This window comes from Paenibacillus sp. FSL K6-2859 (assembly GCF_038008265.1).
In the GTDB taxonomy this organism is placed as follows: domain Bacteria; phylum Bacillota; class Bacilli; order Paenibacillales; family Paenibacillaceae; genus Paenibacillus_AQ; species Paenibacillus_AQ nitricinens.
In genome coordinates this window covers 288,358-346,028 of the sequence record NZ_JBBOYU010000001.1, presented here as the reverse complement: position 1 = coordinate 346,028, position 57,671 = coordinate 288,358, and the positions used below count along the sequence as shown (strand labels likewise).

At 44.7% G+C, this 57,671-nt stretch carries 45 protein-coding genes and 1 riboswitch (2 of these 46 only partly in view); of the genes, 22 read left to right on the top strand and 23 right to left on the bottom strand.

Features of this window, described 5'->3' with window-relative positions; genetic code table 11:
- The 6 genes in view from MHB64_RS01585 to MHB64_RS01560 are tightly spaced (at most 51 nt apart) and all read left to right on the top strand, a layout consistent with a single transcriptional unit that may run on beyond the window.
- Positions 1 to 419, top strand: partial view of a carbohydrate ABC transporter permease gene (locus tag MHB64_RS01585; RefSeq protein ID WP_094874224.1) — the 3' portion only. Its footprint begins 463 nt before the window's first position; only the last 419 of its 882 coding nucleotides appear in the window; its start codon lies off the left edge, out of view; its stop codon occupies positions 417 to 419.
- 24 nt (positions 420 to 443) lie between these two features.
- Positions 444 to 1,289: a carbohydrate ABC transporter permease gene (locus MHB64_RS01580; protein WP_094877251.1), complete on the top strand. Its 846-nt coding sequence runs from the start codon at positions 444 to 446 to the stop codon at positions 1,287 to 1,289.
- 34 nt (positions 1,290 to 1,323) lie between these two features.
- A complete protein-coding gene (locus tag MHB64_RS01575) occupies positions 1,324 to 2,670 on the top strand; it encodes an ABC transporter substrate-binding protein (protein ID WP_094874223.1) in 1,347 nt (448 codons plus the stop codon).
- 15 nt (positions 2,671 to 2,685) lie between these two features.
- A complete protein-coding gene (locus MHB64_RS01570) occupies positions 2,686 to 3,471 on the top strand; it encodes an HAD family hydrolase (RefSeq protein WP_341133568.1) in 786 nt (261 codons plus the stop codon).
- Positions 3,471 to 3,812: a DMT family transporter gene (locus MHB64_RS01565; RefSeq protein WP_373455835.1), complete on the top strand. Its 342-nt coding sequence runs from the start codon at positions 3,471 to 3,473 to the stop codon at positions 3,810 to 3,812. The genes MHB64_RS01570 and MHB64_RS01565 overlap by 1 nt, the downstream gene beginning before the upstream one ends.
- Before the next feature lie 51 nt (positions 3,813 to 3,863).
- A complete protein-coding gene (locus tag MHB64_RS01560) occupies positions 3,864 to 4,733 on the top strand; it encodes a metallophosphoesterase family protein (RefSeq protein WP_094877248.1) in 870 nt (289 codons plus the stop codon).
- Positions 4,734 to 4,808: 75 nt separating this feature from the next.
- Here the strand turns inward: MHB64_RS01560 and MHB64_RS01555 are convergent, their stop codons facing one another.
- The 6 genes from MHB64_RS01555 to MHB64_RS01530 form a co-directional block, all read right to left on the bottom strand.
- Positions 4,809 to 5,258, bottom strand: coding sequence for a hypothetical protein (locus MHB64_RS01555; protein WP_094877247.1), 450 nt, complete (start codon positions 5,256 to 5,258; stop codon positions 4,809 to 4,811).
- A 34-nt stretch (positions 5,259 to 5,292) separates the two neighbouring features.
- The gene (locus tag MHB64_RS01550; RefSeq protein ID WP_306440471.1) at positions 5,293 to 6,210 is read right to left on the bottom strand and encodes an ABC transporter ATP-binding protein; all 918 of its coding nucleotides are present in this window, start codon (positions 6,208 to 6,210) and stop codon (positions 5,293 to 5,295) included.
- Positions 6,203 to 7,222, bottom strand: a complete 1,020-nt coding sequence (locus tag MHB64_RS01545; RefSeq protein WP_341133567.1) for an ABC transporter ATP-binding protein — start codon at positions 7,220 to 7,222, stop codon at positions 6,203 to 6,205. Before MHB64_RS01545 ends, MHB64_RS01550 begins: the two co-directional genes overlap by 8 nt.
- 15 nt (positions 7,223 to 7,237) lie before the next feature.
- A complete protein-coding gene (locus tag MHB64_RS01540; protein ID WP_094874209.1) occupies positions 7,238 to 8,083 on the bottom strand; it encodes an ABC transporter permease in 846 nt (281 codons plus the stop codon).
- A gap of 4 nt (positions 8,084 to 8,087) precedes the next feature.
- Complete coding sequence (locus tag MHB64_RS01535; RefSeq protein WP_094874208.1) at positions 8,088 to 9,038, bottom strand: ABC transporter permease; 951 nt, start codon at positions 9,036 to 9,038, stop codon at positions 8,088 to 8,090.
- 69 nt (positions 9,039 to 9,107) lie between these two features.
- Positions 9,108 to 10,724, bottom strand: a complete 1,617-nt coding sequence (locus MHB64_RS01530; RefSeq protein WP_094874207.1) for an ABC transporter substrate-binding protein — start codon at positions 10,722 to 10,724, stop codon at positions 9,108 to 9,110.
- 334 nt (positions 10,725 to 11,058) lie between these two features.
- Between MHB64_RS01530 and MHB64_RS01525 the strand changes: the two genes are divergently transcribed.
- On the top strand, positions 11,059 to 12,699 hold the full coding sequence (locus MHB64_RS01525) for a glycosyltransferase family 2 protein (RefSeq protein WP_341133566.1): 1,641 nt from the start codon (positions 11,059 to 11,061) through the stop codon (positions 12,697 to 12,699).
- Between the two features lie 92 nt (positions 12,700 to 12,791).
- On the opposite strand, the gene clpB is transcribed toward MHB64_RS01525, so the two are convergent.
- The 3 genes from clpB to MHB64_RS01510 form a co-directional block, all read right to left on the bottom strand.
- Positions 12,792 to 15,434: an ATP-dependent chaperone ClpB gene (gene clpB, locus MHB64_RS01520; protein ID WP_341133565.1), complete on the bottom strand. Its 2,643-nt coding sequence runs from the start codon at positions 15,432 to 15,434 to the stop codon at positions 12,792 to 12,794.
- A 507-nt stretch (positions 15,435 to 15,941) separates the two neighbouring features.
- Positions 15,942 to 16,949: a DnaJ C-terminal domain-containing protein gene (locus tag MHB64_RS01515; RefSeq protein WP_341133564.1), complete on the bottom strand. Its 1,008-nt coding sequence runs from the start codon at positions 16,947 to 16,949 to the stop codon at positions 15,942 to 15,944.
- Positions 16,950 to 17,124: 175 nt separating this feature from the next.
- Positions 17,125 to 17,592, bottom strand: a complete 468-nt coding sequence (locus tag MHB64_RS01510; RefSeq protein WP_341133563.1) for an Hsp20/alpha crystallin family protein — start codon at positions 17,590 to 17,592, stop codon at positions 17,125 to 17,127.
- A 342-nt stretch (positions 17,593 to 17,934) separates the two neighbouring features.
- On the opposite strand from MHB64_RS01510, the gene MHB64_RS01505 reads away from it, so the two are divergent.
- Positions 17,935 to 19,578, top strand: coding sequence for an SWIM zinc finger family protein (locus MHB64_RS01505; protein ID WP_094877241.1), 1,644 nt, complete (start codon positions 17,935 to 17,937; stop codon positions 19,576 to 19,578).
- Positions 19,575 to 22,595, top strand: coding sequence for a DEAD/DEAH box helicase (locus tag MHB64_RS01500; protein ID WP_341133562.1), 3,021 nt, complete (start codon positions 19,575 to 19,577; stop codon positions 22,593 to 22,595). The genes MHB64_RS01505 and MHB64_RS01500 overlap by 4 nt, the downstream gene beginning before the upstream one ends.
- Positions 22,596 to 22,776: 181 nt before the next feature.
- On the opposite strand, the gene MHB64_RS01495 is transcribed toward MHB64_RS01500, so the two are convergent.
- The 4 genes from MHB64_RS01495 to MHB64_RS01480 all read right to left on the bottom strand — a co-directional run bounded on the left by MHB64_RS01495 (position 22,777) and on the right by MHB64_RS01480 (position 26,755).
- Complete coding sequence (locus MHB64_RS01495) at positions 22,777 to 23,568, bottom strand: energy-coupling factor transporter transmembrane component T family protein (protein ID WP_094877239.1); 792 nt, start codon at positions 23,566 to 23,568, stop codon at positions 22,777 to 22,779.
- On the bottom strand, positions 23,510 to 25,006 hold the full coding sequence (locus tag MHB64_RS01490; protein WP_341133561.1) for an ABC transporter ATP-binding protein: 1,497 nt from the start codon (positions 25,004 to 25,006) through the stop codon (positions 23,510 to 23,512). Before MHB64_RS01490 ends, MHB64_RS01495 begins: the two co-directional genes overlap by 59 nt.
- Positions 25,003 to 25,638, bottom strand: coding sequence for an ECF transporter S component (locus tag MHB64_RS01485; protein WP_094877237.1), 636 nt, complete (start codon positions 25,636 to 25,638; stop codon positions 25,003 to 25,005). Before MHB64_RS01485 ends, MHB64_RS01490 begins: the two co-directional genes overlap by 4 nt.
- A 108-nt stretch (positions 25,639 to 25,746) precedes the next feature.
- Positions 25,747 to 25,858: riboswitch (TPP riboswitch) on the bottom strand.
- Between the two features lie 93 nt (positions 25,859 to 25,951).
- On the bottom strand, positions 25,952 to 26,755 hold the full coding sequence (locus MHB64_RS01480; RefSeq protein ID WP_143812228.1) for a hypothetical protein: 804 nt from the start codon (positions 26,753 to 26,755) through the stop codon (positions 25,952 to 25,954).
- A 585-nt stretch (positions 26,756 to 27,340) separates the two neighbouring features.
- On the opposite strand from MHB64_RS01480, the gene hflX reads away from it, so the two are divergent.
- Entirely contained in the window at positions 27,341 to 28,606 is a 1,266-nt protein-coding gene (gene hflX, locus MHB64_RS01475) for a GTPase HflX (RefSeq protein WP_341133560.1), read from the top strand.
- Between the two features lie 112 nt (positions 28,607 to 28,718).
- Here hflX and MHB64_RS01470 read toward each other — a convergent pair whose 3' ends face one another.
- The 5 genes from MHB64_RS01470 to MHB64_RS01450 all read right to left on the bottom strand — a co-directional run bounded on the left by MHB64_RS01470 (position 28,719) and on the right by MHB64_RS01450 (position 38,369).
- Positions 28,719 to 32,489: an S-layer homology domain-containing protein gene (locus MHB64_RS01470; protein ID WP_341133559.1), complete on the bottom strand. Its 3,771-nt coding sequence runs from the start codon at positions 32,487 to 32,489 to the stop codon at positions 28,719 to 28,721.
- A 356-nt stretch (positions 32,490 to 32,845) separates the two neighbouring features.
- A complete protein-coding gene (locus MHB64_RS01465; RefSeq protein WP_094869183.1) occupies positions 32,846 to 33,574 on the bottom strand; it encodes a protein-glutamine gamma-glutamyltransferase in 729 nt (242 codons plus the stop codon).
- Positions 33,575 to 33,652: 78 nt separating this feature from the next.
- The gene (locus MHB64_RS01460; protein ID WP_341133558.1) at positions 33,653 to 34,912 is read right to left on the bottom strand and encodes a PucR family transcriptional regulator; all 1,260 of its coding nucleotides are present in this window, start codon (positions 34,910 to 34,912) and stop codon (positions 33,653 to 33,655) included.
- A gap of 814 nt (positions 34,913 to 35,726) precedes the next feature.
- On the bottom strand, positions 35,727 to 36,860 hold the full coding sequence (gene ald, locus MHB64_RS01455; RefSeq protein ID WP_094869185.1) for an alanine dehydrogenase: 1,134 nt from the start codon (positions 36,858 to 36,860) through the stop codon (positions 35,727 to 35,729).
- 282 nt (positions 36,861 to 37,142) lie between these two features.
- The gene (locus MHB64_RS01450; protein ID WP_094869186.1) at positions 37,143 to 38,369 is read right to left on the bottom strand and encodes a Zn-dependent hydrolase; all 1,227 of its coding nucleotides are present in this window, start codon (positions 38,367 to 38,369) and stop codon (positions 37,143 to 37,145) included.
- Between the two features lie 228 nt (positions 38,370 to 38,597).
- Between MHB64_RS01450 and MHB64_RS01445 the strand changes: the two genes are divergently transcribed.
- The 4 genes from MHB64_RS01445 to MHB64_RS01430 are packed head-to-tail and all read left to right on the top strand — an operon-like array spanning position 38,598 to position 43,611.
- A complete protein-coding gene (locus MHB64_RS01445) occupies positions 38,598 to 39,629 on the top strand; it encodes a glycosyltransferase family 2 protein (RefSeq protein ID WP_094869187.1) in 1,032 nt (343 codons plus the stop codon).
- On the top strand, positions 39,626 to 40,753 hold the full coding sequence (locus MHB64_RS01440; RefSeq protein ID WP_341133557.1) for a polysaccharide pyruvyl transferase family protein: 1,128 nt from the start codon (positions 39,626 to 39,628) through the stop codon (positions 40,751 to 40,753). Before MHB64_RS01445 ends, MHB64_RS01440 begins: the two co-directional genes overlap by 4 nt.
- Positions 40,728 to 42,275 carry a lipopolysaccharide biosynthesis protein gene (locus MHB64_RS01435; RefSeq protein WP_094869189.1) on the top strand — a complete coding sequence of 516 codons (1,548 nt, stop codon included), beginning with the start codon at positions 40,728 to 40,730 and terminating at the stop codon, positions 42,273 to 42,275. The genes MHB64_RS01440 and MHB64_RS01435 overlap by 26 nt, the downstream gene beginning before the upstream one ends.
- 19 nt (positions 42,276 to 42,294) lie before the next feature.
- A complete protein-coding gene (locus MHB64_RS01430; protein ID WP_094869190.1) occupies positions 42,295 to 43,611 on the top strand; it encodes a glycosyltransferase family 2 protein in 1,317 nt (438 codons plus the stop codon).
- Here MHB64_RS01430 and MHB64_RS01425 read toward each other — a convergent pair.
- Positions 43,585 to 44,697, bottom strand: a complete 1,113-nt coding sequence (locus tag MHB64_RS01425) for a threonine aldolase family protein (RefSeq protein ID WP_094869191.1) — start codon at positions 44,695 to 44,697, stop codon at positions 43,585 to 43,587. The two genes, MHB64_RS01430 and MHB64_RS01425, sit on opposite strands and share 27 nt — an antisense overlap.
- A 157-nt stretch (positions 44,698 to 44,854) precedes the next feature.
- Between MHB64_RS01425 and udk the strand changes: the two genes are divergently transcribed.
- From udk to MHB64_RS01400, 5 genes are all read left to right on the top strand, one after another.
- On the top strand, positions 44,855 to 45,490 hold the full coding sequence (gene udk, locus MHB64_RS01420) for a uridine kinase (protein WP_076116417.1): 636 nt from the start codon (positions 44,855 to 44,857) through the stop codon (positions 45,488 to 45,490).
- A 152-nt stretch (positions 45,491 to 45,642) separates the two neighbouring features.
- Positions 45,643 to 47,235, top strand: coding sequence for a spore germination protein (locus tag MHB64_RS01415; RefSeq protein ID WP_094869192.1), 1,593 nt, complete (start codon positions 45,643 to 45,645; stop codon positions 47,233 to 47,235).
- Positions 47,236 to 47,238: 3 nt separating this feature from the next.
- Positions 47,239 to 48,438, top strand: a complete 1,200-nt coding sequence (locus MHB64_RS01410; protein ID WP_094869193.1) for a Ger(x)C family spore germination protein — start codon at positions 47,239 to 47,241, stop codon at positions 48,436 to 48,438.
- Between the two features lie 21 nt (positions 48,439 to 48,459).
- Positions 48,460 to 49,572, top strand: a complete 1,113-nt coding sequence (locus MHB64_RS01405; RefSeq protein ID WP_094869194.1) for a GerAB/ArcD/ProY family transporter — start codon at positions 48,460 to 48,462, stop codon at positions 49,570 to 49,572.
- Positions 49,573 to 49,596: 24 nt separating this feature from the next.
- A complete protein-coding gene (locus MHB64_RS01400) occupies positions 49,597 to 49,827 on the top strand; it encodes a hypothetical protein (RefSeq protein WP_094869195.1) in 231 nt (76 codons plus the stop codon).
- A gap of 164 nt (positions 49,828 to 49,991) precedes the next feature.
- On the opposite strand, the gene MHB64_RS01395 is transcribed toward MHB64_RS01400, so the two are convergent.
- From MHB64_RS01395 to MHB64_RS01380, 4 genes are all read right to left on the bottom strand, one after another.
- Positions 49,992 to 51,023, bottom strand: coding sequence for a LacI family DNA-binding transcriptional regulator (locus MHB64_RS01395; RefSeq protein WP_341133556.1), 1,032 nt, complete (start codon positions 51,021 to 51,023; stop codon positions 49,992 to 49,994).
- Positions 51,024 to 51,123: 100 nt separating this feature from the next.
- Positions 51,124 to 51,957: a carbohydrate ABC transporter permease gene (locus MHB64_RS01390; protein ID WP_094869197.1), complete on the bottom strand. Its 834-nt coding sequence runs from the start codon at positions 51,955 to 51,957 to the stop codon at positions 51,124 to 51,126.
- A complete protein-coding gene (locus MHB64_RS01385) occupies positions 51,957 to 52,799 on the bottom strand; it encodes a carbohydrate ABC transporter permease (RefSeq protein ID WP_094869198.1) in 843 nt (280 codons plus the stop codon). The genes MHB64_RS01390 and MHB64_RS01385 overlap by 1 nt, the downstream gene beginning before the upstream one ends.
- Positions 52,800 to 52,955: 156 nt before the next feature.
- Positions 52,956 to 54,338: an ABC transporter substrate-binding protein gene (locus MHB64_RS01380; protein WP_341133555.1), complete on the bottom strand. Its 1,383-nt coding sequence runs from the start codon at positions 54,336 to 54,338 to the stop codon at positions 52,956 to 52,958.
- Between the two features lie 476 nt (positions 54,339 to 54,814).
- Here MHB64_RS01380 and MHB64_RS01375 point away from each other — a divergent pair, with 476 nt between their 5' ends.
- The 3 genes in view from MHB64_RS01375 to MHB64_RS01365 are tightly spaced (at most 14 nt apart) and all read left to right on the top strand, a layout consistent with a single transcriptional unit that may run on beyond the window.
- Positions 54,815 to 55,348, top strand: coding sequence for an N-formylglutamate amidohydrolase (locus tag MHB64_RS01375; RefSeq protein ID WP_143812425.1), 534 nt, complete (start codon positions 54,815 to 54,817; stop codon positions 55,346 to 55,348).
- Positions 55,284 to 56,462: a hypothetical protein gene (locus MHB64_RS01370; protein ID WP_341133554.1), complete on the top strand. Its 1,179-nt coding sequence runs from the start codon at positions 55,284 to 55,286 to the stop codon at positions 56,460 to 56,462. Before MHB64_RS01375 ends, MHB64_RS01370 begins: the two co-directional genes overlap by 65 nt.
- A gap of 14 nt (positions 56,463 to 56,476) precedes the next feature.
- Positions 56,477 to 57,671, top strand: partial view of a bifunctional folylpolyglutamate synthase/dihydrofolate synthase gene (locus MHB64_RS01365; RefSeq protein ID WP_341133553.1) — the 5' portion only. It continues 155 nt past the right edge of the window; 1,195 of the gene's 1,350 nt are visible here — the first part of the coding sequence; its start codon is at positions 56,477 to 56,479; its stop codon lies off the right edge, out of view.

Here is a 57,671-nt window from a genome sequence, read left to right as displayed (position 1 = left end):
GGGCGCTGCTCGGCGTTCTGCTCGTGACCATATGGAAATCGGTCGGTTGGGCAATGATTTTTTACTTGGTGGCACTCCGTAATGTTCCTTCTGATCTGCTGGAAGCTGCTGAACTGGATGGAGCAAATGTTGTTCAGAAATTCATTCGCATTATTTTACCGCTAATCTCGCCAACGACACTGTTTCTGTTCATCGTACAGATCATCGGGGCATTACAGGCTTACGACCAGATTAACGTACTCACACAAGGCGGACCGTCGGGTTCAACGCGCACTTTGCTCTATATGTATTATCAGTCTGCCTTTGAAGCTTTTCAGATTGGAGAAGCCTCAAGTGTCGCAATGGTTCTGGTATTTATATGCATGCTGCTCTCCGTAGTCTCACTAGAGGTTAGTAAACGGACAACCCATTATCAATAACAACTGCTGAAAGGAGAACGACTGATGAATGCAACGATCGTACGCGTGGGCACACTGGCCCGCCATCTATTTTTTGCAGCTATTGCACTGATCATGGCCTTCCCCTTCTATTGGATGGTCACCAGCGCCTTAAAAACCAATGATGAAATCTGGCAGTCTCCACCCACGATCTGGCCGAAAGAGCCGCTGTGGAGTAACTTTTCAGCCGCCTGGCACGAAGCCCCTTTCTTCAGATATATGGGCAATAGCGTATTTGTCGCCGTGTCGATTGTTATTTTGCAGGTGATAAATTCCGGAATGATGGCTTATGCGCTTACGCATATGAAATTCCGCTTCAGAGGGCTGTTCGCGGGGGTTATCCTTTTCGGCTATATGGTTCCTGCCACCGCCGTTTATCTTCCCGGATATTTGGTATTATCCCAGCTTCACTTACTGGATTCATATGCCGGGTTGATTCTATCTAACTGTGTAAGTGTCTTCTCCATCTTTCTAATTCGGCAAGCCTTCCTTCAGGTTCCCCATGAGCTGGTGGAGGCTGGAGAAGTAGATGGTTCCTCGCATATGCGGATTCTCTGGACCATTCTTGTCCCCATTACACGTTCTTCCTTTGCAGTGCTAGCCCTGATCACCTTCATTGATCAGTACAATAACTATTTCTGGCCAATGCTTATCACCAAAGATCCTAATCTACAGCTGGTCTCGGCCGGTCTGCGTAGTTTCTTCACTCAAGGAGGTGCTTACGGATTGAAATGGCCGCTGATCATGGCCGCTAGTGCATTCACCATCGCCCCGTTGCTGCTTGTATTTCTATTAGCTCAGAAAACGATCATGCAAAGCGTCAACATGACCGCTGGTTCCAGCAAAGGATAAGTTAACAATTCTATTTTATAAGAGGAGAATGATGATGAACGTATTGAAGAGACTGTCCGCCCTATCTTTGGTTGCCGGATTTACAATGTTAACAGCTTGCGGAGGGAATACGAATACGGGCAATGTTACAGCGGCGAATGGAGCTTCTTCCGCCCCCTCCACAGAGGCTGCACCCACACAAAAGGCACCGGTAACAATCGAATTTTGGTATGGTCTCGGCGGCAAGCTTGGTGAGAATATGGAGGCACTGATTCAGAAATTCAACGCCTCTCAGCAAGAGGTCATTGTCAAAGGTATCGCGCAGGCAGACTACACTGAAACCGAGCAGAAGCTGCAAGCGGCGATTGCTACAGGAAAAGTGCCCGCTGCTGCTCTCTCCTCCAATGTAGATTGGGCCCGCAAAGGATATTTCGCTCCGATAGATGAGCTTATGGCATTGCAGCCAGATTTTAATAAAGAGGATTTTGTCCAAACCTTTCTAAATCAGGGCCAAATCGATGGCAAGCAATATTTCCTGCCGATGTATGGAACGACGCAGGTTATGTACTATCGTAAAGATACTTTTGAGAAGAATGGCATTGATGCGAGCACTCTAAAGACTTGGGAAGACCTAGCTGCTGCAGCTGAGAAAATGACCGTGAAGGACGGTGGTAAAACCACTTTCTACGGTTGGGAGCCGATGTGGGGTCCAGAGAACATGATTGATGCTGTGCTCAGCAAAGGAGGCACTATCCTTAGTGAAGATGGGAAACAGGTCATGATCGACTCCAAAGAGTGGATCGAAACCTGGGATTTGTTCCGCAAGTGGATTCACGAGGATAAGATCATGCGGATTCATTCTGGGGGCCAAGGCTGGGAGTATTGGTACAAGACAATTGACGATGTTATGAAGGGTCAATCCGCAGGTTACACCGGCTCCAGTGGCGATCAGGGCGACTTGGACTTCAGCATTGTATCAGCTATGGAGCAGCCAGGCTGGGCAGGGGTTGGCGAGGGAAAACCGGTAGCCCAAGCATTGATGGCCGGAATTTTATCCAAAGCTAGCGACAGCGAGAAGGAAGCTGCTATGAAATGGCTAACCTATTTCACGGGTGCTGAGAATACTGCCTTCTGGTCGATTAATACGGGTTATATTTCGGTACGCCAATCCGCTTTGCAAGACCCGGCGTTTGTGTCGTTCAGCGAAAGCAATCCACAGATTAAGGTTCCGTTGATGCAAGCGTCTCATGGTTCTGCACCCTTCCAAGACCCAACTGGCGGCAAAATCAACGATGCACTGAAAATCGCCGCAGATAAGGTACAAATTGAGAATATCCCTGCCGCACAAGCACTAAAGGAAGCGCAAGAAACGGCGCAAGCAGCACTTGATAAATTAAAATAAAGGGCGGTGGACTTTATGTCTGAGCTCATCACTCCACAAGGCAGATACGCTGTAGCCGCTATTCTATTCGATAAGGATGGTACGCTGCTCCAGTTCGTATCCCTCTGGGGCAGCTGGGGCGAATATTTTTTAGAGAGATTCACAGAGTATATGAAGCAAAAAGGACTAAAGATTACAGAAGAACAGCTCCCTGCACTAATGGGAACGGTACACAATACCCAGGGGAGCATTACCGATTATGATCGCAACGGACCGCTGGCTATGGGAACTATGAGTGATCTCTATGCCATCCTGTCTTGGCAAGGTTATCTGCAAGGTTTATCTTGGGCGGAGTCCATGGAGCTTGTTCATCAGTGCCGTCTGGAAGCGGATGTTATGCTGGAAGAGAAACGCCCTGTTCACTCGCTTCCCGGACTTCATCGTTTTCTTGATGAGTGTGTGAGTGCAGGCCTCCCTCTCGCTGTGGTGACCGCTGATGAAACAGATGCCGCAGAGAAACATCTTCAATGGCTCGGTATAAGGCACTATTTCTCTGAGGTCATTGGAACAGACCTCGTGGATCAGGGTAAACCTTTCCCTGACATGGTGCGACTGGCCTGCGAAAGGTTGGCCGTAGAACCTGCGCACACAGCAGTTATCGGTGATACTAATGGGGATATGCGAATGGCTAAAGTAGCGGGCGTACAGTTAGCCATAGGAATCTCTGAAAATGAAGACATTATTGCTTCGTCGCATATTCTCCCGGATGCAGATCTCATTGTGAGATCTTATGCCGAGCTTAGAATCGAGGTTACTCCCTAGTGAAAATAGAAGGAATATGGGCATGGATGTTTCTGACGCTAGCTATTGTGTTCGAGCTCTCAGGGACCATCTCGATGAAAATATCTCAAGGGTTCACGCAGCTCTGGCCTTCCGTGCTCATGTTCCTGTTCTATGGAGCCAGCTTCACCTCTCTGAATTATGCCCTTACCTCTATTAAGGTAGGCGTTGCTTATGCGATATGGTCAGGGGCGGGAATTATCCTGATATCCTTCATAGGGGCCCTCTTTTTCGATGAAAAGCTAACCCTATCCTCCCTGCTATGGATAGCCGTTATCATTACCGGGATCATAGGGCTGAACATTAGCGGCAAGACACATTAGCGAACAGCAACAATATTTCATAGGTTCATAGATCAAGGAGGATGCCTAAACATGAGTACGAACATCACACCTGAGGAAAAACCTGTTGTCACCTTTCAAATCATCACGGATACCCATGTCACCGCTGACCGAAATCATGAGTACAATCTTAACTTTGAGCTGGCACTCCGTGATATAGCAGCGCATGGAGAAGGCAGTAGCGGGATTATGCATATCGGTGATGTCACAGACCACGGATTCCCTGCGGAATACGAAGAAATGCTTCGTATTCTCCATCCGTACAAAGCTGACTTGCCCAATATTACCTTTACCTTAGGGAACCATGATGTAGCCCTTGGAAATTGGGAGTCACGCTTAGGGATGTATACTTCGCAGACTGGCATGTCTGGGCCTTATCATGATCACTGGATCAATGGTTATCACTTTATTTTTCTAGGGACAGAACAAGGCTTGCTCAAATTCTGTGATCTTTCCTCTGCACAGCTGGATTGGCTGGATCATAAGCTCGAAGAGCAATCTTCGCCTGATCAACCGATCTTTCTGTTCCTGCACCAACCACTTAAAGACACCGTAGCTGGATCGCTGGAATCACAAGATTGGTACGGCGTTACACAAGATAAGGAATTAAAAGCGATTCTTTCAAGATACCCTCAGGCCCTGTTATTCACTGGACATACCCATTGGGAGCTGGAGGTGGACAACACTATGTTCCCTGGCCAAGGAGAAATCGCCACGATGTTTAATGCTGCTTCTGTCGCCTACCTTTGGACGAATGAAGATAAGCATAAGACAGGCAGCCAAGGCTTTTATGTGGAAGTGTATAGAGATAAAGTGCTTGTCCGGGGCAGAGATTTCAAAACAGGAACCTGGATTGAAGCTGCACAATATGAGGTAGCTTATCCAGCGGTAAACGTAATATAATTTTCAATAAAAAAACGATTGTGCACAAGGAGTCCTCCCACGCATCAATCGTTTTTTTTGCTGTAGTTATTTAGCTTAGCGTCCAATCGGGGCAACCCGGTAAACCGCTATATCTTCATCTGCAGCATTCGTCTCGCCTTCAATCTGCCAACCAAAGGATAACACCGATGCCAAACGTCCCTTTTCAGCCACGGTCAAAGTCGCCTCAACCGCTTCCTTGCCCTCTTCAAGCTCCAGAACTGCCTCTTTGCCCAGAGCTACCCAAATCCAGCTGCGAATGCCACGAATCGTGTTGTATTTGATCTGGTAGCCTGTCTTCACCGCTTGCTCGAACAGCTCCGGCTGCTCCGACTGCAATGTGCTCAGCTGTTTATAATCAAACTCGTATTCACTCTCGTCAACGGGCAAGTCGCCCTCCGCTACTTTACGAATAATATCCTCATTGGACCAGCCCAAGGCGCGAAGTGATTCTATTAATAAAGCATCCCACTGGGATAACTTTACTGTGTTCAAATTGTCTGACATCCTGATTCCTCCCCTACCTGTATATAGAGTCTACTTATTCCATGAAATCATAAGCAACATAATGGCCCGGACTTATTTCCTGAAGTGTAGAAGTCTCAGCCCTGCCGTACTCTTGCGAATATCCATCTAGAATAATTCTTTGATTAGCGCGTCTAGGGTCCGTCTCCAAAATCGAAGACAGCAGTGCCTTCGTATAAGGATGAATAGGATTCTCGTACAGTTCATCACTTTCAGCTACCTCTACTAGACGACCGCCATACATCACACCGATCCGGTCTGAAATATGCCGTACCATCGATAGATCATGTGCGACAAAAAGATAGGTCAACCCGAATTCGGACTGCAAATCCTCCAGCATATTCACTACCTGAGCCTGAACAGATACGTCCAGTGCTGAAATCGGTTCATCACATACGACAAATTCCGGTTTTACAGACAAGGCTCTGGCAATCGAAATCCGCTGGCGTTGCCCGCCGCTGAATTCATGCGGGAAACGGTACAGATGTTCTCTTTTCAAACCCACCTTCTCCAGCAGTGCCGCAACAGCCTCTTTTCGTTCGTCACCTTCGTGGATGCCGTGGATCTTCATAGGCTCACTGATCAGATCAAGTACATTCAGACTTGGATTGAGTGATGAATAGGGATCTTGAAAGATCGACTGAATGCGTCTGCGAAAAGGCTTTAGCTGCTTCTCTCCAAGCTTGCTGAGCGGCTGCCCGTCAAAAGACACTTCACCATCTGTATAATCATATAATCGCAGCAAGCAGCGCCCAACTGTGGACTTTCCGCTTCCTGACTCTCCAACCAGCCCAAAGGTTTCACCTTGGCGTATCTGAAAGCTTACGCCATCTACCGCCTTAAGCACAGAGGTATCGCGTCCCCACATATCCTTGCCTTTGGAGAAATGTTTTTTCAGATTATTTACGTCCACTAGAATCTTATTCTCACTCAACCGAACCGCTCCCTTCAACACCAGCTACGGCTGGAGTCTCCTGCATACCGTCTGCTAGCCAGCACATTGAACGGTGACCGGGCGATAATTCGATAACCGGAGGACGTTCACTGCAACGGGCAAAAGCATTAGGGCAACGTTCCATAAATGGGCAGCCCGAAGGAGGATTCAACAAATCCGGAGGTGTACCTTCGATAGGAATCAGACGTTCCCGCGATTTGCCTTCGCGTTTTGGAATCGAACGTAGCAGACCTTTCGTGTAAGGATGCTGTGGGCGATAAAAGATATCCTCTACCGTACCTTCCTCCATCACGAGTCCACCATACATTACGATAACCCGTGTACATACCTGAGCGACCACACCCAAGTCATGGGTAATCAGCGCTACGGCTGTACTAGTATTATTTTTCAACTCTTTAAAAAGATCGAGAATTTGCGCCTGTATCGTTACATCGAGCGCAGTCGTCGGCTCATCCGCAATCAATAGCTCTGGCTTACAAGAAAGAGCCATGGCGATCATGACCCGCTGGCGCATCCCGCCGCTGAATTCATGCGGATATTGCTGTAGACGCTGTTCAGGATTATTAATCCCTACCTGACGCAGGATGCTTGCCGCCTCTTTAAGCGCTTCTTGCTTATTTAAACCCCGATGCCGACGGATGACTTCCGTAAGCTGCTGGCCGATTTTTTTTACAGGATTAAGAGAGGTCATAGGGTCCTGAAACACCATTGCTATGCGGTTACCGCGCAGCTTTCTCCACTCTTTTTCCGAAAGATTAGATAAATTCTCACCACGAAATTGAATATTTCCACCGATAATTTTACCTGGAGGTGTAATTAACGACATAATCGCCTTCGCAGTTACACTCTTCCCGCTTCCGGATTCACCAACAATCCCTACGGTTTCTCCAGCATTTATATGAAAGCTAACGCCACGAACTGCTTGATTCTCTCCGTCTCGGGTTTGGAAGGAAACCTTCAAATCCTCAACAGACAATAGCCGTTCTGTCATGATGTCTTCACACTCCTATCTTCGGATCAGCTTTGGTTCAAAGCCAACCCGCAAAATATCGCCCAGAACATTAAAGCTCAATACCGTTAATAGAATCAATAACCCAGGGAATAAAGCCAGATAAGGCGCTTGAGCAATATAGCCCTGCGCGTTATTTAGCATACTGCCCCATGTAGCATTCGGTGGCTGCACCCCAAACCCAAGGAAACTTAAGGAGGACTCCATCATAATCGCCGAAGCGATGCTATTCGTCGCCCCTACAATCACAACCGGCACTAGCCCCGGAAGAATATGACGCCAGATAATTCCAAAATTGCTCTGGCCGGAGGCTTTTGCATAAAGTACATATTCCCGTTCTTTAATCGTCATCGTCTCCGCTCGAATCACACGGGAAATGTTCATCCACATTAATAGTGCAATGATGATAATGATGTTTCCTACACTTGGCTTCAGAAATACGCTGAGCAGCAGCAGAACCAGGAAAGACGGAATGGACATTACTACATCAAGCATCCGCATCAATAGATTATCAATCCACCCGCCAAAATATCCACTGATTACCCCCACCGTCACACCAATGCCAGTGGCAATGATCATTGAAGCAAAACCAACTAATAGAGATACCCGGCCACCATACAATGCGCGGGCAAAATAATCCCGGCCATAGTCATCCGTCCCGAACCAGTGATCGGCTCCCGGTGCTTTCAGACGTGCCAGAACATCCATCGCATTCGGATCATGTCCAGATAAAAAAGCGAATATAGAGCCTAGTGTGAAGATGATTAAAGTAATGAGGGCAAGGGCGCCTAATTTGTTCGTAAATAGCTCATCTCCAACACTTTTCCATTTACTGCGATTCATGAGGTCACCTCGTTAATTTAATTCGTGGGTCCACGAAGCTATATAGAATATCTGCGACCAAGTTGCCGATGATCAGCATTAAAGAAGAGAACAGCGTAATCCCCATAATTACCGGGTAATCCATCCCTTTAACCGCAGTCATCCCCAAGGACCCAATTCCCGGCCAAGAAAATACGGTCTCCGTCACGATTGCACCCGCTACTAGATCGCCCATAGACATCCCGAGCAATGTAATCACCGGAAGCAGCACATGCTTCATTACATGACGGAACAAGATGGTGGTTTTGTTCGATCCAAAGGCATACTGAATTTGTACATATTCCTCTTTAAGCTGTCCAATCGTACTGGAACGGATATATCGTACATAGCTAGCCAAGAATCCAAAGGCAAGGACCGTACAAGGCAAAATCCCATGCTTTAACACATCAACCGCCGATTCTACACCAATCGTACGCATCCCCATAATGGGCAGCAAGTGCAGCTTAATTGCGAATAAATACATCAATAAAATCGCGAGCCAGAACAAAGGCACAGAAATTCCGATATAGGAAATAAAATTAATCAGCTTATCCACCCAACGATTCCGATTTGCTCCAGCAAGCAGTCCCATCGGGATCGCCAGCAAGACAGCAAGCGCAATTGCCGAACCCATCAAACCTGCTGTTGCAGGCAGACGTTCTAGAATTTGATCTAATACGGGCTGATGATTCACAAGGGAATAACCGAAATTCCCCTGCAGTACTTCTTTGATCCATATAAAATATTGAATGTAGGCTGGCTTATCCAGCCCAAGGTTATGCCGGATGCGTTCAATATCATCCGCGTGCATATTCGGCGTAACGAAGGATAATACCGGATCCCCCGGAGCCAGCTTAATCATCGCAAAGCACACAACCGAAACAAAAAACAACATCGGCAGGGTTTGCAGTAATCTTCGGACGATAAGTTGTCTCATACGTTTATTCTCCCAGTTCTATATCGGTAAAAAAGTAAGCTGGATAACCCAGCTTACTTTTTCCCGTTTTTATTTAAGGTAGATTTTCGATAAATCTTCAAAAATAACGACAGGCTTCAAGACTGCTTCTTCAAGACCGCCGTAGTTCTTGGAGACAGCTACAATAGTCTTAGTATTAGCGATTGGATAAATCGGTGCATCGTCTGCAATGATTTCTTGGATCTTCTTATAGATCTCACCACGTTTAGTCACATCTGCTTCTCCTGCACCTTCATTGAACAACTTATCAACCTCAGCATTATTATAATGCGAGTAGTTGGAATCAGCAGTAGAAGTATACAAAATTCTGTAAGCGTCAGGATCGTAACCCATAATATAACCTGCAATTGCAAGTTCAAAATCTGTTGAATTCATATCACTGAACTTCTGACCATATGCCGAGGCATCCATATTTTGCAGTTCAACTTCAGCGCCAATGGCCTTTAGCTTTTGCTGCACGTATAGTGAAATGGCTTCCTGAGCTTTATTTCCGCTCGATACAATCAATCTCAATTTCAGATCGCTAACTCCAGCTGACTTCAGAAGCTCCTTCGCTTTTTCCACATCATTATCGAAAGAAGGTACGTCATTAGTATAGAACAATGCATCCGGAGTCAAGAATGACTTCGCCGGGTCAGCATATTCGCTAGAGGTATAAGCAGCCTGAATGATTTCATCACGGTTTAGTGCTAGAGACAAGGCTTGACGAACTTCTTTTTTCGCAAGAGCGCCTCTATCGCTGTTCGCATTAAACAACAGGTAGGACAATCGGCCTTCACTATAAGGAAGGATCTCGAAATTGTTCGAAGCTTCAATCGTTCCAACATCCTGCGGATCTAGATATTTAATGTTGATCTCACCACTCTGAAGTGCGAGATTCGCAGCATTCGTATCTTTAGCAATCCGGTACGTTACAGAATCAAGATGTGGCTTGCCGCCGAAGTAGTTATCAAATCTCTCGAGTGTAACATATTCGCCCGCTTTATATTCTTTAAATTTAAATGGTCCAGATCCAACAGGATTAGCATTCTTGGTGCTTTTCTCTAGATCCGTCTCATTCTCAAAGATATGCTTTGGAATCGGAAATACTTGCACTAGTGTAGCTTCAAAAGCTGGGCTGACCTGCGGAAGCTTGAACTCTACAGTCAGATCATCCACCTTAACTGCCTTAACGGGTTTATCACCGATGAATAAGTTTGCTCTCAACATGCTGTTTTGCTTCTCATCGAGGATGCTATCAATCGTGAACACGACATCGTCAGCAGTAAGCTTTTCTCCGTCATGCCATGTAAGACCATCTTTAAGCTTCAAAGTATAAGTCAGGTTATCTTCTGACAGTGTCAGGCTGTCTGCCAAGTAGAAGGTCTTCTTACCATCATTTACTTGGAACAGTGGAGCATAGAGTGCTTGGTCAATTGTAAGACTGACACGGTCACCCGCATAGTTCGGATTTAGAATAACAGGATCAGCAGCGACTCCAATAATCAAGTTACCGCCATCTTTTGGTTCAGTGCTTGCCGTCGTTCCTTCAGTAGCCGTAGGCGTCTGATTTGTATTTGTGGAAGCAGCGTTATTCCCTCCGGAGCACGCGCTAATCAAAAATGTTAACAAAACCAAAGTAATAACTCCAGATAATCCTTTACGCATAAGTTTCTCCCCCGTATTCTATGTTCTGTGTGGCTTGTGTTTTTTATATTGTATATCGGAATACTAGGAATTACAATGGATAGCATTTCACATTAATGTAATATTGAGGGAATCGATCAGTGATTTATCCATAGCGCTCATCCTTTGCTGTTCATTTGGTCATCTGTATCTAATTATTCGGTTATTGTACAGCAGATCGTTACGAATTAATATATCTAACACTCATTTACTTTACAGAACTTTGAAAAATAAGGATTATTGCCGCTCTCCTGTAAATATATTGAGAACATAAGGATCATCCAAGGAAAGAGGGGCGTTCCCCAAGGAGGCGGCAATGACGGAAAACAAGATTCGCGTATTGATCGGCAGTCCAATTCACCAGAAGCCTACGGTTTTAAAAGAATTCCTGAATTCCCTGCTTCGTCTGAACGTAGCCAATATCGAGCTGGATTTCCATCTAATTGATGATAATGATGGTCAGGAATCTAGTCGGCTGCTCCAGGAATTCAAAAGTATGGGTGATCATATTTATCTTCAGAGCTCCGGCTTTCACGATGCGTATATTCGCAATGATACTACCCACTTCTGGAATACCGATTTAGTCTGGAAAGTAGCCAATTTTAAGAATCTCATGATCAACCGCGCTCAAACCTTGAACTATGATTATTTATTCCTTATTGACTCTGATCTCATTCTCCATCCTGATACCCTCAGACATCTAATAGGTACGAACAAGGATATTATTTCAGAGGTGTTCTGGACGCAGTGGCAGCCAGAGACTATGTTTCAGCCGCAGGTATGGATGCACGACGAATACAATCAATGGGAGCTACTGCCCGGTGAAAAACTGCAACCAGAGGAGATTAATCGCAGATTTCATGAATTCATAGCAAAGATGCGGATTCCAGGAATCTATGAGGTAGGCGGACTCGGGGCTTGTACATTGATTAGTCAGCATGCGATAAAAGCCGGCGTTAGCTATAATCAAATTCGCAACATTTCATACTGGGGGGAAGACCGTCATTTCTGCATTCGTGCCGCAGCCCTTGGCATCCCCTTGTTCGTCGATACCCATTATCCGGCGCTACACTTGTATAGAGACAGTGATTTGAGTAAAGCTGAGGCTTTCATCAAAGAAACTACGGAGCTCAAAGCTGAAGCCACTGATACTGGGAACAATTCATCTACGGACGAAGTACCTGAATCAGTAATGCAGACACCCACCACAAACAATCCAAACAACGAAAGTTCCAAAGAGACAATCCCCCCAGCCAGAAAGCGGCCCAAGCTAACCCTGACCATGGTTGTGAAAAATGAAAGTGGACGTTTTCTGCGACAGGTTCTGGAGGAGCATCGCAAATACATCGACGAGGCCGTCATTATCGATGATGGCAGCACCGATAATTCAGCAGCGATCTGCCTGGAGGTACTTGAAGGCATCCCCGTTCATCTGGTGCACAATACCATATCCAAATTCAGCAATGAAATCGAGCTGCGAAAGCAGCAATGGGAAGAGGTTCTGAAGACGAAGCCCGAGTGGATTCTAAGTCTGGATGCAGACGAAATCTTTGAAGCAAGTTTCGCGGCAAATATCGAACCCTTGCTGTACGCTGACGAGGTCGATCTATTCTGTTTCCGTCTCTACGATTTATGGAACGCCACTCATTACAGAGAAGATATTTACTGGCGCTCTCATATGAACTATCGTCCTTTTCTGCTTCGTTATAAAGAAGACTTCAACTATGTATGGAACGAATCTCCACAGCACTGTGGGCGATTCCCGGAGAATGTCTTCGAGCTACCCCACCAGCTAAGCAACTTGCGACTCAAGCATCTCGGTTGGTCGAAGGCAGAGTTCCGCTTAGAAAAATATCTGCGTTACATGCTCCTTGATCCCGATGGCCAATACGGCTGGAAGGAGCAATACCTGTCCATTCTGGATGAACACCCTCATTTAATACCTTGGGTGGAGTGAGTGTAATCATAAAAATGACGTCCACAAAACCTTAATGGCTTTGTGGACGTCTTTTATTTTCACATAGTACAATCCGTTTTGCTAACTTCCTCTTATTCAGTACGCTGTGGTTCATCGACATCTGGTTTGATTATGCTCACCGTCAGCTCGCCGCCGGATTCGTCTACTTGAATCACTGTACCTTCTGCGGCTTCACCAGCAATGATCGCACGTGCCACACGGGTCTCCAGACTACGCTGGATGAAGCGTTTCAGCGGTCTCGCCCCATACACTGGATCAAAACCTTCCTTAGCGATAAAACGTACCGCCGGCTCAGTTAACTCAAGACCAATCCCCCGTTCAGCAAGGCGCAAACGTAATCCATCTACCAGTTTGTCCACGATTTTCTCGATCTCGCCCAGGGTCAACGGCTTGAACATCACAATATCGTCAACCCGGTTCAGAAACTCCGGACGGAATTGACCACTCAGTTCCTTCATCACTCTGTCCTTAGCAGCCTCCGTAAGCTGACCCTTCTCATCGGTGCCTTGAATCAGATGTGGTGAACCGATATTTGAGGTCATGATAATGATCGTGTTCTTGAAGTCGACCATCCGGCCCTGTGAATCGGTCAGCCGTCCATCATCAAGCAGCTGCAGTAGAATATTAAATACATCGGGGTGCGCCTTCTCCACTTCATCGAGCAGAACAACCGTATAAGGCTGACGCCGCACGGCTTCTGTGAGCTGTCCACCTTCCTCATACCCGACATATCCCGGAGGTGCACCGACCAAGCGAGAAACACTGTGCTTCTCCATATACTCCGACATATCAATACGAATCATGCCATCTTCGCGATCAAACAGAGAGACTGCAAGCGATTTAGCCAGCTCCGTCTTCCCTACGCCAGTCGGGCCGAGGAACAGGAAGGAACCGATTGGTCGATTCGGATCTTTGATCCCTGCTCTAGCCCGGAGCACAGCATCGGCCACTAAGCTGACCGCTTCATCTTGGCCCACAACTCGTTCATGCAGCGTATCTTCCAGACGCAATAGCTTATCCCGTTCGCCTTCAACCAGTCGGCTGACCGGCACACCCGTCCAGCGCGATACAATATCTGCAATCTCCTCCTCGGTTACAGCTTCACGCAATAATCTTGTATCCTGATCCTGCTGTGCCGCTTCTTCTGCTGCTTTCAATTGCCGCTCCAGATCAGGAATGATGCCATAGCTAAGTTCCGCCGATTTATTCAGATCGTATTCCTCCTGTGCATCGACCAAATCCTTGCGGGCTTGCTCCAACCGTTTTTTGAGGTCCCGGATGCCTTGAATCGCTGATTTTTCCTTCTCCCAACGTGCAGTCATCCCAAGCTGCTTCTCCTTGAGATCAGCGAGTTCACGTTGTAAGATTTCCAGACGGCGTTTGCTGGCGTCATCCGTTTCTTTTTTGAGCGCTGCTTCTTCAATCTCCATCTGCATCAGACGGCGGGTCACTTCATCCATCTCACCTGGCATGGAGTCAATCTCCGTCCGGATCATGGCGCAGGCTTCATCCACTAAGTCGATCGCTTTGTCCGGCAAAAAACGATCCGTAATGTAGCGGTTAGACAGAACGCCAGCAGCGACAAGGGCGCTGTCATGGATTTTGACTCCATGATGGACTTCGAAACGTTCCTTTAACCCACGCAGAATCGAGATCGTATCCTCAACATCCGGTTCGCTGACCAGCACCTGTTGGAAACGGCGTTCCAGCGCAGGGTCCTTCTCTATATACTTGCGGTATTCATCGAGCGTTGTGGCACCGATACAGTGCAGTTCACCCCGGGCCAGCATCGGCTTCAGCATATTGCCCGCGTCCATCGAGCCTTCGGTTTTACCTGCGCCTACTATCGTGTGCAGCTCATCAATAAACAGAATAATACGGCCGTTACTTTCACGAACTTCCCTCAGTACCGCCTGCAGACGTTCTTCAAATTCACCACGGAACTTCGCGCCTGCTACAAGGGAACTCATATCCAGTGAGAAAATCGTCTTATCCTTCAGTCCCTCTGGCACGTCCTTGCGTACAATCCGGTGAGCCAAGCCTTCTACAATCGCAGTTTTCCCTACACCTGGCTCACCGATGAGGACAGGGTTATTCTTCGTTTTACGGGACAGAATACGGATCACACGGCGTATCTCTGCGTCTCGTCCGATAACGGGATCGATCTTGCCCGCGCGAACCTCTGCTACAAGATCACGCCCGTATTTCTCAAGTACCTCATAAGTAGCCTCCGGCTCCCGACTCGTCACACGCTGATGCCCACGAATCTCAGCAAGGATAGACATCAGCTTCTCGCGTGTTAATCCACGACTGACAAAAAGATCACGCAGCTCTCGATTCTCCCTGCTCGAATCCGACACCATGGCCAGCACTGCATGCTCTACCGAAACAAACTCATCTTGCATTTTCGCTGCTTCTTTCTCCGCCTGTTCCAGCAGATGAATCAGCGATTGCGAGGCATAACGCCGTACCGTGCTTGCCCCTGATCCGCTTATGCTTGGCTTACGCTGAAGCAGTTCATCCGTGCTTCGCAGCATCTCAGCTACGGGTACATTCATCTTTTGCAGCAGTCTTGGCAGTAAGCCTTCTTGCTGCTGGAGTAACGCTTTTAACAGATGGAGATTATCGATCTCCTGATGACCGCTGTCTGAAGCAAGCGACTGCGCCGCAGCCACTGCTTCCTGCAGCTTTTGAGTAAGTTTATTGAAATCCATAGCTCTCTCACCTTTCTATTTAAGAATGATATATGGGATCGGCCGTTTGGACCGGGATCGGTTAGATTAGCGGGATTAATCCCGTACATTTGGGCGAATCGGCCGCATTTGGCGCAATCCGTGGCTTTTTTGCTCTTCTTTTTGCACATTGAGCCACATTCGGTGCAATCCGTGGCTTTTTTGCTCTTCTTTTCGCTCATTGAGCCACATTTGGCGCAATCCGAGGCATTTTTGCCTTTCTTTTCGCTCATTAAGTCACATTCGTTGCAATCCGTGGCTTTTTTGCTCTTCTTTTCGCTCACCGAGCCGAAATCCACGCGATCCAAGGTATTTTTACCTTTGTTTTACCCGACGTGCCTTCACTACTCGTTTCAGCATAAGTCTCTTCTATAGTTAGTTTCTAATCAAGTTACTTTTCTACAACTAGCATTCCATTTCCCCTATTCACCAGCCTGAGTTGACCTCCAACACGCGAAATCACCTTTACTTCTACCTCTACCTACCTAATTAATTACCCACTTTTGCCTTCGGGCGCTGCGCACTAGCGCTTTGACGTTTAGCTCTAGCCTCGAAATGGCTGGATTCAGCCAGTTTACGGTACAAATCCTTCTCCGCTTCGCTGATTGGCTCAGGGACAACAATGTCAATTCCAAATAAAATATCACCGTTCGTACCATTTTCTCGCTTCAAACCTTTACCCGGGATGCGCAGCGTTTTACCACTTTGAATTCCTGCAGGAATCTTCAATTTCACGGCACCGCCACCCGGTAATGGAACCTTCACCTCTCCACCTAATACCGCTTGCCATGGAGCAACTTCAACCGTGCCGTATAAGTCGCCAGCTCGAAGCTCGTATATATCATGAGAAAGAATATGAAGTGCCAGCAGTATATCGCCACCGGGAGCTATGCCATTCTGAGTGTTACCTGCGATTTTTAAAATTGTGCCTTCACTAGATCCCGCCGGAACTTGAACGTCCACAGTTTTATCACCGATCTGCACTCTTACAGTTGCTCCCTTATAGGCCTGCTCCAATGTAATATCCAGCTGCGCCTGCGCCCTACTGCGCGCCTCACCCCATGGATTGCCGTTCGAACGCCCACTACCACTACTAGAAAAGAAATCAAAGCCAGCGCGATCCGCCGATCCCCGATTCCCAAAAAACATTCCGAACAAATCTTCCTCCGAAATACCAGAACCTCCTGCAGAATAAGTTCCGCCGCCCCAGCTTCCACCAAAGTTTGAATCCCACGAAGAGGCTCCGTTCGACGCACCTCCACCACCTCTGCCACGCTGAGCCCCATAAAGCAGCTCCTCATCGTAAAGCTTGCGTTTCTCCTCATTACTCAGCACTTCATAGGCTTCAGCTGCTTCTTTGAATTTCGCCTCTGCCTCAGGGGCTTTGTTCACATCGGGATGCCACTTCTTGGCCAGCTTTTGATAAGCCTTTTTAATTTCCTGTTTAGTTGCTGTTTTGCTCACGCCCAAAGCATCATAATAGCTGTTGTTAGCCACTCGGATTCCTCCTTTCAACGCTTTATTAAATACAACTCATCGTATGATTCCGAGAAAAGACGCACCATAGCCGGAATCCTCCACTACAATGCGCCTTCTATACATAACCTTATATTAAAAGCTCGCTGCCTATCTCTAAGATGCTGAACGGAAACTAATTCCGTCTAAATTATGCTTATTCAGACTGCGAAGCGCTAGAATCTCCATCTTGAATCTCAATGCGTTTCCCTGGCGGTTTTTGCTGTTTTGGAACCTCCAGCTTCAGTAATCCGTCTTTTAAAGACGCGCGAATCTCTTCCACTGCAATATCCTGAACATAGAATCTGCGAACATATTCACCATATCGACGTTCTCTACGTACAATTTGATGCTCCTTGTTCTCCTCCGCATTCTCTTCCTTCCGCACCGCTTTAATCGTCAAGTAAGGACTGGCATAATCAATGTCGATTTCTTCTTTTTTAAAGCCAGGAAGTTCAGCTTCAATCAGGTAAGCCTGCTCACTCTCGCGAATATCCGTTCTGAAGGACATCGTGGAGCTCTTGATCGGCGCAAAAAAATCATCATTAAAAACATCATTTAAAGACTTAGCCAGCATACCAAAAGCATCCTCTCTACGTTTACCAAAAGGAACCAAATCAAACATTATCCATTCTCCTCTCATTGACTTTGACTTTATTTGACCTATGACCTTATTATAGTCCCCTATCAGAGGAATAACAAAACCGATTTAAGGCGATTATTGCTCAAATTCAGGTAAATTAGCTGATTTAAGACGACTAAATCAGTTCTTTTTATTTATTTGACCAATTTTGACCTTTGTTTGATCTATACTTCACAATACAGCACGATTAGTATATGTTTAGGCCCCACATTCCATACAAGCCCGCAATTTCGCATTCATTACAACCCCAAAACATCCTACTCAAAAAGAAATGATATAATGAAAGTCAAATAACGACCATTTTTCTTACAGGAGACCAATTGTATGCAACCAACTTATACTATGGATGATACGCAGTGGACTAAACTCATCCAGAATGTCGCCTATTATTTCGATGACCTCACCCTCAAACGAGGGTTCCAATATTATAAGCAAAGCCGTATTCGTTCGTTCACTATGATGGAGCCATCTAAGATCAGCGCCCTTGTTGAGGGTAGAGAGGATTACCGCGTTACGATTGATCTGGACAGCTTCACTCGATGTCATTGTAACTGCCCTGTTTCAGGTCATTGTAAGCATATGGCAGCTGTGCTGCTCCATTATGCTGAACAACAGAATAGGTCTGTACAAGTTCTAGCTAACGCCAAGGCCGCAGCTTTTCTTCCAAAAACATCAAGTAGTTCACCTGCCGGAGCCGATGGAAAGCACCAGCAGCAGCTAAAAGAACATGCCAGCCGGATCGCTGACGGAGGCATCACGGAGTGGCGCGAGTATTTTGCATCCTGCATCACGCCTCTGGCACATACCACTCGGAATCCTGAATATGTGGATCGAGCATTATCCTCCATTACTAAATTTAAGCCGAAGTTATCACCGGAAAAGGACAAGCTATTTACTCTGCATGCCCATCTTTTTCTTCTAGAAAAGCTGGCTAAGCCTTCCGCTAATCTACCCGGTCAGGTCGCCTTCACCTCATCACTCGGGTATTACACGCAAGTAGCGGTATCAGAGCTACAGGAAGCAATTACACGTCTGTTAAAAAGCACACTCCCGCTGTCTTCCGAGCAGGAGCAGGAATATGATCTGTGGCCGCATATTGTCGAGACCCTCACCTACTTGCGGCGCGAGATGTTGACGGAGTCGCGCGATCGCTTGCGGGATCAGCCCTCTTTTTCACTATGCTATGACCTGCTGTGGAGAAACTGGATTTATCCGAATACAGGTGGAACTAAGCTTTACCTTGATGAAATCAAACAGCTTCAGCAGGCAGAGAGTGAGTTAGGAGCTTCCCTGTCACGCCATGCTTGGCTGTTAGCCCAGAGCCGCATGTATTTTTATCTGAAGGATGACCCGAAGGCTTGGGAATTATTGAATACAGCTGCCGAGCGCCCAGGTCTCCATCCTGATGAGCTGATGAGCTTCACCTCCCCGCTTCTGGATGCAGGGGAATGGTCACGATTGGTGGGCTGGCTTGTTCAGACCGGTCCACTGCTGAGCAGCAGACTCTATAATCTGAATACCTATTCGAACAGATGGGAAGAGGCCGTTCGCCATCTTCCTGAAGCTGAGCCTCAGATGTGGAATACATTAGCCGCCATGTTACCTATCTCTGGAGAAGTATACGAAGAAAAGTTAATTACCTATGAAAAATGGCAGACATGGATGGATTATCAACTGTCCATTGGTAAGCTGCCTTCCGAATTTCGTGTTACAGACCTCCAGCCTATGGAGAAAAACGCACCCGGAGTTCTGCTTCCCTTCTACCACCAGGCCGTCGAAAGATTTGTGCTGGATAAGAATAGACATAGCTACAAAGCGGCTGTGAAACTATTGAAGCGATTATCCAAGCTGTATAAAAAAATGAAACAAGAAGAACGGTGGGAAGAGTTCCTCATTGCCTTCACCACAAAGCATAGCAGACTCCGTGCGTTGCAAGAGGAGCTTCGGAAAGGAAAGCTAATACCATGAACATGCATTTGCGCACGCTGACCATCCGGCTTGCATTAAGCCAGTATGGCGATGCTTTAATATATGGAATGAATGAAAGAGAAGATCTCGTGCCCGGCTTGCAGCTTAAGCAGCGGTTATTCGCCTGGCATGAGGCATCTTTTTATGGTACGGAGTTAACGGTTCAACCAACTGGCGAAGGTATGGAGCTAGTGATTCTACCTGCGGAGCAGGTCCTCCCTTTCTTTGCAGAGCAGAAGCTGCTGGCGCATATCGAATGGAACTGGGAGGGCGATGCCGCCCATCTCACTGAACTGGCCCCACTTCTGGCTATATGTCTGGAGAATAAACAGTATATTCCCGATATCTCCGCTTATCGCGCCGGGAGGTTGCAATGGACCTGGGATGAGGACGCTTTTGCGCAGGTGGCAGTGGAGAATGACACTGCCAAAGGGGCCCTTGAGGCGCTAAATGACGGCAGCGAGTTTAGCCGCGGATTACGCGCGGCGTTCTCCGCCGCCGTATCGCAGAGGTTTTACAGCACGGAGGCCGAGGCAGGTGACCTCCGGAGCGAATTCCCGCTTCTATTCGATAGAAGCGGGGCCCTTGCAGCGGGCATGGATACCGCTGCATGGCTTATCGCCATTGGCTGGAAGGCGGATACCGCGCCTTTCCGGCCTGCACTTCAGCTGCTGGAGCCGGAAGGGGATGAATCCCCTTGGCGGCTGCAGCTGATCCTTCAGGACAAGCGCGATGAATCCGCGCTTGTTCCCATCAGGCTCGCCGATGATGGCGAGCCGCACGGCTTGTGGCCGACAGCATGGTCGGCCCACGTGCATGAACGCGCCGCGGGATGGCTGGAGCGCCTCCGCGGCAGTCTGCCGCCCGAGCGCTTCGCGGCGGGCGGCGACGTGCTCGCTGAACCGCTCAGTGATGCCATTGCTTGGCGGTTCTTAACCGCCGAGAGCCAGCGGCTGCTGGAAGCAGGCTGGCAAGTGCTGCTGCCGGCGTGGTGGGAAGCCGCCAGCCGGAAAAAACCGCGCCTGCGCGCCAAGATCAGCTCCGGCGAGGACAAACGCAGCGGCGGCGAGTCGCTCTTCGGTCTGGATTCGATCATCGATTTCGATTGGCGAATCTCCATCGGCGACGTCGACCTCACCGAAGCTGAATTTGCCGAGCTGGTCGCAAGAGGAGAACGGCTCGTCCGCTTCAAGGGCAAATGGGTCTCGCTCGATCCCGCACTGCTGACGCAAATTCAAAGAGCCATGGCAGGTATGGACAAGTCGCAAGGCTTGTCTTTCCAAGATGTGCTTCAGCTTCATTTGCTACAAGCGAGTGAGGATGCAGATGCTGAGGCTACAGAAGAGCAGCTTCAAGAGGATGCGGCGCGCCTGCGGCTCGAGGTAGAACTAAACGAGCATTTAATCAGCCTCATTGGTCAGCTCGGCCAGCGCTCACAGTGGCCGAAGCCCCCAGTACCCGCAGGACTCCAGGCAGAGCTACGCACCTATCAGTATGAGGGATATGCTTGGCTGACTTTCCTGCGTCAATTTGGTTTGGGGGCTTGTCTAGCCGATGATATGGGGCTTGGTAAAACCGTCCAACTCATCGCATATTTACTTCATATCAAAGAAAATACCGATCCTAGCTCATCCCGCCGCCAGACCGACCCACCGGGTTGGCCTGCTCTGATCATCTGCCCTACCTCCGTGTTGGGCAACTGGCAGAAGGAATTGCAGCGCTTCGCGCCTTCTTTGAATGTGATGCTGCACTACGGAAGCCGCCGTTTGGATGCAGGCTTCTTCTATGGCGCTGCTTCGCAAGCTGACGTGGTACTCACCTCTTATGCGACTGCAGCGCTTGATCAGGAGTTGCTGAAGGAATTCACTTGGGCGGCAATTTGCCTGGACGAAGCACAGAATATCAAGAATGCTCAAACGAAGCAGTCGGTAGCTGTACGTAGCTTCCCGGCTTTACACCGGATTGCGCTGACAGGAACACCTATAGAGAACAGATTATCTGAGCTGTGGTCCATTTATGATTTTATAACCCCAGGTTATCTGGGTAGTGCCAAAGCCTTTAACGATCGATTCAGTAATGCCATTGAGAAGGAACGTGACGAGAAACGTACAGCGGACCTACAAAATCTCGTGAAGCCGTTCATGCTACGCCGTAAGAAGAAGGATCCTAACATCCAGCTCGATCTTCCAGATAAAAATGAGATGAAGACCTACGTTCATCTCACAGCTGAACAAGCTGCGCTCTATGACCAGACCGTAAACGGACTGCTCGAACGTATGCAGAAGTTGGAAGGTATTGAGCGTAAGGGCGCCATTCTTGGGGCTTTGACCGGACTTAAGCAGCTATGTGATCACCCGATGCTTCTGACCAAGGAGGCCCTCCCTGAAACCGATTCGGACAATAAACTGGATACCAGTCCACTCATTAACCGTTCCTCTAAACTTGAAAGACTGCTGGATATGGTGAAGGAACTTCGTGCAGAGGATGAGCGCTGTCTCATTTTTACGCAATATGTCGGGATGGGAAAAATGCTTCAGGCTGTTCTACAGCAGGAGCTGGGAGAGCCCGTCCTTTATTTGAACGGCAGTACCTCCAAACAGGCGCGTGACCGAATGATTGAGCGATTCCAGACGCCTATACCTTCTGTGGACGAAGGATCCAGTCGTCCAGATGCACCACCGACTGATCAGCCGAATGTGTTCATCCTTTCTCTTAAAGCTGGAGGTGTCGGTCTGAATCTAACCGCAGCCAACCACGTATTCCACTTCGATCGCTGGTGGAATCCGGCCGTTGAGAACCAGGCGACGGACCGCGCCTATCGGATGGGCCAGACGCGCGATGTACAGGTGCATAAATTCATCGCCCTCGGGACGCTCGAAGAAAAAATTGATGAGATGCTGGAGAGTAAGCAGCAGCTAAGCGATAATGTCATCTCCAGCTCCGAAGGCTGGATTACCGAGCTGTCTACTGAGGCTTTGACAGACCTATTTACATTGCGGCGAGGCTTAACAGACTAATCCTGCCGCTTTCAGATACTCAAGAAGATGCTGGATAGTGTAGCGAAAGATTTGTTTAATCCAATAAAAAGGCAGAAACTCTTTATATCAGAGTTTCTGCTTTTTTTGTTACTGAACGATGGCATAAGATCAGAATCATTCTCTAACCACCAACGAATCTGTGCATGTCATCCTTTACGGCTTAACGAACATCGGTAATGTCCGCGTAAGGCCATTCGATTCCGGCCAGGAATGCCAACCAGAATACGCCGACCGCATATGCGGTGAATAGGACGTCGCGGTACGTAAAGCCAATAACATAATAATAAGTTCTCTTGGCCTGCCCGGAAAACCGCTTCGCCTCCATAGCCACCGCGATTCTATGGGCGCGTCGTATGCTTTGGGCAAGCAAAGGGATCGCGTATCGTTGCAACAGCTGGTAGAAGTTAAATATCCTCCCTCGTTTGCGTATTCCCCTGACTTTCAATGCGTGGTGCAAGGTCTGGAATTCTTCTGCGAGAATAGGCACCAGCCGCATCGCGGCCAAGAAGCTGTAAGCATACTTAGCCGGTAATCTCCCCTGCTGCATTAAGGAGTAGAAGAGGTTTACCGGCCTCGTCGTCAGACCGAACAGAAGCCCGACCGACGCCATGCTCAGTGCCCTGAACCCCAGATGCAGCCCTCTGTAGAAGCTTTCTTCCGTAATGTTCACTAATCCCCATCGGACCCACTCCGTCTCTCCCTTGCCGAAGAACATCATCCCCGTAGATGTAGACACGAACATCAGCAAGAAAGGGGAGGTGTATAACAGCAATCTGCGCAATGGGTGCCCGGACCACGGAAGCAGCAGCATCGAGCCGATGGCTACGTTCACCATGACGTTAAAGTCGTGGATGAGAATAATTGCCGCGAACCAGAGAGAGAACAGAACGATCTTAAGCGTAGGATTGACGCGGTGTAGCCAGGTTTCCCGGTGGGGAAAGGTCAATAACATCAGTAAGTCTCCCGTCTTCGATTCTCCATGACGCTGTGCAGAAATTTTCTACGATCCGCGCATCATGCGTGACCATAATAATCGAGGCTCCCGCCGAAAGCAGCCGCTCAAGCTTCTCGAGCAAAGAGAACGTATTCCGTGCGTCCAGCCCAAAGGTCGGCTCGTCTAGCAGCAATATGTGTTGCCCTTTTACGATCGCCGTCGCGACGCTTAATCGTCTCTTCTGCCCCATCGACAGCTGATACGGATGCCGCGAGGCAACGTCCTCTAAATAAAGTTCTTCCATTAGCTTATACGCCTTCGCACGCCGAATTTCGCAATGAACGCCATCCAGCAACAACGAATACTCGATCTCTTCCCGTACCGAATGTGTTACAAATTGAAATTCGGGGTTTTGAAAAACGAATGCGATATGCTCGGCCGCTTGCGCAACATGCTCCGCTTCCCGGCCTGCTATCTTGCATATCCCTTCGGTCTTAATCAGTCGCATGATCGAGAGCAGCAAGGAGCTCTTACCCGCTCCGTTATGGCCGATGATCCCGATCCATTGACCCGGGGTGACGATTGCCCTCCCTACTTCGATGACCGCCCTGTTCCCTCGTTTCCCACGAAACCTGTCCATTTCCAGATAGACATCTTCCCGATCGTTTGCGTTTGAATAACGAGTAATGCAGTCTGACCTCCGGGATTTATTCTCGATATAGTCCTCCCAAACGCCCGGATACCAAATTCCGTATTCTTGTAGCTCTCTCCTTTTAGCTGAAAAGATTTCCGTCGGCGATCCGTCAGCGATAACTACTCCTTCACGGGATAACACGACGATCCGATCGAAAAAGTCGATTACGCCTTCGATCTTATGTTCAATGACGATCAAGGTAATGCCTTCGGACAGGCTTCTGATCGCAGACCATACCAGCTCCGTACCCTCGCTATCCAACAGCGCTGTCGGTTCGTCCAGGAAAATCACTTCTGGCTCCATAGCCAGAACGGAAGCTATGGCTAATCGCTGTTTCATCCCTTGCGATAACGATTGGATTGCGATATGGATATCAGGAATATTCAAGCCGACTTGAGCGAGATAAAGGCGGATCAGACCTACCATTTCTTCGCGGGGGACGCCCATGTTCTCGAGAACGAAAGCCATCTCCTCGTCCACATATGGCATACAGAACTGCGTATCCGGATCTTGGAATACGTATCCCCATCGCTCGGGAACAAATGTCTCTTCAGCGATCATCGGAACTTCGATCGAACCGGGAATCAAACCGCTCAACACCTGCAGCAGCGTCGACTTCCCGCATCCGCTCGGGCCGAGCAGCAGCGTCTTCTCCCCCTGGTGGAAAGAAAGGGAAATGCCCTTGAACAACAAGGAGTCCTCTCCGGCAAACTTAAGCTTTAGGTTCTTAACTCTCGCAGCTATGGAGACTCCAGGCGTCATAGTCGTGTCAATGCGTCATAGTCCGCCTTGGACGCCGGTCTCAACACTTTGGTTACGCCTGTGAGCTCAAGCGCTTTGGACAGTCCGAAGGCGAAGATACCGGCGATGACGATACTTCCGAGTCCCCTCAGTCCGATCAGCAGCGTATAGTTCCAAGCGGACAACGATTCAATGTAACCGTAGCCGAAATCCAGCACCAACGAACCCGCCGCCGCCGCGAGCGCGGCCAGCGACGTGACCCAGACGTTCGCGTTGCGATAGAGGAAAATTGCGAAGACTAACTCCGCGCCCAATCCCTGCAACGCGCCGTAATACAAGGTCGAAAGCCCCCATTCACTGCCCAATAGCGCACTAACGGAAGCCGCCGCAATCTCAGCCAGAAGCGCCACTCCCGGCTTGCGGATGATGAGAAACGCGAACGTCCCGGCAATGAACCACATGCCGTATATCGTTTGCTCCGCATGGGTACCCAGCGGTTTGACCACGTCGTACATCGGTCCCCAGATTTTATAGATAATACCGAATACGACCGCGATCACGATGGTTACCAGAATATCAGTCAGCTTCAATCCCCGTGACCTCGTCCCTTTGTCTTGTTGTCCTTGCCTTTGTCCTTGCTTAGCTTGTTCCATGCTTCAACAACTTCCCTTCTAGGTTCTTGGATTCGTTGCTCGCATGATGTGAGTAATTTTAAAAAGCCTACCCATTAATGGGTAGGCTTGCGCATGGCATCAAAAAAAAGGATGCTCGACAATAACGTCTCTACGCTGGCATTACCCAGATCAGATTGACGGTCAGCGGCATAAGGCCGCTATCTCAGCCTGACTTCATCAAGCACCCGTTTATTGCGATTCAACTTCCTATAACTTATATCATAAGTAAACTTTTTACAATATGATTTTCGTTCCTTGGGTATCCCTATCGCGGTATCTAAGTGTAGAACGCTCACCATTGCTCGGACATCTTAAAAGTGACGGCGAGATCATCATCACCTGAGAGTGAGTTAACTACCAAAGTAACCGGCTCATCCTGAAGCTCGTAAGAGAGCCGCTCGTTAAGCAAGTTAACGGCCAAATTCGCATACGCACCAGAGATCCCTGATCCTGTACCTTGCATAATCACCTTTCCACCCGTGACCGTAGTGCAGGTGTAATTGACAAGCAGTGCTGTGTCCGTGACAGGAATATCCGTAGTTGGTGTAGGGAAATTTTCAAATGTCCCATCCAGAGTTCCACCTGCAACGACCATATAACGCACAGGTCTCTTGGATAGAATATCTAAAGCAGCCGGTCTAATTTCAGCCGCAAGACCTTGTGGAATAGTAAAGGCAGGACTCCTCATAAAGCTGATCGCTGCGAAGTCAGTCGATGTAACCGATACGTTATCACGTATTTCCGAGGTTATACGGCTTACTTGAAACACATCCAGATTAACAGCCGTCCAGACACCGTTCACATCCACAAGAAAAACCTGAATCTTTAATTGCTCCTGTGAATACACAAAATTAAATTGAAATAAATCCTCTACAATAGGGTAGGTCTTACTTAACGTTTCCCGATATTGCAGCTCAAATAATTCTTCAATAAAGACTGTCTGAGGACTTGCACTATTGGCTAAACCCGTTAAATAACAAGCCGCTCCAGCTGATCCATTGTTAACTACTTCGATCACAACTTGATCTATTGGACGGGTACCGTCGACAGGTAAATTAATGATTGTGCTTGTAGAGAGGACAGGCAATGTCTTCACACCTCCTATTCATATCAAATTATATCTATATGCTATGCAATCAATTTTTAGAATTCTTGGATGATATTAAAATAGAGAAGTGCTAAACAGATATAATATACAGATTTGCCACCAAATAAAGGATGTGGTAAACTCGACTTAACTTTTTATGAACGGAGGGTTACGTGTGATAGATTTTATCCGAGTTAGAACTTTGCGCGGCTAATTGAATAGCGCTAAAGCTCTGCCCATGTGCAGAGGACTCAGGATAGGTCTACCCATTTACCTCCATAGAAGCCAACAAACTAAAACGCCTTCGGCGTCCTTATAAGGACGGTAGCGTTTATGTGAGAATTATAAGGATAAAGTATATCGTGAAACTTATACTTTCTTATAATTTAAACCAACTGCTGCTCGTAAGGGATTAAGTTATCATTTCCCTACGCCCCAGTTGTTTAATTTGATATATCTATGGAAGACCCTAATGTTGTAACGGAGATTTCCCCTTACACATTTGTTCTGACGTCCTCTAACGAACCATAAGCACAGGCAGATGACCTGTGTTTTTTTGCGTTTACTATTTACTACTGGAGGATGAATAAATATATGGAACAACTACGAGAAAAAGCTATTATAGTCGGTGTCCAGCTACAAAACGAAACAAACTTCGCTTATTCGATGGAAGAACTCACTAATCTGGCAGCTGCCTGTGACCTAGAAGTTGTAGGAGAGCTTAGTCAGAAGGCAAGTCGGATCAACCCTTCCCACTATATCGGCACAGGCAAAATCCAAGAATTATCTGCTCTCTTAGAAGCGCATGATGCTCCTATTGTTATTTTTAATGATGAGCTGTCTCCTTCACAGATTCGCAATTTGGAGTCCTCTCTAGGCCGTCAGGTCATTGACCGGACGATTCTGATCCTGAATATTTTCGCAGAACGAGCGAAGACCAAAGAAGCTCAGCTGCAAGTGGAAGTAGCTAAGCTGCAATATATGCTCCCCCGATTAACAGGTCTCCGAGAATCTCTCGGCAGACAAGGTGGTGGTGCTGGGCTGAAGAACAGAGGCGCTGGTGAAACAAAGCTGGAGCTGGATCGCAGAAGAATTGAAGAACGGATTTCAGCATTACAGGTTGAGCTTCAACAGCAAGTAGCAAGGCGCCAAATTCAGCGGAAGCAGCGGCATAAGAATGAGGTTCCTGTCGTCTGTCTCGTCGGCTATACGAATACCGGCAAGTCCAGCTTAATGAATGTAATCGTGGAGACGTATCATCCAGGCTCTAATAAGCAAGTGTTCGCCAAGGATATGTTATTCGCTACGCTGGAGACATCCGTTCGGAGCATTGAGCTACCGGATCACAAAACCTTTTTATTAACAGATACCGTTGGATTCGTCAGCCAGCTTCCCCATCATCTGGTCAAAGCCTTCCGCTCCACGCTCGAAGAGGTGACCGAAGCCGACTTATTGATTCATGTAGTCGATATTTCCGATCCCCAGCATCAGCAGCATATGGCTGTCACCGATGAGACTTTGAAAGCGCTCGGTGCGGACCAAATTCCAACAGTTTATGCCTACAACAAAGCTGACCTAACGGACCTACCTTACCCTCACCTTGAGGGTGACAATGTCTATCTTTCCGCCAAACAAATTAGCGGGATAGCTGAACTTACAGATCTGATTCGCAGCCATGTTTTTACGGATTATGTACAGTGTGAAATTCTGATTCCATTTGATCGCGGCAATGTGGTCTCCTATTTTAACGAGCATGCCCATGTCCAATCGACTAGCTATGAAGAAACAGGCACAAGGCTTGAACTGGAATGCAGAAAATCTGATTTCGAGAAATTCCGCAGTGACTTTATTGAGCTTTAGGCTATAAGACGCAGCAAAGGGGTTGTCCCATAAGTCATAAATGACTCAGGGACAGCCCCTTCTTCTACTTATTGGTGGAAGCGAACCCGGTTAACTATCCGAAATATTTCACTTATTGTGCAAGCAATTTATCCAACAAGCGAATGATCATCGCAACCGACTCCGCACGGGATGCAGTATCATTCGGTTTGAACAATTCGTTGCCTTTACCAGTTACTATGCCAGCAGTTGCAAAAGCATTAATTTGTTCAGAAGCCCAGTTCGTAGCTACATCCAAAAATAGATTGGATGCGTTAGGAACATAGTTTGTCAGACGAGCAAGCATTGCAACGATCTCAGCGCGGGAAATTTCTTGATTAGGATGGAAAGAACCATCACTATATCCCGTGATTACCCCTTTAGCTTGTAATGCTGCAATCGATTTTGAAGCCCAATGTCCTTGTGTATCAGAGAAGAATGAACCGCTTGAATTCGGTAGACCAAAAGCTTTTGCTACCATTGTGGCGAACTCGGCGCGAGTTACCTTTTGATCCGGATGGTAAGAACCATCACTATAACCCGTTACAATCCCCATCTTAGCTGCACGCTCCACTACGGAGGCACTCCACGAAGATGCCTGAACATCCGTAAAGTGTATAGCGGGAGCAGACTTCTCTTTTTCCACGATAGCCTTAACTGCCTCTACATTTACCTTGTCGTTGAACACCAGCTTTGACGCTGTTGGCGCTGTTGGCGTTACTGTTGGCTTCGGTGTTGATGTTGGTGGCGTTGGCGATACTGGTAGCGTTGCTGTTGAATTTGGTGTCGATACTGGTGGTGTCGGTGTCGGTGTCGGTGTCGGTGTCGGTGTTGGTGTCGGTGTTGGTGTTGGTGTTGGTGTTGGTGTTGGTGTTGGTGTTGGTGTTGGTGTTGGTGTTGGTGTCTCAGTTTCCGTTGTTTTCTTAACAGAAAACTCATCGATCAATGTACCCGCAATTGTACGTGCCTTCACATGAATCGCATCTTCTGTAATTTCAATAGCGGAGTACACAGGAACGTCTTCATCAAAAATATAATTCAAATAATTATATTGCGTGCCATCATAGAATTTCCAGCCTGAAGCACCACCATCAAGGTATACAGTCCCCTCATTGGTAGCTTTATTTGGCTTTCCATCCTTCATTGGATAGGTCCGTGCATATACATGATCATGACCAACCAGAACCAAATCGACTTTTTTCTTTTCTAATATGGGTGCAAAGTAGGTTTGGGTATACTCAACAAGGGATTCCCGACCATTCTCTGTATGATAAGCTGGACGATGGAACATAACAACAGTCCACTTTTTATCATTCTGATCCAAATCTTCTTTTAACCATGCTGCTTGAGCAATCATCTGTTCCTCTACGCCTTCTGAGTTCAATACGACAAAATGAGTATCATCGACTTCATAAGAGTAAGCATATTGCAGTTGGGATTCTGGTCCGTTCTCTGGGAAATTCGCACCTTTGGTGAACACATCTTTTCCTTCACTCTTCACATCATGGTTGCCCAGTGCTAGTGCAGTCGGAAGTTTTGTTGCATAAATAGAAGATGCTAGCCAGAACTTTTGCCATTCTTCGAATGCGCCGCCTACATCAACCATATCTCCACCGTGCATAATAAACTGTGTTGATGGATATTGTGTCAATGCGTTAGTCATTAGCGCTTGATAGGTTTCTAATCCTTGTAATTGATTCGTATGGGAATCCGTAATGAATAAGAATGAGGTCGGTGTTTTTTTATCCTGATCAACAGTAGAATATTCATTCCATTCTGACCAATGGTCCTCATAGCCTACACGATATTTGTAAGTAGTATCTGCTTTCAAGCCCTTAACCAGGACATTATGAAACCGGATTTCGCCTTTCGTTCCATTTTCCTTCATGCTAAGCACCTGCAGCTCACTCTCGGCTTGCTGTTGCCTTACCATATTAACGTCTGGGCTTACTCCTGCTTCCCATTCACCAGCTTCAATGTATTGAATATAAGTAGAGGTTTGATCTGGTTTTGTTTGCCAGGCAGCACTTAGTTGTGAAGACATATCCTCTGTCACATAGGTTTGAATATATTGCGCTTCATTCGTACCATACTGCTCCACAACTTCATAATTGACAACTTTACTGTTCTGATCACCGATGACAGCTTGAACTTGATAGGTACCAAGTGCCAATGTAGTGAGATCTGTTGTTAACTGTCCTTTAGCATCTGTTTTGCCTAGGCTGCTGTTCAATAACTGACTACTAACATCAGCTTCCGAGATATAACCTGTTGTTTGTCCGTCTGCGAGAATAACCTCGTAAAATCCATTCTTAGCTGCTGTTGAAGCATAGTAACGTTCACCAGCATTTGCAACCATGATTACATTAGAAGATGTATCATCATCCTCATATACACTAGACGTAACAGTGTTAACTGTCACGACTGAGCTTTGTTTTAATAATCCAGTAAAAATAATACCCGCACCTTCATACGGCTTGCCTCCATGGTCTAACACTGTAAATGTAGAAGGTGTACCCAAACCAACTCCCGTCATTTTCAGCTGATAGGGGAAACCGATTGTATAATGAATAGGCGCGGCTAAGGGTGTACTCGTCTGAACGCCGCCAGCAGTAAGACTCGCATTGCTCATTGTTATGGTTTTATACGCTTCGCCACGCTCTAAGACGGCATGAGAGCTCACTCTGAAGTTAACAGTAACGGCATCATGAGCTGCCGCTATTACATTATTAAGTGCTACTTGAACCATACCGTGCTCATTATCAATATCTGAGGTTAGGGAAACTCCAGACGCCTGAGTAATGCTTTCAACTTGAAGGGTGCTTGCATCATAATTTAAGGTGAATTTTGCCTGTTCTGCTTTCAAGTAGTCTTTGATATTAATATGAACAGGATAGATTTCATTACTTACTGCTTCTTCGTCCGCAGCCATGAACAAACGCTCTCCTGCATTTATTGTGAAGGTGAATGTTTTTGCTGCCGGGTTACCTTTCTTGTCCTTCACTTCAATAGCAAGCTCATGATAACCACCATCTACATATTCTCCCGGGTAAGTTAATACATTTGTATCTGGAGAATATTGCACTTCATCCGTAATATCCGTATCATCTAACTGAACAGATAAGGTACTCAAATCCAGGCCTGATCCGTTATCAGTCAGCTCAACCTTCACTTCATCAAGTGGAGTATTTAATACTTCATTTTCAACAGGGGCTATAGGTTTAATGGCAGGAACATCCTTATCCTCTTCAACCTCATCATAGATAAAGGTAATATCATCTACCCAAATAGAGCCCTTGTTTTTCTTGCTCATATCCGATTGTTTCAATTGGAAAAACAATTCAAGAACAATCGGGCCCGGTTTACCCTGCGGAACATCTGCCTCGATATATTTCCAGCCGGACCAATTGATACCCACTTGATTTACATCATAAAATTCTGCTTGGAAAGAAGATCCGCCTATATCTCTAAATTTTGTCGTCAGCAAATGTCCTTCATTGTTTGCATAAACCCACATGCCTACTTTAGTAGGGTAACCTGTTACTGGGATATTCCCCGTTTTATACCCGACTTCAATTTGAGAGGGATTATCTACTATGCCGATCATATCGTAATCAATTCTAGCAGAATATTGTCCATTTCTTACAAGCTTCTTGTTATCTTCTAAGTGCAGCGTAGCATTATACATACGTTTAGGTTTAAATTTCACATCATTGATTCCATCTTCAAAATCTTCGACCACGACGGATGGCTTAGCATCATCTGCTGCGTAGGCATAATTATTTTGACTAAAACCTGTATTCAACCCTCCTACTAGCAACGTTATTGCTGATGCAATCACTATTGTCTTACGTAATGTCTTCATAGCGCTTATCCTTCCCCCTATTAGTAAAGTATTGATCAATGAGAACTATAACAGTTCAATGTAAATTTAAACCTTTGCTACTATTAAAGATTTAGATTGTATGCACTGAAATTTCTTTCTTGACGCATAAATAGCTACTCAAGCTTCAATGATTACGAACTAAAACTATTGAATCCACGAAAAAAAAGACACCCTAGATGGTGTCTTTACTGAATCTACGTATGACGGACAAACGGATGGGAACTGATTCCAGAATGCCTATTGAATAAGTATGGGCTGTTTCTTTTGTAGAACATCTACTTATGAGACAGCCTCTTTTTTCAGGAAGATTACTCTTCTTGGTACCCTCTTAGCTTTTAGATCTTATAAATGTAACTTCTAGTCCCTATTCTTGAGAACACAGTGCACTCAGAGCCTCTATTTTCCGCTCCGGGTAAGACCGAACCTGAAGATAATCTCTGTAAATAGTTAAAATCAGGATGAATGGATTCATTCGTAAGAAACGCTGAGGTATTACTTCCGGGCACTCTTTCTTCATTAAGAGAGTCTATAATGATTTCCGCAGTAGTTATCCCAATACCGTGGCCATAGAACAGGTCTTCTTCAAGCTTAACCGCATTCTCACCCTGCCATTCTGGCTTGCTAGGTGCATGATCTGGATTCCTGAAATACACAATATCTCCCCGCAGCATCTGATCCTTATTATAGTTCGTAATTAAGCGTAGATTCTCGTCGTAATTCCAATCCCATAAGAACAAATCCTTAAAATACCTATTAAAGGCTTCTTCTCCTATAGCTTCAATTGTCGCCCTGTACATAACAATGACCATGGCTGTCGCGCATTCGAAGGCATATAAATGTCCATTCTGAAAAATGTCTTTAATCCCTACCGAAGGCGCCACACCAGCGTTCAGCTGTAGTCCTCCAATATCTGTACGCGTCCAAAACTGCGGGTTGCAGCGCGACTCATCAAATGTTGCAAAATCCGCTCCACTGTTATTTAAAGCTTCGGCCGATTCCACGATGCTGTCTCTCATTTTCCGTTCAAAGTCAAGGGCATCGGGTGAACGAACTTCCTTCACCATGCTTAGTCCCTCCAATATTATAGGTTCTAAATATAGGTTATTGTACGTGTTCGCTGCCCAGTTGGTGCTTAATTCATTTTATTCCCGTGACTCAACAAACCACTGATTAAGCTGCCTTGTCTCTTCCGTCAAAATATCCAAATATATAGAAGTGCGGTATCCCGTATCCTTTAAGCTTTTTCCCGTAATCTCTGCTATGCGATTTAATCTGTACAGCAATGTGTTGGTATGAATATGTAAAAAAACGGCGGATTCCTTCAAGTTTCCACTGAGTGATAAATAAACGGCGATCGTTTTTAGAAAATCACTTTTATGCTCGCGATCATGCTCTTTTAGCGGATACAGCAAAGGACTTTTACGGGTTCGACTACGTTTTTGCTCTATAATAGCCGGAACATACGCCCAAAATCCAATATCCTCATACAATAATAACTCTCGGCCATGAAAAGGCAGCAGCTTCTTGATCTCCAGAATGGACCCCGCTTCCCAATACGCAATGGCTGCCGACATATATTCGGTGTAATCCAGGCTACAGCCTGCGCTTAGCATACAGCCCTCACTCTTACGCATATCTTCAATAATTTTTCGCATAAAAGAAGACAGTCCCCCCGTCCCTTCCATACGAAAGCTGAATGAAAACAATATAATCAACCGATTATGCTCTGCAGTCAGAAACAATAATTGCATGCCTGAATAGGAAGCCATAGTTTGCCGAAACCGAAGTACAAAATGATCATTGATGACTTTGTCACTCTCTAACACGCTAATATAATATTTCTCCGGCAAAAGAATTGACCAAACTTCCGCATCCTGCTTGATGTTCGCTTCATTGTCATAATGGGAGGTGAGCAGCTTCCAGAAAAAATCCTCCTGAGTCTTCTCCTGCTTCGTCTTCCACCCCCGCTGCTTCAATAAGTAGCGCCCTACGATGCCCGCCGCTTTCTCAACGATATTCTCCGCGTGTCCCTCAACTAGATTGCCTGCATCCACTACCCATATGTACCCGAGAATTTCCTTCTGATGTTTGATGCAAATAGCGAGTCGGGGTCCAAGACCTACCTCCATCACCGCAGGAATCCGAATCGGACGTGTAGCGTTCTCAAGCTGCTGCATAATCCCCTTCTTACGCAAACCAATAATGACAGCGTTAGGTACGCGTTTCCCAATAATGGTTGAAATTCTTGCAGAATCACTCTCAAATTGATGGGAGCTGTATCCGATCACATGGTGATTGCTGTCCTCAATGGTAACTTGAGATTGAAGAGATTCACTAATCGCATCCGCCAACGATTCCATACTATCGAAGAAACGATCAAACAATGGATCCTTTTCCGTCACTAGCCCCACCCCTGCCTGAAAAATAGCCGAACCTTGTACTTTAGAGTGATTTTATTATAGTATGCGTGCTCCCCGCTGACTATAAGATAATGGGATGGGGGCGCGATGGATGGGACCTTGAGATCGCCGGGTGAAGGAGCTACGGGGTTATAGATTTCCGTGGGGGCGGAGTTGCTGAGTACAGGTTACGTTGGTTGCGGAATGGCGGGATTATGGAGTGGCGTGGGACGGAGTTGCAGGTTACGTTGATGCGGGTGACGAGAAGCGAGGTGACGGAGTGGCGCGACAATACTTAAACCGCTACTTGAGAGAGCCCCCTTATAGTTTTTAGGGAATTCCTCCCTGTAATTGTGTCTCTTTAGGTTTGCCTGCTACTAATCAGGGAAAACCTCCCTATAACTCCTCCAATTCAGGCACAATCGGGGATATTCTTCGTATTTATAGGGATAAATTCCCTAAAAATAGCATTTTAAGCTTTTTTTTCGTAATTTATAGGGAGAATTTCCCTAAAAATCATCACCAACAAACATCCACCCGATCCAACGATCTTCATAACGCAGTCCTACAACCTTTAACACCGAACTAGTAGATCTCTGCTGGATCTAGCACACTGAAGCCACTCCTAGATACCTCCTAGATCAAACTAGCAGACTTCTGCCAGATCCTCCCCACACCGAACTGAGCCGAAAATATTACTCCCAGAACAACAAACAGCAAACTCCCATAACGGAAATTTGCTGTCTATCGGTTTACAAATATTTCCAATAACTATGAACGCATCTATTTAGCTCTATTTAGCTCTGTTTAGCTCTATTTAGCTCATCGTGAACGTCTGCTCCATGGCTTGTTCTACCGAAAAATGTTTCTCACCAAGTGCTTCAGCTACGGCTTGGCAAGTGATTTTACCATTAGCCACATTTACACCGCTTCTTAAACCGGCATTATCTTGAATCGCTTTGATCACGCCTTTATTGGCAATTTGCAAGGCGTATGGAACAGTCACATTGGTTAAAGCAATCGTCGAAGTTTTGGCCACAGCACCCGGCATATTAGCAACAGAATAATGCAGTACGCCATGCTTAATAAATACAGGATTATCATGTGTGGTCACTCTGTCGATCGTCTCCACGATACCACCTTGGTCAATCGCCACATCAACAATCACCGAACCCGGCTTCATGGTCTTGACCATTTCTTCTGTCACCAGCTTCGGTGCTTTCGCACCCGGAATCAGCACCGCACCTACCAACAAATCTGCCTCAGCTACCACTTTGGCAATATTGTAAGGATTCGAGATTAGCGTGTTGATCTGTGCACCAAAAATATCATCTAATTGACGTAATCTTTCTGCACTGAGGTCAACAATTGTAACATCAGCACCCAATCCGATAGCCATTTTCGCGGCATTAGTACCTACTACACCGCCGCCGATAATGCTAACTTTGCCACGACTAACCCCGGGAACACCGGAGAGAAGAATCCCTTGTCCGCCATAGTTCTTTTGCAAGAACTGAGCGCCAAGCTGAACGGACATCCGGCCCGCCACTTCACTCATCGGTGTTAATAGCGGCAAGGTACGTTCATGAACAACCGTCTCATACCCGATGGCAAACACACCCTTATCTTTGAGCGCAGCGGCCAGAGAAGGTTCAGGCGCAAGATGCAGATACGTGAACAAGATAAGGCCTGGACGGAAATAGGGGTACTCGCTTTCCAATGGTTCTTTCACTTTCATCACCATTTCGGCAGAGCTCCAGACGGTGGCTGCGTCCTGAATCAGCTCTGCCCCGGCAGAAGCATACTCTTCGTTTGGAAATCCGCTTCCCACACCAGCCCCAGCTTCCACCAGCACTTGATGTCCTTCTTTAATAAGGCTAACTACACCCGCAGGTGTTATGGCTACACGATTCTCATTATTTTTAATTTCTTTAGGCACTCCGATAATCATCATTCATCTCTCCCGTCTAATGTAGATCCCTTATGTAAAGAATAATAACATACGTTTAGTATTTCCAATTTGGTAAAAAATTAAAATATTATCTATCATCATTGTGTTTTTACACAAAGGATTCGTCTTAAACTGCCTATCAACTTCAGGTTCATTTGGTACCCAACACAACCCTAATCATTATCTCATAAAAAAAGACACTGCTTAGAGTGCCTTTTTGACGATTTTGTATGAAATTAAAGCACTACTACCATCATGTAATGTTATGTTTAGTAACGCGTATTAATTTGACAGTAATAACAACACTGTTTCTAGGATTACATTTACCCCTTTTTCACAATCATCATAGGAGGTAAACTCCTCTTCACAATGACTTTTTCCCTTCACACTAGGTACAAACACCATCGCGGATGGCAGAAAGCTTGCTACGAACTGAGCATCATGCCCTGCGCCACTTGCGATCTTCCGGTTAGAATAGTCCAAGGCTTGTGCCGCTTGCTCCACTAAATTACATATTCCCCGGTCAAACCAAACCGTCTCTCTGCCCCAAAGCTTGGTCTTACTTACTACACAGTCCAGTAGCATCTCCGGCAAGCTATGAATAATGGCTTCCACCTTACGGACAATCTCCATATCTTTATGTCTTGCCTCAATCGTAAAGATCACTTTATTAGGAATAACGGTATGAATATTAGGAAGCACATTCATTCTGCCCATGGTATACACCAGTTCAGAGTCGAGCGCACTAAGCTTGCTTCTAAGCTCCGTGATCAAATCCGTGGCAGCGAACAAGGCATCCTTGCGCATTGCCATAGGCGTGGTGCCCGCATGATCCGATTCCCCCGTCACCTCAATTTCATAACAGGCCATACCAACTACACAGTCTACCAGACCAATCGACAGTTCTTCTTGTTCTAGCACAGGACCTTGCTCGATATGAAGCTCCAAATAAGCAGTGGCTTCGGTAATTCGATTACTCGCTTCCCCCTTATATCCACTTTCCTCCAGCGCTTCGCCAAAGGTAATGCCCTCCGGATCTTTTTTATTCAACATTTCTGCCTTATCGAACTTACCGGCCAGCACACCAGAGGCCATCATCGAAGGCTCAAAGCGAGCCCCTTCTTCATTTGTGAAATTCATAATGGTCACCGGCAGCTTCGGCTTTATCCCGTGATCCTCGAGTGTGCGAACTACCTCTAGTCCAGCGATTACCCCAAGAACGCCATCGAATCTTCCACCTTTTTTCACAGTATCCATATGCGAGCCAATCACAATAGGCGGCCCAGACTCTACACCCGCAAGCGTGGCGTACATCGTGCCCATATCGTCCACCTTCACAGACATGCCCAATTCTTCACAACAGGTACGAAAATAATTTCGAACCTTCACGTCCTCTTCCGTCAGCGATAACCGGGTCACGCCGTTGTTATCTGTACGCCCATAATCCGCAAATGCCTCTATCGTATTCTTTAATCTTTCTCCGTTCGCGAATATTTTTTGCAGCTGCATCGCAGGTCCCTCCGCTTCGAGCGTTCATGATTTTATAGACTTTCTATATATGTTATACCAATCGATATGATTGTCATTTTACATACTGTAATAATTATTATTCACGTGATGTTACAACGAATTAGAGGTAGCCATAAGTAAACTAAAGTAGTATATACAATCTTTTGATACGAAGGGTAAGCTTAAGATAGCTGTTTATCCAGTTCTACCAAGGAAAGGAGCCAGCACATGAATCTAAGCATTGTGGTCCCTGTATACAATATTGAACATTATATGACCCCTATGTTTGATACACTCCTTGCCCAAAGTGAACCGCATTTTGAGGTCATTATCGTGGATGACGGATCTACGGATCACACCTACAATGTGATAGAAAAGATCCTCTCACTTCATCCCGAGCTTTCTTGCAAAGTCATTCGAACAGAGAATCAAGGGGTTAGTGCGGCTAGAAATAGAGGCTTAGCAGAAGCCACAGGCAACTATGTGCTGTTTCTGGATGGAGATGATTATATCTCTACAGATTTAGTAAGGACCGTTCATACCTATACTCAACCATCTGACCCCGAAATTATCTGCTGGGGATATAGCCATGTCACAGAGGATGGAGTTGCTACTTTGAGCTACGCCTCTGCATATAGCGACATCACAGGCAGTGAAGCGCTGACTCATATTTTCGTGAACAAAAGCTTGCGAATATGGACAGGGAGCATTGCGTACAAACGGGAATTATTACTCCTTCACGAACTCCAATATACAGAACGCTGTGTGAATGGAGAAGATCAGGAATTTATCTACAAAGCTTTATCCAGAGCTACTAGAGTCATCACATTACCGGATATATTATCGTTTTATTTACAAAGAAATACGTCGATTTCCAATAGCTATAATGTGAATAAATTTGATGTCGTTGATGTATTCAAACGGGTCGATGCTTATTTCGAGGCCCATCCCTTTGAGAACCTGGATATGATATCTCCTTATATAAGAAATCGCGAATTGATCGAGAATTACTTTTTCAACCTAAAAACCTGTCTAAATGAGACAGAAGGCGAAAGCATTCAGAAGTTACTTCGCGACATCGATCATACCTATCCGGAACTAAACCAAGAAATGTATGAACTCATAAGACGTTATAGAGGTAATGATCGAAGATTAGCCCTTTATATCCGAACATTCTTAATCTCCCCGCTTCTATATCACAGATTCATTTCTGTGGAGAAAAGCTTATCCAGGTTCAAGCGAAAGGAATTTAGAATATGAAAAAGCTGCTGATCTATGCCTATACCGAATTTAATCTGGGCGATGATTTATTCATAAAGGTGTTATGTGAGAGGTATCCGGATACCGAATTCAGAATCTGCGCTCCACGCTTATACAAGCTGGTCTTCAAAGAGATCAAGAACCTCAGAGTGTATCCTTCCGATTCATTCTTCTTTAGAGGCATTGCCTTTATTTGCAGAAGGTTAAAGATACATAATCTGGCGCAAAAATATATGGCCGATCACTCCGATGGTGTCGTTCATATCGGCGGCTCGATCTTTATGCAGGCAGAGCATTGGTCAGAGCATTTCAAGAACGCAGAAACCATTCGGAATAAGAATAAGCCTTACTATTTATTAGGTTCGAATTTCGGCCCTTATACAGATAAAGAATATTACGAGGAACATAAGCGCATTTTTAAGGACTATACCGACATCTGCTTTAGAGAAAAATATTCTTATGATTTATTTGAGGATCTGGATAATGTCCGTTTAGCGCCAGATATTATTTTTCAGCTTGATCCACCAGATCCTCAAGCCGAACCCGAGGATTACATTGTCTTATCCGTCATTAAGCCTTCTATTAAAGGTCTGAACGGCTTTGACAACCTCTATTATGAAAAAATGAAAGAACTCGCAATTTATTTCATTGAAAAAGGCTACGCTGTTCATTTCATGTCCTTTTGTGAACATGAAGGGGACCAGCTGGCGATTGAAGAGATCCAGAATCTTATGGGGCCCTCCTATGAGGATGCCATCCAAGTGCATTTATATAAAACAAATATGGAAGAGGTTTTGTCCGTTCTAGCCAATTCCAGCTTTATAGTTGCTTCAAGATTCCATGCGATGATCCTGGGCTGGGTATTGGGCAAACCTGTGTTTCCTGTGGCTTACAGCCAAAAAATGATCAACGTAATGGAAGATGTCCAGTTCAAAGGATTATATGCTGATTTCACTACACTGGAGCAGCTCCAGCCTGTACAGGTGTTTGATAGTATGATTACCCACTGCATGGATGTCACGCCGCAAGTCAAACATGCCGAAGAACATTTCGAGCAGCTGGATAAGTATTTATCGCTTTACGAAAGGAGGATACGTTATGAGAGCCAAGCGGAGCATTCTTAACTTATCCTTTGGACTCGGGAGTCAGCTCATCACGATCATCCTTGGTTTTTTTATTCCCCGACTGATTATGGTCAACTATGGCTCTGAAGCCAATGGTTTAATCGCTTCTATTGTACAGATCATTAGTTATTTGGCCCTGCTGGAAGCCGGAGTAGGAGCCGCTTCGATACAAGCCCTATATAAGCCAGTGGCTTCGGATGATAAGAACCATATCAACTCTATTCTGGCCGCCACCTCCAGCTATTATAAAAAAACAGGCATTTATTATTTTTTCGCCGTCCTTCTAATCGCCACCCTGTATCCATTAGTGATTACTTCTGAAATCGATAAATTATCGATTATGCTCATTATTTTACTCACAGGAATGGGCGGGGCGATCAATTATTATTTTCAAGGAAAATTCAAAGTTCTGCTTGCTGCAGAGGGAAAAAGCTATGTAGAGACATCTATAGTCACTGTAGCTAACATTCTGAACAATGTGATTCGGATTCTGTTATTGCTTCAAGGGGTTAACATCATCGCTGTGCAAGCTTCCTATTTCATATTAACCGTACTTCAAATCGTCGTCTTCTATATCTATATCAATAAACATTACAAATGGATCAACCTAACTCTCAAACCAGACTATGAAGCCATTGGTCAAAAAAATTCCGTGTTAGTCCATGAGATCTCCTACTTGGTGTTTAGAAATACCGACGTGCTGATCCTGACTATATTTACGAACCTAAAGATCGTCAGCATTTATGTCATGTACAACATGATTTTTACGATTGTTGATAACATCGTCCAAACCATAAACGGAAGCGTGAAAGCTGCTCTCGGTCAGAGCTTTCATGAGAGTAAAGAGGCCTTTATTAAATTTTATGATGCTTACGAAGTGTATTTTATGGGGCTCATCTTCTCGATACTAACAGTGGCCTATATTCTGATTCTACCTTTTATGAAATTGTATACCGCAGGGGTAAACGACGTGAATTATATCGATATGTGGCTGCCGGTCTTGTTCGTAGTCATCAAATTATTAACCAATGCCAGAGCTTCTTCCAATAATGTGATTACAATTGCCGGACATTTCAAGAAAACACAGAACCGTTCCATTCTAGAATCCGTAATCAATCTAGTCGCTTCTATTGTCTTTGTAATCTTTATGGGAATTTACGGTGTACTGATGGGAACCATAGCCGCCCTCTTATACCGCTCCGTAGATATTGTGGTCTATGCTAGCAAACATCTGCTGAATCGGAGCCCTTGGGTCACCTTTAGAAGATGGCTAACGAATGCAGTGGTTTTTGCGGGCATTATTCTGATCTCTAGCGCCATCCCTATCCGAATCCATTCCTATGTGGGGCTTATGTTGTGGGGTGTACTGCTAGGGCTTGTAATCCTGCCTATATATTTCGTGATCGCCTCCTTAGTGGAACGGGAAGTTTTCCTGTATACATGGGAGCATCTCAGAGGATATCGGGCGAAGCTCAAGCATAAGGTTCTGGCTAGACCTAAGGTAAGTGGTGTATCTAAATAACACATCAGGAGGACTCGAAATGGATCATAGCGAGGTTTTGCAGCAAGCCTGTTACGTCTTTCTAAATGACCTGAATGATGAAATAAACCATTCATCTGCCCTTCAAATGGATGATCAGGAAATCTTTCAACGATGCCGCCTGATCCTAGATAAAGAACAAAATCCGCAAATCAAAACCTTTCTAGAAACCCTATCCGAAGTGATCCGTGCTTATCTCACAGGGAGAGCTTCAGAAGATGCAATAAGATTCTATCTGTCAGAGCAATTCAGTATCGTAAACGAAGAGATAGATGGGTTAATCCATGGGATCGTCGCAATCAAACATCAGTCCTCAGATATGGCTATTTCAGACTCAGCTCTCCTTTCCTTTGCCGATTATCCTAAGGTCAGTGTCATTATCACTACCTACAATAGAAAGGCATTCCTAAATCAAGCGATCCAAAGCATCTTAATGCAGGACTATCCGCATAAAGAGATTACAGTTATTGATGATTGCTCTACAGATGGCACGGAAGAGTTAATGCATCAAAGCTTCGGAGGCGAGTCACAGGTAATCTACATGCGAAACGAAAAGAACAGCGGGCCGGGAAATAATCGCCGTATAGCTTTTGCTGCTCATGGTAATGGTGAGTATGTTCTTTTTCTCGATGATGATGACTATCTGATTGACATGAATTATTTAAGTAAGGCTGTAGAGTTTCACAATCACCATCCCGAAATATCATTTGTGGCTGCTAATGTTTTTCTTGAATTTTCAAAGGCCAAGCAACTGAAGATCAGCAGCTTACAGCTAAGCAAGATTATTAAGAAGCAGGATTATTTCATGAATTTCGAGAAAAAAGGATATCCGAAGCCCTCCTCCACCTTAACAACTGTCTTTAAGCGTGAGGCTTTAATAGCTATGGATATCCTAAATATGAACATGGTTAATGATGCTTCTATTTATCTGCGTTCCTTGTTGGTCGGTGATGCCGGCTTCATAGATACACTTGCCGGTGTATACAGATTACACGGGGACAATATCACCTTTAATCTGAGTCAGGGATTCTTAATTGAGAATCTGGAGGAGAAGCTGTTGATTAAGAATATGGCCGTTCAGAAATATGGATATAGCGAGCCAGAAATGGCGGAATGGTTTAACCATAATGCTTATGATACGATCTCCTACTATTTATTAAATTCTGCAAAAGACGCTACAGACTTTAAATTCATGTATCATTGGGCTCTTAACCATTGCCCGCCTATTTACAATCAGTTAAGAAATGAATTCCGTACGAAGCTTATTAAAAAGCAATTATTACGGATCTCGTTACTTCGAACACTGCTCGGAAGATGACTCGCGCATTAGCTTATCGAGCAGCAACAAGAATCCTTTTACCTCTTCTTTAGGAATGTCGGCGTACTTGTCTCCAATACTGATCTCACAATAAGAAGTATCTTCTCCCGTTGGTCTTATCGCTGCGCTTAAACCGATTCCTGTTGACTCATATACAGAAGACAGGATCGGTTCAATGCTCTCCCTAGACATTTGAAAATGCATATGAAACATGTTGGAGACAGGCTCAGCAGGTAACGTAGTCACCCCGTGACATTGATTAACTAAAGCAGCAAGCTCCTTAGCCCCTTCGTAATACTGCTGCATCTTATCTACTCTTTGCTGGTAGTAATAATCAGAGGAAATAATGTATGGATACAGACTGATTAGGTCGCCACCATGCCGCCGTTTCCATATCTTCGATTGCTTCGTAAACGCCTCACCGCCTGCAAGAATCGCGCCTGCAATTCCTCCGATTCCTTTATACAGTGAGATATAGACACTATCAAAGAGGGCGCAGATCTCAGCAGCTGTCTTGCCATAATAGGGAAGCGTCTCAAGCAATCTTGCGCCATCCAAATGCAGCTTAATTCCCCGAGCACGGCAATGTGCAGAAATCGCTTCAAGCTCCTTATACTCCGGTAACTGTCCACCAATCTCGCGCTGCGGCAATTCGAGCAGCAGACAAGCAATATCTTCCTTCATATGTAATACATCATCCAAGGTGATTAGTCGATCCTTGTTCGCAAGTAGGACAGGCTCAATATGATGCAGTTCCTTCAACCCATCCTGCTCATGGATCTCCAAATGACATAAAGGATGATAGGCGACGCTCTTGAGTCCTTTTTCATCACACCATATTCTTAAAGCGATTTGCTGTGCCATTGTTCCACTCGGAAAGAAGACCGCTGTCTCTTTACCCAGAAGCTTCGCCATCTCCGATTGAAAATCCTCAATAACCTTCCCCGATCCATAAATATCAGACGGTGTACTATTTTCTACAGCTTCAAAGGCTTCCTTCAAGACTTGAACCTCTCGATTTCCATGTCCTACGATCCGATACGTCGTTTCATTAAAGGCCTCTTGCACTGATTTTTTTCCGTTCATTGGTAGAATTGCCCCTTCCGTGTTTGCCTTGTCCCTAATATAGACGAATTTCAAAAAATCCCATCTTAATTTTACCCGATCTAAGGTGAAAAAACATGAGCGCTGTGCTACAATATTGGAATTGCAACGGCAATCTTAGGGAGGGTTATTGAATCACATGCTTATCATTGGTATCGCCGGCGGCACCGGCTCGGGAAAAACAACCGTAGCCCGCTCCGTCATTGACCGTCTTGGAACGGGAAAGGTAACTTTCATATCTCAAGATAACTACTATAAAGATCATTCACACCTCAGCTTCGCTGAACGTGAATCCATCAATTACGATCATCCTTTCGCTTTCGACAATGAGCTGCTTATTGAGCATCTTAAATGTCTGCGTGAAGATCAGACCGCATATGCACCGGTGTACGACTTCACAGTTCATGCCCGCTCCACTACGGAGACTGTAGAACTGAAACCAAACAACATTGTAATCATCGAGGGACTCCATGTTCTTTCCGACGAGAACCTCCGCGATATGCTTGATATCAAAGTCTTTGTTGATGCTGATCCTGATGTACGCATCCTCCGCCGGGTACTACGCGATATCGAAGAACGTGGCCGGAGCATCCAATCGATCCATCACCAATATTTGAGTACGGTTAAGCCAATGCATGAAGCTTTTATTGAACCGTCCAAGAAATACGCCGATTTGATCATCCCAGAAGGTGGCCATAATGAGGTCGGTATCCAGTTGCTGTCTATATTAACTGAGAAACACCTGACGAATGATTGGACATCCTCTAGTTCTTAAATATCTAGTTCTACCCTGGCTGTCGAGAGAATCTCGATGGCCTTTTTTTTGCGAGCTCATCCCCAATCCCACCATGGATTATTCAAAGAATAATCCCTCCGCATTATGGTAATAGCTAAATTACAGCAGCTTGCGGAAGAGGGATAACAACCATGGGATTTCTGAACAGAACAATAACCAAAATATTCAAAAACCCTACAATAGGGCACCCGAACCCCACTAAAGAATTACCTAAAGAGCCTCTCAAGGAAAACCTCCAAGATAATATTGAACATATAAAGACAACGCTCGGAAATAGCACAGACCTTGTGGTCAGAGATTTCTTCATCGGCTCCAAGCAACAGATGAAAGCAGCTATTTTCTATACGGATGGACTTGCTGACAGTAAAGCTATTCAGGATTTCATTCTGGAGTCTCTTGTCTTAGAAATTCCAGATTTGAGCTTAGAACCTGAGAAAGACAACTATTCCTTATTAAGAAATCACATGCTTACCGTAGGTGATATCAAAGATGCGATGGAGTTCCATGCTTTGTTAACCTCCCTATTATCCGGAGATGTGATCCTCTTACTAGATGGATACGCCAAGGGTTTCACGATTGGCATGCGTGGCTGGAAAGATCGTGGTGTATCGGAAAGTGCCACCGAAACGGTGATCCGCGGACCTAAGGAAGCCTTCACAGAAAGCTTGCGTACTAATACCGCCTTAATAAGGCGGAAAATAAAAGACCCTAATTTGTGGTTAGAAACACAACAAATCGGACGCGTCACCCAAACCGATGTAGCCATTATGTATATCAAAGGAATTGTAGATGACGGGATTGTACAAGAAGTACATACGCGTTTAGATCGGATCGATATTGATGGCATCTTGGAGAGTGGTTATATTGAGGAATTAATCGAGGATGAAACCTATACTCCATTTCCAACCGTTCATCATACCGAACGTCCTGATGTTATTGCCGCTGCGCTTATGGAAGGAAAAGTAGCTATATTAGTAGATGGAACGCCTATAGTCATGACCGTTCCTACTACCTTTGTTTCCTTCATGCAGACCGCTGAGGATTATTATCAACGTGCGGATGTTGGTACCTTAGTTCGGATGCTCCGTTATCTCTGTATATTCATTTCATTACTAGCCCCATCTTTATATGTAGCTATTACTACCTTCCATCAAGAGATGTTGCCCACAACGCTGCTCATTAGCTTAGCTGCTCAACGGGAAGGCGTGCCGCTTCCAGCGTTTATTGAAGCACTTCTAATGGAGCTTGCTTTTGAGATTCTAAGGGAAGCCAGTGTGCGTATGCCTCAAACCATAGCTCAATCTGTCTCTATAGTAGGGACATTAGTTATTGGAACAGCTGCAGTAGATGCTGGCATTGTTTCTGCCGCCATGCTCATTGTCGTTGCTGTTACCGCGATCTCCAGCTTTGTTCTGCCAGCCTTTGATCTCGCCTTGACAATCAGAATGCTTCGTTTCCCAATGATGTTTCTAGCCGCTTCCTTTGGATTGTTCGGAATCATTATTGGTGTTATCGCGATAGTGCTTCATATGTGTAGCTTACGCTCCTTTGGAGTTCCTTATATGAGCCCGTTAGCTCCGTTTAATCTTGCTGATCAAAAGGACACCTTTTTCCGAATGCCCCGTTGGGCTATGTTTACCCGCCCTAAGCTAATCAATCAAAAAAATATGGTTCGGGTGAAGAGTACACCACCGGAAAAACCGGGAGATTTAACGGAGGAATAAATCATGAAACGAAGAGCACTTCTGCTGTGTATGGTTATACTCGTACAAGTATTCGTAACAGGCTGCTGGAGTCGCCGGGAATTAAACGATCTTGCGATTGCTGTAGGAATCGGAATCGACAAAATCGGAGATCAATATCAAATTTCTGCACAAGTGGTATTACCGAGTCAAATCGCAGGCTCAAAGGGGGGTTCTCCTCAATCACCCGTAAATCTTTATAAAGCAACTGGACACACCGTATATGAGGCTCTCAGGAAAATCACAACCCTTAGTCCACGTAAAATTTACATCTCTCATCTGCGGATTTTGGTCCTCGGTGAAGCATTGGCTAAAGAAGGAATCAGTGATGTTCTTGATTTTATGTCAAGAGATACGGATACGCGGAATGATTACTTTATAGTGGTGGCAAAGGATGCCAAAGCAGAAGATGCTCTAAAAATATTAACCAGCCTCGAAAAGATCCCTGCTGTGCGATTGTTTTCTAGTCTGGAAACATCGGAGAAGCAATGGGCACCCACATCCACTGTGACATTAGGAACACTAGTTACAGAACTTGTGAGTAAGGGTAAAAACCCAGTCCTAACAGGGGTTGTCATCAATGGAAATGTAGAAGTAGGACAAACTCAAAAGAATGTTGAAACGGTAGACTCTCCAACAGAATTGAAATACTCCGGATTGGCCGTATTCAAAAAGGACAAATTGATTGGTTGGCTAAATCCAGAGGAATCAAAAGTGTATAACTATTTAACCAATAAGGTAAAGAGCACGGTTTTCTATATCCAATGTCCCGAAGGAAAAAAGGTTTCGCTTGATGTATTTGATGCCCGTTCCAAAATAAAAGGCAGCATGCATAATGACAAACCAGAAATCAGTATTGAGCAACATATAGAATCAGATTTAGGAGAGGTTCAATGTAGAAATCTAGACCTGACCGAGCCAAAGACCATCACCGAATTAGAACAAATCGCTAACCAGAAAGTAGTAGATTTATTCGAAACTACAATTAAAAAAGTACAACAAGAATATAAATCCGATATTTTTGGCTTCGGCGAGGTCATCCATCGCTCTAACCCACAGGCATGGAAGAAACTTCAGGACAATTGGGATCAAACCTTTTTAAACCTACCAGTAAGCGTAAAGGCGGACATTAAGATTCGCCTATTAGGGAAAGTGACTAACTCTTTCTTAGAAGAGATGAAGTGATGCATTGGAGGGAACGAAGTTATGCTCGAAAAAGGGAAACTAAGTATTCGTCAGCTAACCATACTGGTTATGCTTCTTACCATCGGGGATTCCATTCTCGTAATCCCCCCTTCCACTACACACTACGCCAGACAAAATGCCTGGATTTCCACTTTAATAGGGATGGTAACAGGTTTGCTAGCCATCTATATGTACAGCAGGTTCACAAAGTTATATCCCAAATTAACGCTTATTCAGGCGATTCAAAAGGCTTTTGGAAAATGGTTAGGGACGATTTTATCGCTTATGACTTTAATGTTTTTTCTTATCGTTACCGTTGGAAGTATGCGTGAGATCAGTGATTTTGTGATTTCAGAAATGTTACCAGGAACCCCTATTCCGGCCATTCTAACTTTATTTATACTTATCGTGATTATGGCAACGCGACTCGGTATTGAGGTCTTAGGACGAACTGGTGAGATCTTTACTCCAATGATTATTGTCCTATTCCTGATCCTGACGGTCGCAATTGTTCCTCAGATGGATATTACCAGAATCCTGCCCATTTTGGAGGACGGAATAAAGCCTGTACTGAGAGGGTCTATCTCCATTACGGCTTACACCTTTTTAGAACCGGTTGTCTTTCTAATGGTACTCCCTTATGTAAGCCAACAACAGAAGATAACAAAAGGCTTACTACTAGGCTGTTTCCTAGGTGGTACTATCATCTTCCTGACACTGACTGTTTCCGTACTAGTGCTAGGTCCGGATCTGACGACCAGAGATATATACCCCAGTTACAACATAGCAAGACGTATATCCATTGGTGGATTCTTCGAGCGGGTGGAAGCCCTGATAGCTCTACAGTGGATGTTAACCCTGTTTATAAAAGTAACTTTGTTCTTCTATGCTTTCATTCTGGGGTTATCCCAATTATTAAAATTAAAAGAGTATCGCGTGTTAACCTTACCTACAGGGTTGATTTTGGTGGCATTAGCACCTATTATTGCCCCCAATTTCACTTATTACAATACAGCTTTCGATAATTATTGGGTGTATTATGTTATAACCTTCGGATTATTTCTCCCCTTGGTGTTGTTAGGTGTGGCGATGTTTCGAAGAACATTGAGTAAAGACTTGAAATCTCAAAACTAAAGATGGTTTGGGAGGTCGTAAACATTGGATTTAGTAGTGATCCTCATCGTTGTGGCTGTTATTATAGCCGTTGAAGTACCCCTTATGTGGAGGAAAAAATTAATCAAGGAGCTGTGGGCGTTCTCATTTCTTCTGTTATTGGGCACCTTTTTTGGCATTATTAACGCATTGCATATCCCAGTCTCTAACCCTTTAGGTTGGATGATATTCATCTATAAACCTGTAGCCGACATGGTAAGTGCTTGGTTATCTTAACAATGGTACTAAACTCATATAATGTAACAATCCGAATCCGAGCAGGGTCACCGAATGCGGTGAGAAACCGTGTGATGCTATTAATATCGTTAGTTTTAATCTCTTGCGGTTTTATCTCCCCACCCCGATTCGTAAATAAACTTAAACATATGAACTGTTTGACACTACAATATAGACCTCGTAGATTCTCTAACCATTAATTCTGCAGGGAAAATCTGATGCGCATGATTTACCTTCTTATTAATGAGATCAAACAAAATCTTAATCGTTGCTTCCGCAATTTCTACTACAGGCTGTTTGATGGTAGTAATGGAAGGATTATAATAGAAAGAAATATCCAGTCCGTCATAACCTGCCACAGAGTACTCTTCTGGAACTCGCTTACCTGCTTCAAATATTGCTTTACAAGCACCGATGGCCATACTATCTGATGAGGTGAAGATAGCAGTAAACTCTTCCCCTGACTCCAGCAGTTCTTTTGTAACCGCATACCCATTTTCCATACTATAGCTGTCAATATTCTCTTTCATCCGGCGTACTAACCGTTCATTATAGGCTATTCCATGATCAGAAAGAGCCTTCTTATACCCTTCATATCTCAATTTACCGATACTCACATCATCTTCAGGCGCGGTAATGACTGCGATTTTCTCATGCCCTAGATTACATAAATAGTCTACAATTTTATAGCTCTCATTAAAGTCATCTACAGATACAGAAGAATAGTCACTTAGATCAAACTCTTCCGTCATTCCAATCGTACTCAGGACAAATGGAACCGTCAATTGCTGTAATTTTTCTTGAGAGTGTGAGAATAATCCCCCCAGAAACACAATTCCCTTCAGGCGTTTTTCTTTCTCCAGCTCAATCGCCACTTCGATCTCATCCTGATTCTCATCGACACGTTGTAGGATGAAGGAGTATTTCTTTCGCTGGATCTCTTTTTCAAATACTTTAATCATTGGGCTGAAAAATGGATTAGATATCCCTTTGATCAATACTGCAATCGTTTTCGAATCGGAACGTTTTAAATTTCTGGCACTGTTATTCGGAACATAATGATTTTCTTTGATGACTCTCATAACCATCGCTTTTGTTTCTTCATTAATATCCGGATGATTGTTTATAGCTCTAGATACTGTAGTCACGCCAACCCCACATAATTTAGCGATATCTATAATAGTCAGTCTCTCCATCTCTATCTTTCCTTTACACGTTAAATAAGAAAGTAGGGGATTCTTGAAGAAAAGACTCAACAAGAAAAGCACCCTACTCGCTTCTACATACATATTCTATTTAACCCTTAACGGCTCCTGCAACGACACCTTCGATGATGTACTTTTGACAAGTCAGGTAGAAAATAATGATTGGCACAATCGCTAAGACCAGCATCGCCATCATAGCTCCCATGTCAATCGATCCATATCCACCTTTTAGGTACTGAATCGCAATAGGAATCGTTTTATATTCTGTACCAATCAGCAGGTCTGGCAATAGAAAGTCGTTCCACACCCACATTACATTAAGAATAGCTACAGTTACAGCAATCGGCTTCAGGATCGGCAATACCACTTTAAAGAAGGCTTGTGGCGGATTACATCCATCGATCATAACCGCTTCTTCAACCTCAAGAGGGATAGACTTCACAAATCCACTAAACATAAACACAGACAGCCCTGATCCAAATCCTAAATAGATCAAGATAATCCCGATTGGATTGTCCAGATGTAGAACGTTAGCCGTTTTAGTCATTGTGAACATAACCATTTGGAACGGTACGATCATTGAGAACACAAAAGCATAATACATCATACCTGTAAATTTTGATTTGACCCGAGTAATATACCATGCGGTCATGGAAGTGAATAACACGATTACAGCAACCGAACACACCGTGATAAACAAGGACATTCCGAAAGCACTGAAGAAATCAATCTTCGCTATACCGCTAGTATAGTTCTTCAAACCAACAAAAGTAGTTCCATTAGGGAGTAAGAAAGGTGTATCACTAATGTAAAACTTACCTTTAAAGGAGTTCATCAGAACAATAAAGATCGGAGATAAGAACGCAATGGCCAAGACCAACAAAATGGTAAAAATGGAGTAATCTTTTGCTCTAGTCTGTTGCATTAGTTCTCAACCTCCTTTCTTCTAGTAATGACAAGTTGTATTAAGGCGATTAAGGCTACCAGTGCAAAAAATACGACGGCTTTCGCTTGACCGACACCTTCCCATCCTGTTTTTCCGTAGAACGTATTGTAGATGTCGAGTGCTAACATCGAGGTCTGCTTAGAAGGAGCACCCGCAGTCAACGCTAAGTTTTGGTCAAACAATTTGAATGAATTCGATAACGTTAAAAATAAACAAATGGTAATGGACGGCATTACGAGTGGAATCGTCACATTACGTAGAATCTTCGAACGTGAAGCTCCATCAATTCTTGCCGCTTCTACTATATCCTTAGGCACATTTTGAATACCTGCAACATAGATAATCATCATGTAACCTATCAATTGCCAATTCATAAGGATGATTAATCCCCAAAATCCATAAGTTGCGTCAGAGGTTAAAGTAACTCCAAATTTGTACAAAATACCATTGAAAATCAGCTGCCAGATGTATCCTAATACGATACCGCCTATCAAGTTAGGCATGAAAAAAATAGTTCTAAATACATTAGTCCCTTTTAGCTTTCTAGTTAACAACATCGCCAGTATGAAGGCGAATACATTAATCGTAAGAACCGATAGAACTGTAAACTTAACCGTAAAACCCAGTGCATTTAGAAATTCTTGATTTGAAAATGCTTTAATGTAATTGCCAAACCCGATCCATTTTGCATCATTGACGGTAGTAAACTCTGTAAAGGATAAATATATCCCCAGCAGAAAAGGTACAACAAACGCGATCCCAAAGGCTATCATGGTCGGTAACGCAAAAAGAGCAAAATATTTTCTTATCGATTTTTCCATGGAGTCTTCTCCTATCTCAGTATGGAAAATGATGAACTAGATGTAATTTACTCGAATTGTTGCTTAGTGCCACTGAAATCCGTCTCAACTCCAGTGGCACTAAGCTTATATCTGTATGACAACTGAGAATTATTCAATCATCTTTCCACGCCTTTTTTATTTTGCTTTTTCAGCCTTCCAAGTATCCTTAAAGATGGTTACAACTTCATCCCAGGTTTTATTCCCTTGAGCATATTGCAAGAGTGCATCACCAAAGACATTTTTGAATTCTTCACTTGGGAATGCTGCAAATGTCCAAGCTACGGAGGTCAAATCTTTTTCCATCCAAGCGGAGACTTCTTTAGCCAGTGGATCTGCTGGTTTTTCATTTTCTTCAAAGGTATTGAATGGAGCGATGAAACCTAGATCGTTCGTTACATAAGCTTTACCTTTTTCACTGGAGAACAACCATTCCAAGAAAGCGATAGAAGCTTGTTGGTTCTCAGCAGAGGCTTTGCTGTTGATTGCAAAATAGTTTTCTGTACCTACAGCCAGACCTTGTTTCTCTTCGCCTTCCATACCTGTGTAGATAGGCAAGAATTTAATCTCATCTGCTTTCACTACGTTACCGTCAACATCATTGATTTGTGACCAAGCCCAGTTACCGTTTTGAACCATAGCTGCGTTACCGAGTGCGAATTCAGCCATGGAATCAGCTACAGACTTACTGCCTAGCAAAGATTCTTTAGTCACAGAGTTCTTGATGTAAAGATCGAAGATATTTTTAAATTTATCATTGTATTTGAATTCAACTTCTTTAGAGGCTAAACCGGCAAGAACTGTGTTATCAAACTCAGTGTTGTCCTTGAATTCATAGTACAGTGGCAAGTTAGCCAAGTGAGTCTGCCATCTCCATTGCTCACCAGCAGCGAGGGAAGTGGAAGCGAATACGCCTTTAATACCCAGTTGATCTTTTTTAGCGGTCATATCTTCTACTACTGCTTTCAAAGTGTCGAAGTTATTGATTTCAGTGGTGGAAGAGATCGACACAGCTTTATCAGGTAGCGCAAAGTATTTCTTCATAATCGCGTCGTTGTAAATAATACCGTATCCTTCAACTACGTAAGGGATACCATATACACCTTCACCTTCAGTTACAGCCAGGCTTTTGTCGGATAGATAGCTGTACAGCTTAGTATCTTTCAAATCCAAGGTGTAATCTTTCCAAGATTGAAAACCAACAGGTCCGTTGATTTGGAAAATCGTAGGTGCTTCGGACTTAGAAATTTCCGATTTCAATTTCGTTTCGTAAGTACCTGCAGCAGCCGTTACGACTTTCACTTTAACTCCTGTCTCTGCTTCGTAATCCTTAGCGATTTTTTCATATATTTCTGCAATTTCAGGCTTGAAGTTTAAAAAGTAAACCGATCCTTTTTTTCCAGATGAAGCGTTTCCATCTTTTGTTGCTGTATTGTTCTCTTTATTACCGCATCCTGCTGCCAAGACTACAACCATAGACATTACCAACATGAGCCCTAAGTATTTTTTGATGTTCTTCATTTTTCTTCCCCCTCATACTTTTTATTTAATGATTTCATTTGAAGACGTTTCTCCGAGTAGCGCTACCGAAATAATGTCAGCGGTTACAATTGACTTAAATAATCTTCTTTATTCTTCCGGTATCCTTATCGGTAACGTTTTCAATTGAAATATTAGCACACCGTTTTCCACATTACAATAGCCTTTTTATTGGTAAAACTAGCCATCTGAAATCTTCGAACGCTATAATAGATAAGTATAAACGCCTTCGGCGTCCTAAGTAAGGACGGTGATCGTTTAAGCGTGAAATGTAAAAATATAAGATAAAACGTGAAACTTATACTTTCTTGTATTTCACAATAGTAAATAGGAATAGGTGATGGCATATCTTATCTCTGATCGAGAAGTATGAGTTACAATTCTCTAATAACAATTATTTTGGCGATATTGGAGTGGAGCCCTCCTACACCATTGTAAAAGGCGCTCTCCCGGTACTTGTGTCAGCTCCGCATGCCATTAACCACTATAGAGAAAATGCTGTAAAACCTGCGGATATGTATACAGGTTCACTTGCTCTGCTATTACAAAAGCTCACAGGTTGTCATTGTATCTATTCCAATAGCTTCTCCAAAGAAGATCCCAATTACATCCTTGGCGGAGAATATAAAGCTGCACTTGGAACAATTGTCAAAGAACATCAAATTAAATTCGTTATAGACCTGCATGGGGCTTCTAAAGATAGAGAATTCGATATGGATTTAGGCACATTACACGGAACATCCATACAAGCAAATAATATAAATGAGGTTGTACGTATTTTTTTCAATAATGGTATTACCAATGTTCATCAAAACCATACATTTTCTGCATCTCATCCCGGAACGATCACTTCATATTCAGCCAAAGAATTGTTAGTTCAAAGTGTTCAAATTGAAATTAATCGAAATTATCGTAACCCGAAATCCTTTGATTTATTCCAAAAAACCATTCATTCCCTCGAACAAATTATCAATCAATTGGGAGGCGCCTAACATAAACATCGAGCAGACCTTCACCATATTAGACAAACAAAGCTATACTGCCAGAGAAGAAATTACGATGAATCCCGATGAGCTGGTTGATTTAGGCTTAGTTCACCATATTTTTGTCGAGCTTACAGCAGAGAATGGCACTCAGGTTAGCTGTTTACTTTTATCAAAAGGTGATATCCCAAGAGGGAGTATACAATTATCTAAAAGAGCAAAGGACAAGCTAGGAGACTGCCCCTTAACAGGATTAACCATCACTAAACCGGAGTACAACACAATCCTTCGGGGAATTCCTAAAGTGAACGAGATTGCCAAACTTTATGTCAAAGCATGTCCAACACTCGTCCGTAAATATTCGAATCATGTCGAGCTGATTAATCCTAAGAATGGCTTTCGCATAAACATCACTCTAAAAGAGGATCACACAGCCAAGCCGAATACGCTGTATTTCAACAGGTACATCATGTTGTTGCTTGAGACTCAGGCCACTGAGGATGATCAACTAATCATTACCCGTGCAAGAACAAGTCCTCAATCCAAGCCAGGCATACATAAACTTATACATCTGGGAATCAAGCGGCCCTTAACCGCATTAGGAAATCTTTTTATTGGCAAAAGAGAGCTTACGCTAAGAGTAGGACATCCCTACCCTTTTGATGAGCACCAAAACTTATGCCGAATTCACCCCAATGTTAGAAAACTGCTGGGCATGGAAGAGACTGATAAAATCGTCATTTCCTACAACCATAAAGAAATCGCCGTCCCCATCTTAGACATAGATACGGAGCATATTGCCCAGCTAATCAAGCTAAATGAGGAGAATGAGCAGCTTAAATTTATCGACAGCCACTTATTTATCGGAATCACTGCTTTGTCACGAAATGAATTAGAAATCCCCAACATCGGCACATCGGTTACTGTAAAAAGAAGCATGAACTCTCTATTTTTAAAACACTTAAATAAGCTGGTCTTGCCCGTAATCGCTTTATTGTTTACAGTAGTGCAGCTGTATAAGGATTTGAACTGGAGCATCGCTCTGACTGTTGGTATTTCCGTTGTACTACTTCCGATCATCATCTATACAACACTATCCGAAGAACGAGCAAAAATTAACTAAATGGAGCGATGATCGTGAAATTCACTTCACAATCCCAGGTAGAAGATATGATCTACAGCTCTTATCTGAGAGCCATTAACAACATCACAGAATCTTTGGATGAACAAGTTAGACGACCGGAATTCACCAGAGCATTGCTGGATCTAGTCGGAAATCCGGATCGAGATCAACAATACATACTAGTCACAGGCAGTAAAGGTAAGGGCTCCACCTCTAGATTTATCTCCTCTTTGTTAAGTCACTTAGGATATAAAGTGGGCTTATTCACCTCACCCCATCTGGTTGATTTCAACGAAAGAATACGGATTGACGGGAAGGCCATATCCACGGACGATTTTGTACGATTAGGAAATATAGTTGGCAAGGAATTCCAAAGGATTGAAGATCAGCTTGCCACAGATGAGTATCAAGGTCCTGTTGGTGTAGGTCTAGCGATTGCGGCGTTGTACTTCAAGGAGAATCTTACTGACTTCAATGTGATTGAATGCGGAAGAGGTGGAAGATTTGATGACACCAATGTTCTGAAGAATGACTGGGCTGTCATCACTCCGATTATGGAAGAGCATGTAGCTAATTTGGGACCTGACCTAAACAGTATTACGCTTCATAAGCTGGGCATCGTCAAAAATAAAGCAACAAACGTATATATCAGCAAACAGAAACCGAGCGTACTCGCGACTATAAAGGAGAACCTTAGCGCCCATTCTGCACAGTATTATGAGGAGCAATTTGGGACTGAATCTATTGCGATTGGACCGGTTGGAACTACTTTTGATATTCGGACAAAACAAGCGATTTATCCATCCTTAACGATTCCGTTATTAGGGCAGTTTCAAGCACTCAATGCAGCTACTGCAGTCGCACTATGTGAGGATATTACAGGAGGTTCCCTCAATAGGGAACTCGTTGGCAATTGTTTTGCAAAACTGCAGTGGCCGGGGCGCTGTGAAGTGATCTCTCATGATCCATTAACGATTATTGATGGGGCGATTCATAAAGAATCTGCAAGCTATTTGGCTGAACTTATTCAACTCGTTAATCCTGACCGCAGCCGCTCTGTAACTTCAATCATCGGTGTCCCTAAAGATAAGGATTATACAGGAGTTATTGAAATGATGAGTACGGTCTCGGAGCAAATCATCGTCACAAAGCCTGATATAAGTCATCTTTCTTTTCCTACAGATGCACTTCATATCGCCAAACATTTTA

Bases quoted from the DNA above. Each gene is read 5' to 3' on its own strand.
- MHB64_RS01485 (WP_094877237.1), bottom strand. From the start codon at position 25,638: ATGGAACAAGCTAAGCAAGGACAAAGGCAAGGACAACAAGACAAAGGG.
- MHB64_RS01525 (WP_341133566.1), top strand. From the start codon at position 11,059: ATGACGGAAAACAAGATTCGCGTATTGATCGGCAGTCCAATTCACCAG.
- MHB64_RS01540 (WP_094874209.1), bottom strand. From the start codon at position 8,083: ATGAATCGCAGTAAATGGAAAAGTGTTGGAGATGAGCTATTTACGAAC.
- clpB (WP_341133565.1), bottom strand. From the start codon at position 15,434: ATGGATTTCAATAAACTTACTCAAAAGCTGCAGGAAGCAGTGGCTGCG.
- udk (WP_076116417.1), top strand. From the start codon at position 44,855: ATGCTTATCATTGGTATCGCCGGCGGCACCGGCTCGGGAAAAACAACC.
- MHB64_RS01580 (WP_094877251.1), top strand. From the start codon at position 444: ATGAATGCAACGATCGTACGCGTGGGCACACTGGCCCGCCATCTATTT.
- MHB64_RS01385 (WP_094869198.1), bottom strand. From the start codon at position 52,799: ATGGAAAAATCGATAAGAAAATATTTTGCTCTTTTTGCGTTACCGACC.
- MHB64_RS01570 (WP_341133568.1), top strand. From the start codon at position 2,686: ATGTCTGAGCTCATCACTCCACAAGGCAGATACGCTGTAGCCGCTATT.
- MHB64_RS01390 (WP_094869197.1), bottom strand. From the start codon at position 51,957: ATGCAACAGACTAGAGCAAAAGATTACTCCATTTTTACCATTTTGTTG.
- MHB64_RS01575 (WP_094874223.1), top strand. From the start codon at position 1,324: ATGAACGTATTGAAGAGACTGTCCGCCCTATCTTTGGTTGCCGGATTT.
- MHB64_RS01490 (WP_341133561.1), bottom strand. From the start codon at position 25,006: ATGACGCCTGGAGTCTCCATAGCTGCGAGAGTTAAGAACCTAAAGCTT.
- MHB64_RS01470 (WP_341133559.1), bottom strand. From the start codon at position 32,489: ATGAAGACATTACGTAAGACAATAGTGATTGCATCAGCAATAACGTTG.
- MHB64_RS01425 (WP_094869191.1), bottom strand. From the start codon at position 44,697: ATGAACGGAAAAAAATCAGTGCAAGAGGCCTTTAATGAAACGACGTAT.
- MHB64_RS01450 (WP_094869186.1), bottom strand. From the start codon at position 38,369: ATGCAGCTGCAAAAAATATTCGCGAACGGAGAAAGATTAAAGAATACG.
- hflX (WP_341133560.1), top strand. From the start codon at position 27,341: ATGGAACAACTACGAGAAAAAGCTATTATAGTCGGTGTCCAGCTACAA.
- MHB64_RS01380 (WP_341133555.1), bottom strand. From the start codon at position 54,338: ATGAAGAACATCAAAAAATACTTAGGGCTCATGTTGGTAATGTCTATG.
- MHB64_RS01505 (WP_094877241.1), top strand. From the start codon at position 17,935: ATGCAACCAACTTATACTATGGATGATACGCAGTGGACTAAACTCATC.
- MHB64_RS01415 (WP_094869192.1), top strand. From the start codon at position 45,643: ATGGGATTTCTGAACAGAACAATAACCAAAATATTCAAAAACCCTACA.
- MHB64_RS01495 (WP_094877239.1), bottom strand. From the start codon at position 23,568: ATGTTATTGACCTTTCCCCACCGGGAAACCTGGCTACACCGCGTCAAT.
- MHB64_RS01555 (WP_094877247.1), bottom strand. From the start codon at position 5,258: ATGTCAGACAATTTGAACACAGTAAAGTTATCCCAGTGGGATGCTTTA.
- MHB64_RS01395 (WP_341133556.1), bottom strand. From the start codon at position 51,023: ATGGAGAGACTGACTATTATAGATATCGCTAAATTATGTGGGGTTGGC.
- MHB64_RS01435 (WP_094869189.1), top strand. From the start codon at position 40,728: ATGAGAGCCAAGCGGAGCATTCTTAACTTATCCTTTGGACTCGGGAGT.
- MHB64_RS01545 (WP_341133567.1), bottom strand. From the start codon at position 7,222: ATGACAGAACGGCTATTGTCTGTTGAGGATTTGAAGGTTTCCTTCCAA.
- MHB64_RS01405 (WP_094869194.1), top strand. From the start codon at position 48,460: ATGCTCGAAAAAGGGAAACTAAGTATTCGTCAGCTAACCATACTGGTT.
- MHB64_RS01445 (WP_094869187.1), top strand. From the start codon at position 38,598: ATGAATCTAAGCATTGTGGTCCCTGTATACAATATTGAACATTATATG.
- MHB64_RS01465 (WP_094869183.1), bottom strand. From the start codon at position 33,574: ATGGTGAAGGAAGTTCGTTCACCCGATGCCCTTGACTTTGAACGGAAA.
- MHB64_RS01530 (WP_094874207.1), bottom strand. From the start codon at position 10,724: ATGCGTAAAGGATTATCTGGAGTTATTACTTTGGTTTTGTTAACATTT.
- MHB64_RS01500 (WP_341133562.1), top strand. From the start codon at position 19,575: ATGAACATGCATTTGCGCACGCTGACCATCCGGCTTGCATTAAGCCAG.
- MHB64_RS01410 (WP_094869193.1), top strand. From the start codon at position 47,239: ATGAAACGAAGAGCACTTCTGCTGTGTATGGTTATACTCGTACAAGTA.
- MHB64_RS01560 (WP_094877248.1), top strand. From the start codon at position 3,864: ATGAGTACGAACATCACACCTGAGGAAAAACCTGTTGTCACCTTTCAA.
- MHB64_RS01535 (WP_094874208.1), bottom strand. From the start codon at position 9,038: ATGAGACAACTTATCGTCCGAAGATTACTGCAAACCCTGCCGATGTTG.
- ald (WP_094869185.1), bottom strand. From the start codon at position 36,860: ATGATTATCGGAGTGCCTAAAGAAATTAAAAATAATGAGAATCGTGTA.
- MHB64_RS01440 (WP_341133557.1), top strand. From the start codon at position 39,626: ATGAAAAAGCTGCTGATCTATGCCTATACCGAATTTAATCTGGGCGAT.
- MHB64_RS01510 (WP_341133563.1), bottom strand. From the start codon at position 17,592: ATGTTTGATTTGGTTCCTTTTGGTAAACGTAGAGAGGATGCTTTTGGT.
- MHB64_RS01430 (WP_094869190.1), top strand. From the start codon at position 42,295: ATGGATCATAGCGAGGTTTTGCAGCAAGCCTGTTACGTCTTTCTAAAT.